A 57,671-nucleotide genomic window follows, 5' to 3' on the forward strand; every position below is an offset into this window, starting at 1 on the left:
TGGCCTTCCCAGGAAACACCCGGTTGGCCGGGCAGCACGCCCCACAGGGCCGCGCCGTAGAGGGCGAACACCACGACGGCCACCGCGATCTGCGCGGCACTGCGGGCGAACAGGGCGCGCACCAGCAGGAAGGTCAGGTAACCGAAGATCAGCACGGACGCGCCGATGTGGCTCGCGTACGCGCCGAACAACCACACGCCGAGACCGCCGGTCAGCCAGATCACGACCGTGACCTGGAAGAACTGCTTGAGCCCGCCCGAGCAGGCGAGGAAGCCGAGGAGGAGCAGCGGCACCGCGTTGCCGGTCAGGTGCGCCCAACCGGCGTGCAGCAGCGGGTACCAGAGGATGTTGTCCCACTGGGAGAAGTCGCGGGGGATCACGCCGTCGTCGTCGAGTGCGCCGCCGAGCGCGGTGTCGATCGCCTCGATGACGTAGAGCAGTCCGACGAAGCTCGACACGACGAGCGCCGCCGACAACGGGCGGGGCGGGAAGATCCGGCGTACGGCGTTCACGGAATCCAGGCTACGCGGCAGGTCGGGGCACATAGGCTGACGCCGTGTCGATCGAAGTGGCCGTGCCCGCGGGGGCCGGACGAAGTGGCTGTCCGGTGTGGGACGCGACCAGCGCGACGCTGCTGTGGGTGCGCGGGCACGAGGTGCACCGGTACTCGCCGGGCGGTGCCGACGCGGTGCTGGAGTTGCCGCAGCCGGTGGGTGCGGCGTTGCCCCGGCGGCGGGGGCTGGTGCTCAACCTGCGCGACGGTGTGGCGTTGATCGACGAGGACGGCGCCAAGACGTGGCTCGTGTACTGGGCGCGTGAGGGGTATGCCGCCGTCGGTGCCGGGGTGGATCCCGCCGGGCGGTTGTTGGCGGGGACGGCTCGGGGGGACGACGGGTGGTTGGCCCGGGTGCTGCCCAACGGGGACGCGAAGGTGCTGGTGGGCGGGGTGGGGGTGACCGGGTTCGATTGGGATCCGGGGTATTCGCGGTTGTTCGTGGGGTCTTCTCGTGGGGTGGACGTGTACGGGTACGACGTCTCTTCGGGGGATGTGGGTGAAAGGCGGTCGTTCCTGGAGGTGGGGGTGACCGGGGTGGCGGTGGAAGCGGGGTTCGTGTGGGTGGGGGTGGGGAGTTCGGTGCGGCGGTATACGTCCGGCGGGGTTCTCGATCTTGTGGTGGAGGTGCCGGGGGAGGTCGGGGGGTGTCAGTTCGGTGGGCGTGATCTCACTGATCTGTACGTGACCGCCGGGGGTGGGGTGTTCGTGGTGCCCGGTGCCGGGGTGGGTCGGGTGGGTGGGGTGTTCGCGGGCTGAGGTGCTTGGCGGGTGGCTGTCGTACCCCGCCCCATACGACCTGCCGGTGCAAACGCGCGAGTTACGCGTTCAGACACCGCGAAATGTGCGTTCAGACACCGCGAAATGTGCGTTCGGGCCACGTGAGTCGGGTGTATGGCTGCACGGTGCGGGGCTGGAGGGCGGTGGCCCGGCCATCTTCTTGGCCGGGCCATCCGGTGTCAGGCCCAGAGGTGGCCGTCCAGGCGTTCGGCCGCCTCGTCGAGGGTGCCGGCGTAGGCACCGGTCGACAGGTACTTCCAGCCGGCGTCCGCGACCACGAACGCCACGTCTGCCGGTTCGTTCCTGGTCACGGCCTTTTCCGCCGCGGCCAGTGCCGCGTGCAGGATCGCGCCCGTCGAGATGCCGGCGAAGATGCCCTCCACCTCGAGGAGTTGGCGGGTCCGGCGCAGGGCGTCGTACGAGCCGACCGAGTACCGGCCGGTGAGCACGGTCTCGTCGTACAGCTCCGGCACGAAGCCCTCGTCGAGGTTGCGCAGGCCGTAGACCAGCTCCCCGTAACGCGGTTCGGCCGCGATGATCTGCACGTCGGGCTTCTGCTCACGCAGGTAGCGGCCGGTGCCGACGAGCGTGCCGGTGGTGCCCAGGCCCGCCACGAAGTGCGTGATCGTCGGCAGGTCCTTGAGCAGCTCGGGGCCGGTGCCGTGGTAGTGCGCGCCCGCGTTGGCGGGGTTGCCGTACTGGTAGAGCATGACCCAGTCGGGGTTCTGCTCGGCCAGTTCCTTGGCGCGGGCGACCGCCTGGTTGGAGCCGCCGGCGGCCGGTGAGAACACGATCCGCGCGCCGTACGCCTGGAGCAGCTGCTTGCGCTCGGTCGACGTGTTCTCCGGCATCACGCACACCAGGCCGTAGCCCTTGAGCTTCGCGGCCATGGCCAGGGCGATGCCGGTGTTGCCCGACGTCGGCTCCAGGATGGTGCAGCCGGGCGTGAGCACGCCCGACCGCTCGGCTTCCTCGATCATCATCAGGACCGGGCGGTCCTTGATCGAGCCGGTGGGGTTGCGGTCCTCCAGCTTCGCCCACAGCCGGACGTCCTTCGACGGCGACAGCCGGGGCAGGCCGACCAGCGGCGTGCCGCCGACCGCGTCGAGCAGGGACTCGTACCGGGTCACGGGTGATCAGCCGCCCGCGACGGCCGGCAGGATCGTCACGGTGTCGCCGTCCTTGACCTCGGCGCCGAGTCCGCCCGCGAAGCGCACGTCCTCGTCGTTGACGTAGACGTTGACGAACCGGTGCAGCGAACCATCCTTGACCAGGCGGGCCTTGAGACCGCCGTGGTTGGTCTCCAGGTCGTCGATGACCTGCTCCAGGGTCGCGCCGGACGCCTCGACGGACTTCTGACCGCCGGTGTGCGTGCGCAGGATCGTGGGGATGGAGACGGTGATGGCCATGCGGGAACCTCCGAGGAGCGTTGGTTGACTTGCCGACGAGACCGCAGCGCTCAGGGACAGTCGGGCGTGTCGTCGGCGCCCGTGTGGGCGAACATGTAGGACTCGACGATCTCGACCGGCTCCTCGGTGACGACGCCGTCCACGATCCGGTAGGAGCGAAGCTCGTGCCGCTCGGGGTCCCGGGTGGAGATCAGGACGTAGTGCGCCTGCGGCTCGCTCGCGTAGGACACGTCGGTCCGCGACGGGTACGCCTCGGTCGCGGTGTGCGAGTGGTAGACGACGATCGTCTCTTCGTCGTTGGCGGTCATCTCGCGGTGGACGCGCAGCTGTTCCATCGAGTCGAACCGGTAGAACGTGGGCGAGCGCTCGGCATTGTCCATCTCGACGAACCGCTCGGGCCGGTCGGAGCCCTCGGGGCCCGCGATGACCCCGCACGCCTCGTCGGGGTGGTCCCTCCGGGCATGGGCCACCATCGCGTCGACGAGGTCACGGCGGATCACCAGCACGGCCCCATCCTACGTGGTGGGGGAAGCCGTCCCGGTGTGTGAGAACCCGCACTGCCCTTTGTCCCGGACAGCGGGAATAGTCGTCGCGGAAGCAAAGTCGGGAGCGAAGCGGGGAGCAGCCCTCGGCGGGCGGGGGGACCTCAGGCCGTGACGGCCTCGATCAACGTGTCCTGCACCCAGGTCAGCCAGTGGTACACGCCGAGGTGGGGCGAGCGCGGATCTTCGGGAGGCAGCTCGTCGGGCATGTCCTCCTGCACGTCCAGTGCCGTGCCCAACGCCAACCGCACGTCGTTCAACGCCGACAGCCACGCGTCGGCCTGCTCCAGCGACAACCGGATCTCCCCGCCCTGGGGCGGGCAGGTCTCCAGGACGACCGAGGCCACGCCGGTCTTCGCGTCCAGCAGCGCCGGCTCGTGCAACGACCGCAGCGCGGCCGACGAGTCCACTTCGGCCGGATCGGGGGAATCCGGGTCCAGCCGGTGGAAGTCGGGCAGCAGTCTGCCCAGGATCGGGTCGTCCGGCGCGGTCGACGGGCCGGTGCGGATGCCGGTCAGCTCGGACAGCTCGTCGCGCGGCGCCTCCTCGGAGCGGGCCAGCAGCATGTCCTGGATCTGGCTCACGAGGCCGCGCACGACCGCCGCCTCCTGCCGGTCGAGGTCGCAGAGCACGACGTCGCCGGACCGCTTCCACCGGTTCACGACGAACGCTGCATCGTCGCCCAGAGGCCGGCCGCGTGCAGCTTGGCCACGTCGCCCTCCACCTTGTCCTTGCTCCCCGAGGACACGATGGCCCGACCCTTGTGGTGGACGTCCAGCATCAGCTTGGTCGCCTGGTCCTTGCTGTACCCGAACAGCTTCTGGAACACGTACGTCACGTAGCCCATCAGGTTCACCGGGTCGTTCCACACCAGTGTCTGCCACGGCTTGTCCTCGGCGCCGAGTTCCGCGCCGACCGCGTCAGCCTGTGTCCACTCCTGCTCGACGGGCGTGGTCATACCGCCAATGGTGTCATGTTCCGGGCCGTGGCGGATGCCATAGGTCCCCTCACCCGGTCGTGAACATAGGCTCTGTGGTCATGTCGACCTCAACGGCGCTGCTGACCGACCACTACGAGCTGACGATGCTCGCCGCCGCGCTACGGGACGGTACCGCCGATCGGCCCTGCGTGTTCGAGGTCTTCGCCCGTCGGCTGCCCGAGGGTCGCCGGTACGGGGTGGTCGCCGGAACGGGTCGCGTGCTCGACGCGATCGAGTCGTTCCGGTTCGGCGAGGCGGAGCTGGAGTTGTTGCGGCGCACGGCCGTGGTCGACGACGCGACGCTGGAGTGGCTGGCGGCCTACGAGTTCACCGGCGACGTGGACGGCTACCCCGAGGGGGAGCTGTACTTCCCGGGTTCGCCGATCCTGTCGGTACGGGCGCCGTTCGGCGTCGGCGTCGTGCTGGAGACGCTGGTGCTGTCGATCCTCAACCACGACAGCGCGATCGCGTCCGCCGCCGCCCGGATGGTGGGCGCGGCCAACGGTCGCCGCATGATCGAGATGGGCTCGCGGCGCACCCACGAGGAGGCGGCGACGGCGTCCGCGCGGGCCGCATACCTGGCCGGGTTCACGGCGACGTCGAACCTGGAGGCCGCACGCCGCTTCGGCATCCCGACGACCGGCACCTGCGCGCACGCGTTCACGCTGCTGCACGACGACGAGGAGTCGGCGTTCCGCGGCCAGGTCGAGGCGCTGGGCGTGGGCACCACGCTGCTGGTCGACACCTACGACATCACCAAGGGCATCGACACCGCGATCGCCGTGGCGGGCCCGGGTCTGGGCGGGGTGCGGATCGACTCGGGCGACCTGGGCGTGCTCGCCCGGCAGGCCCGCGACCAGCTCGACTCGCTGGGCGCGAAGGACACCCGGATCGTCGTGTCCGGCGACCTGGACGAGTACTCGATCGCGGCGTTGCGCGCGGAGCCGGTCGACGCGTACGGCGTCGGCACGTCGCTCGTCACGGGCTCGGGCGCACCGACCGCGGGCATGGTCTACAAGCTGGTCGATGTGGACGGCCGTCCGGTGGCCAAGCGCAGTTCGCACAAGGAGTCCCGGGGCGGGCGCAAGAGCGCGTTGCGCCGGCACAAGGACACCGGCACGGCGTTGGAGGAGATCGTCTTCCCGGTCGACGACCGGCCGGAGGCCGCCGAGCACGACCGCGAGCTGCCCGTGCCCCTGGTGCGCGGCGGTCGCCGGGTCGAGGGGCTGGACACGTTGGCGCAGAGCCGGGAACGGCTGCGCGCGGCCCTGGTCAGCGTGCCGTGGGAGGGCTTGAAGCTGTCGCGGGGCGAGCCCGCGATCCCGACGACGTTCCGGTGAGGGAGTCATGACCAAGGCACTGATCGTGGTCGACGTGCAGAACGACTTCTGCGAGGGCGGATCGCTCGCGGTCACGGGCGGCGCGGCCGTCGCGGCGGCGATCTCCGCGCACGTGGCGGCGGGCGGGTACGACCACGTCGTGGCGACGCGGGACTACCACGTCGACCCGGGCGACCACTTCAGCGAGAACCCCGACTACGTCGACTCGTGGCCGGTGCACTGCGTGGCCGGGTCGGCGGGCGCGTCGTTCCACCCGGAGTTCGACGTGACGCCGGTCGAGGCGGTGTTCTCCAAGGGCGCCTACGCGGCGGCGTACTCGGGTTTCGAGGGCGCGTCCGGCGCGGGTGAGGCGTTGACCGACTGGCTGCGCGCGCACGGCGTCGACGAGGTGGACGTCGTGGGCATCGCGACGGACCACTGCGTGCGGGCCACGGCGGTGGACGCGGCCCGCGCGGGCTTCGCGACGCGGGTGCTGCTGGACCTGACGGCGGGTGTCGCGCGGACGACCGTGGACACCGCGCTGGAGACGTTGGGCGCGGCGGGCGTGGTGCTGGAGGGCACGCCCAGGGTCGGCTGACCGAGGTGGTGCGGGGGCCGGTGCGCGGCCGGCCCCCGCCCCCGGTCACGTCACGGCGTCGGCGAGCAGGCCACGTGGCCGAGCACCACGTCGCCCGTGATGCCCGACGCCGGGGTGAAGCGGATGTGCAGCAGGTTCATGTCCAGGCTGCCGTCGTTGGGGTTGGGCAGCGTGATCTCGCTGAACGTCGCGGTCGCCAGCACCGTCGTCCCGCGCTTGATCGGCAGCACGTAGTTCGCCGGGATCTGCGCCGGCAGACCCGTGAACCCGGACAGGCCGCTGATCGACCAGCCGGCCGTGGTGCCGCCCTGGGTGGCCGAGCACGTGGACCGCCAGGACCCGACCTTGAGCCGGGGTCCGCTCTCGGACACCAGCGCGGACAGCTCGAAGAGCGTGCCGTTGGCCTCGGACCTGGTGCTGGTGGTCTCCTCTTCGGGGTCGACGACCGTGGTGGTGCAGGTGGAGTACCCCGGGCCGAACTTGACGCCGGTGTCGGACTTGCCGATGGTCGACCGGTACGTGGTGCCGTCCACCGCGCACTGCGCGAGGTCCGCGATGTACGACGTGTCGCCGTCCTCGACGAAGTTCGCCGCGCCGACCGACGCGATGCCCGGCGGGTTGTCCGCGAGCGCGGGCGTCGCCGTGGCGAGCAGTCCGGTGACGAGGGCCGCGGCGACGACCGCGGCACGTCGATGCGCTCGGTTGTGGTTCATGGTTTCTACGACCTTTCGGAAATCGCCCCCTGCCGCGAATCATCGAACGCCGGAACCGCTCCGCTAACACCTCAAACAAAATGTCACCCAAAGGGGAATAATGCGCACCCGTTGGTGATCAACGTGACGGAATGCAATCAATACGGCCCACAGGACGACGAAACAGATTCGCCTTCGACGGCCACACCGACCAGTCGTTCCAACGCTTTCCGCACACGCGACGCCGCCGCACCATCCCCGAAGGGATTGCGCCCACGGGGAAGCCGCAACCGGGAGTCGAGCACCCAGGCGGCCTCGGCCACGATCCGGTGAGTGTCGGTGCCCACCAGCCAGGCACAGCCCGCGTCCACGGCACACATTCGCTCGGTCGTGTCCCGCAGCACGAGCACGGGCACGCCGAAGGACGGTGCCTCCTCCTGGATGCCACCCGAATCGGTGAGCACGACCGCGGCCCGACGCAATGTGCGCACGAGATCGGGGTAGTCCAGGGGTTCGGTGACCACTATCCGGTCATGGCCGCCGAGCACGTCCCGCACAGTGGAGCGCACGGCGGGATTCGGGTGGGCGGGCACGAGCACGTGCACGTCCGCGTACCGGTCGGCGATCGCCCGCACGGCCGCGAGCACGCGTTCCAGCGGCACGCCCCACGACTCGCGCCGGTGCACGGTGACCAGCACGAGCCTGCCGCCGCGCGCGTCGAGCACCCGTTCCAGCGCGGCCAGGTCGGGGTCGCGGGCGGGCAGGTCGGCGGCGGACACCCGTTCCACCGCGTCGACGACCGTGTTGCCGGTGACCGTGATCCGGCTGTCCGGCAACGCCTCGCCGAGCAGCGCCGAGGCCGCGTCGGCGGTGGGCGCGAGGTGCAGCGCGGCGATCCGGGCGATCATCTGCCGCGTGCCCTCCTCGGGGAACGGCCCGGCCAGGTCGCCGGTGCGCAGCCCGGCTTCGAGGTGCGCCACGGGTACGCCGCGCCAGAACGCGGCCAACGCGCCGCCCAGCGCGGTGGTCGTGTCGCCCTGCACGACCACGGCCGCCGGGTCGCGTTCGCCGAACAGGTCGTCGAGCCGCACGACCAGCCCGCCGAGCAGTTCGGCCTGGCTGCCCAGGTGCCGGGGCACGCGCACGACCACGTCGGGCGCGAGGCCGAACGCGTCGAGCGCCTGCTCGACCATGCCCACGTGCTGTCCACTGTGGACGATCACGGGCCGCAGCACCGGGTGGTCGGCGAGCGCCAGGGCCACCGGTGCGATCTTCACCGCCTCGGGCCGGGTGCCCGCGAGCAGGAGGACTTCCTTCACCAGCTTGCTCCTCTCGGGCGGGGCGGGACCCGGCGCGCGCCGGGTCCCGCCGCGCTACTCGCCGTGGTCGACCCGCCGGGTGCGGGCGGCGTGCAGCAGGAACGCACCCGCCACGAGCAACGCCACCCCGAGGACGACCCACCACGTCACGCCCGCACCGGTCGCGGCGAGGGCGCTGACGCCCGTGCCGGCCGCGATTCCGCTCCCGGGGACCTTGTACACGTCAGACCGCCTCTGCGCGGCGCGGCCGGAGCGTGATCAACGCGGCCGGCACGGCGAACAGCGCGAGCATGCCCAGGCCCAGCCACAGCCCCGTGCCGGAGGCCATCGGGATGGGCAGCGCGGCCGGACCGCAGGTCGCGGACGAGATCACGACATCGCCGGTGCCGAGGGCGCCGAGCACATCGGCGAGCAGGGTCAGGTGCAGGGCGTTGACGGTGAGGCTGCCGTCGGTGTTCGTGACCTGCTCGTTGAGCACGAGCTTGCCGACCACCACGTTGAGGACCTTGACGTCGATCGTGGTGTTGGGCGCGGCGTTCGCGTCGACCGGGCCGAGGGAACCGAGGTCGACGTCGGTGAGCGTGGACTTGCCGGTGATGCCCTGCTGGGTGGCCGTGCACTCGGCCGCGATCACCGACGCCGTCACGTCGCCGACGACCGGGCCCAGGACGCCGACCTCGGCGTCGACGGTGCTCGCGCTCGCGGTCACCGCCCCGCTCTGGTCGTCCCGGGACGCCGACGCGGTGACCACGCCGGTTCTCAGCACACCCGGTTGGTCGACCGACGCGACCGACGCGCTGGTCGGCCCGTCGGAGTCCGCGACGGCCAGCGGTCCGACCTGCACCGCGGCCTGGCCGAGCAGGGTGACGGCGACGTCGACGCCGAAGGCCGACGCGTCGCCGGGCGAGGCGGAAGCGGGGGTCGCGCCGACGAGCAGCGCCACGACGGCGGCCAGTCCGGCGACGCCGGTCCGACGGGTCATTCGCACACGCATGGAGTTCCTTTCCGAACAAGGTTGTCGAGCCGAATGCCCCTATCGGCGTTCCTTCGGTCGGATTAAAGGTTGCTGCCCGTAAAGGGGGACGGGCGCCACCCGGACCGCGCAGTCGGCCCGACACACGGGCACACACGGTGGATTCATCGCTCGAAAATGGGGTCATTTGTCACCCGTTCCGGCAGTACTGATCCCGAGGCCTGGCGCCGATGTCCCCTGTCGTAGCCCTATCGGGCGGCCCTCGGTCGTATGAAAGGAATCCTTTCGTGGCGTTTGCCGTGCCTCGTACCGCCCATCTCAACCGGGTGGTCGTCGTCGCCCTGACCGTGGTCGCCACCGGACTGGTGCTCGCGCACCGTGCCTATCGGACGGTCGAGATCTCCCTGTCCGGCCTGCTGCTCGACGCGCTGAGCGGGTACGGCGTCGAGGTCGTCGCCGACCGGCAGACCGTCTACTTCGGACTGGGCTCGGACACGCCGCTGGGCCTGCGGATGACCCCCGAGTGCACGTCGGCGTTCCTGGTCGTGCCGCTGCTGGTCATCGGCGCGGTGATGACCGCGCTGCGGCCCCGGATCACCCGCCGCGTGCTGATCGCGCTGGGTGTCGCCGCGACGGCCGTCGTCGTGGTGAACCAGCTGCGGGTGCTGACCCTGGTCGGCCTGGTCGACTGGCTCGGCGTCGACCGGGGGTACCACTGGGGGCATACGCTGCTCGGCTCGATGGTCAGCGTGTTCGGCGGCGCGGCGGCGCTCGTGGCGTTCGTGTGGCTGGCGACCCGGCGGTGAACCTCGACGTCGTCCTGGGCTTCACCCAGGCCCTCGCGTTGACGATGAGCGTCGCGTTCGTGACGTACGTGCTGCTCATCGTCGTGCCGTACCTGCGCCGCACGCCCGCGCCCACCGGGCGGGCGGCGGCGTTCGAGTGGCACTTCATGGTGCCGTGCCGCGACGAGGCGGCCGTGATCGGCGACACCATTCGCTACCTGCGCACGACGTTCGCCATCGCGCACGTGTGGGTCATCGACGACGACTCCGACGACGCGACCGTGGGCGTGGTGCGCTCGTTCCGCGCGGACAAGCACGTCCACCTCGTGCGCCGGTACCGACCGCTGGCCCGCACCGGCAAGGGCGACGCGCTCAACGACGCGTACCGCACGCTCAAGCAGTGGATGGGCCGGCACGCCGACCTCGACCGCGCGGTGATCGTCGTGGTGGACGCCGACGGCCGGCCCGCGCCGAACTGCCTGGACGTGTGCGCCGCCGACCACCTGTTCGGCGATCCCGGCGTCGGCGCCGTGCAGGTGGACGTGCGGATGGTCAACACCGGCGTGCGGCAGGCGGGTGTGACGTCGTGGCGCAGTCGGTTCGGCGCGTTCCTGGTGCGCATGCAGGACCTGGAGTTCCGCACGGCCATCGCCGCGATCCAGCTCTCGCGCGGTGTCACGGGCACGATCTCCATGGGCGGCAACGGGCAGTTCACCCGGCTGTCCGCGTTGGACACCATCGCGGGGCATGCGGGGCAGCCGTGGCGCGGGTCGCTGCTGGAGGACTTCGAACTCGGCGTGCACCTGCTCACCGCGGGCTGGCGCACCGGGTTCACCCTGGACACCCACGTGCACCAGGAAGGGCTCTACAGCCTGCGCCGGTTCCTGGCGCAACGGACGCGCTGGGGCCAGGGCACGATGCAGTGCATGCGCTACATCAAGCGCATCTGGGACTCGCCGCACCTGTCCACGCTCGGCGCCGCCGAGATGCTCTACTACCTGGCCCAGCCGTGGATGCAGCTACTCGGCACCCTGATCTACCCGATCCCGATGCTGCTGCTGGCGCACCGGTTCGTGGTCGACCCCGGCGAGGTGTGGGGGTGGTTCACCGGCGGCGCGTGGGTGCTGTTCACCGTCTACGGACTGTTCGGGCTGCTGCCGTTCGTGCTGTGGGGGCCGGTCTACCGGGCGCGGTGCGAACCGGGGACCGGGTTCGTACGCGCCCTGGCGTACGGGTTCGGGTACGCGCTGTACATCTACACCTTCTACATCACGTCGTGGCGCGCGGTGACCAGGTTGGTACGTGGCCGCAACGGCTGGACGAAGACCAGGCGCAACACCGAGCGGGTCGTCGGCAAGGTGGCCCTCGACCACTGATGCTGTCGGTGCCGGGCGGTACGGTCTCGGGTCGTGCCCGCCATCACCCTGCCCGACACCGCCACCCTGCTCGCCGTCGCCGTCGAGGCGGTGGGCGGCGCCGAACGCACGGGCCAGGTGGAGATGGCCAGGGCCGTCGAGCGGGCCATCCACACCGGCGAGCACCTGGCCGTGCAGGCGGGCACCGGCACCGGCAAGTCGCTGGCGTACCTGGTGCCGGCGTTGCGGCACGCGATCGCCGAGGAGTCGACCGTGGTCATCTCGACCGCGACCATCGCCCTCCAGCGCCAGCTCGTGGACCGCGACCTGCCCCGCCTGGCCAAGGCGTTGAAGCAGGTGCTGGGCCGCGAACCCCGATTCGCGATCCTCAAGGGCCGCCGCAACTACCTGTGCATGCACCGGCTGCACTCGGGTGCGCCCGAGGAGCCGGAGGAGGCGGGCCTGTTCGACCCGTTCGCCGTGTCCCGCATGGGCCGCGAGGTGAAGCGGCTGCACGAGTGGTCGTCCGACACGGAGACCGGCGACCGCGACGAACTCGTGCCGGGTGTGACCGAGCAGGCGTGGAAGCAGGTCTCGGTGACCGCCCGCGAATGCCTGGGCGTGGCCAAGTGCCCGATCGGCGTCGACTGCTTCGCCGAACGCGCCCGCGCCGAGGCCGGCCGGGCCGACGTCGTGGTGACCAACCACGCCATGCTCGCCGTGGACGCCCTGGAGGGCTACCAGGTCCTGCCCGACCACGACGTGGTCGTGATCGACGAGGCGCACGACCTGGTCGACCGGATCACCTCGGTGGCGACCGAGGAGCTGAGCGGCACGCTCGTCTCGACGGCGGCCAGGCGCTGCGGACGCCTGATCGACCAGGACGTGGCCGACCGCCTGGCCGAGGCGGGCGACGGGTTGGCGATGCTGCTGGAGGACATGCCCGCCGGTCGGCTCGACGCCCTGCCGAAGGCGCTGGCCGGCGCGTTGGCCGCGACCAGGGACGCCGCCCACGCCTGCATCTCGTCGCTGGGACCGGAACGCAAGGAGGACGTGGACGGCGCCACGTCCCGCAAACTCGCCCGTTCCCTGCTGGACGACGTGCACGACTGCGCGGTCCGCATGCTGGAGGCGTTCGACGAGGACCACGACGTGGTGTGGGTGTCGGGCGACTTCGCCGACCGGGGCCGGGCACCGTCGCTGCGGGTGGCGCCCCTGGGCGTGGGCGGTCTGCTAGGGGAACGGCTGTTCGGCAAGCGGACGACGATCTTGACCTCCGCGACGCTGACGTTGGGCGGCACGTTCGACACGTTGGCCCGGCAGTGGGGGCTCCCGGCCACGTCGACGGCGGTCGCCACCCAGGGGATGGCGACGGCCAAGGAGGCCCCGTCCGACCTGACCCCGGTGCGGTGGACCGGGTTGGACGTCGGGTCCCCGTTCGAACACGGCAGCAGCGGCATCCTCTACGTGGCCCGCCACCTGCCCGCACCGGGCCGCGACGGCCTGCCCCCGGCCTATCTCGACGAGTTGGAGGGCCTGGTCAACGCCGCCGGCGGCCGGACGCTCGGCCTGTTCTCGTCCATGCGGGCGGCCAAAGCGGCGGCCGAGGCACTGCGGTCCAGGCTGGAGTACCCGGTGCTGTGCCAGGGCGACGACTCGACGGGACAGTTGGTCAAGCGCTTCGCCGAGGACACCCGCACATGCCTGTTCGGCACCTTGTCGCTGTGGCAGGGCGTGGACGTGCCGGGCCCGGCGCTGCAACTGGTGGTGATGGACCGCATCCCGTTTCCCCGCCCGGACGACCCGTTGGCGTCGGCCCGGCAGAAAGCGGTGGAATCCCGCGGCGGCAACGGCTTCCTGACCGTGGCCGCGACCCACGCCGCCCTGCTGCTCGCCCAGGGAGCCGGCCGCCTGCTCAGGTCCATGAGCGACAAGGGCGTGGTGGCCATTCTCGACCCGCGCCTGGCGACGGCCAGGTACGGCGGCTTCCTGCGCGCGTCCCTGCCACCGTTCTGGACGACCTACGACCCCGAAATCGTACGGGCCGCACTGAAGCGCCTGGACGCCACCGGCAAGTGAACGACGCGATGCTGGTCGTGATGAGCGGTGCGCCCGGAGCGGGGAAGAGCGCGATCGCGAGGGGCATCGGACGGACACTGGGCGCCCCGGTGATCAGCGTCGATCCCGTCGAGGCAGCACTGTGGCGGGCCGGGATCGACCGGACCCAGCCGACGGGCCTCGCCGCCTACACGGTGGTGGAAGCGGTGGCCGAAGAAGTGCTGACCGGCGGGCTGCCGGTCGTGGTGGACGCCGTCAACGCGGTGGAACCCGCGAGGGCCATGTGGCAGGACCTGGGCGCCAGGCACGGAATCCGGGTCGAACCGGTGAAGGTGGTGTGCTCGGACCCGGGCGTCCACCGCCGCCGACTGGAACACCGGAGCCGCGGCATCGTCGGCTTCCCGGAACCGACGTGGGAGGACGTGCTCGCGCTGGAGTACGAGCCGTGGGACGTGTTCACCGTGGACACGGTCCGCCCGCTCGACGAGTGCGTCGAGCAGGCGGTGCGCCACCTCAGAGCAGGGCCGCGACCGTAGCCGTCCCCGGAGCCACCTCGGTGAACCCCGCATCCCGCACGACCACCGGATCAGGCCCCGCCACCAGGAGATCCCAGTCCGCAGGGGACGGCGTCCGCACCGCGGTCCGGAACTCCACCGCCGCCCACTCCTTCAACTCCGCGGCGGACAACCGCGGCGCCAGGATCATGGTCGCGTGCCCCACCTGGGCCGCCGCCTTGCCCGCCGTCATCTCCACCCTCGGGTTCACCCAGAGCACCCGCGCACCTTCCGGCACCGGACCGGGAGTATCGGGAGGCAGATCGCTCCCCGCCACCTGGAGTCGCGACAGCTCCTTGGGCAACTCGGTCACCGGACCGGGCACGAAGGCCCGCACCGACGCCGTCCCCACGGTGATCGTCACACCGGGCAACTCCTGCACAGCCGCCCAATGCGCACCCCGAGCCCGCCGCGACACCTTGCGGATGCGGCCCCTGATCCACGCCTCCAGGGCCGGGTGCCACTCGCCATCCACCGCGGCACGGTCGTCCAGGCACACGGCGATCGCGGCAGCGGCAGCGGCCTCCAGCACGTCCGTCCGCGACGGCGGGTCGGCGCGTTCGATGCGCAGCACCATGGGCATGGCACGCACGACGTCGCTCTCGGTGGAGTAGTCGCGGCGGGCGATGAGGTCGAGCAGGTCGGTCACAGGCGGGTCAGCTCCAGTCCGTCGGCGGCGTCGGCGGCCTCCACCTCGGCCCGGGTGACGCCGAGAACGAACAGGATCGCGTCCAGGTAGGGGTGTGACAAGGCGGTATCCGCGACCTCCCGCAATGCGGGCTTCGCGTTGAACGCGATGCCCAACCCGGCCGCGCCCAGCATGTCGATGTCGTTGGCGCCGTCGCCCACGGCCACGGTCTGCGCCAGCGGGATGCCCTGCCGCTCGGCGAACCGGCGCAACGCCACGGCCTTGCCCGGCCGGTCCACGATGTCGCCCAGCACCCGCCCGGTGAGCCTGCCGTCGACGACCTCCAGCTCGTTGGCCGCGCAGAAGTCCAGGCCCAGGTCGTCGACCAGCCCGGCGATGACCCGGGTGAACCCGCCGGACACCACACCGCACTTGAAGCCCAGCCGCTTGAGGGTGCGCACGGTCGTGCGCGCGCCGGCCGTCAGCTCCAACGACCCGGCGACCTCGTCCAGCACCTTCTCGTCAAGCCCTTCGAGCAGTGCCACGCGCCGCCGCAGCGACTCGGCGAAGTCCAGCTCGCCCCGCATCGCCGCGTCGGTGATCTCCTTGACCTGCGGCTCGCAGCCCACGTGCGCGGCCAGCATCTCGATGACCTCGCCCTGGATCAGGGTCGAGTCGACGTCGAACACCACCAGCCGCTTGGCCCGCCGGGTCAGGCCCGCCCGCTCCACGGCGATGTCCAGGCCGCCGCGCACCGACACCTCGGCCAACGCCTCGCGCAGCTGCGCGTCGGCGACCGCGGTGTCGTCCGCTACGGAGACCCGCAGCTCGAGGCCGGTGACCGGGTAGTCGGCGACGCCGCGGATCGCGTCGATGTTCACGCCCAACGCGGCCAGCCGGCGTGCCACCCCGGTGAACGCCCGCGCGGTCACCGGCCGCCCGAGCAGGATCAGCACGTGGCTGGACTCCAGCCGCGCGGTGCGCTTCGAGTCGGCCCCGATCTCCACCTCGACGTGCATGGACACCGTCGCCATGGCCTGCTCGACGTTCTCCTGGAGCCCCTCGGGGTCGTGCTCGGCGGACACGAGCACGCCGAGCACCAGTCGGCCCCGGATGACGACCTGCTCGACGTCGAGCACGTCGACGCCGTGCCGGGTGAGGACCGCGAACAGCACCGAGGACACGCCGGGCTTGTCCGGTCCGGTGACCGTGATCAAAACGGGGATCGCCACTTCGTCGGCTCCTTTGCCCGAAACAGCGACGAGCCCCGCCGACACGGGAGTCGGGCGGGGCTCGTCGTCGAACCTTGCTCAGGCTACTTGTGGTCGCCCTCGGTCTTCTCCGAAGCTGTGCCCGATTGCACAGCGTGAGCCGCCGCCTCGAACGGCGTCGAGTGCGCCTGCTCGTGCGGGATGGCCTTGCCGGTGAACGTCACGTGCGCCTCGGCGTGGATGCGCTCGATCATGTGCGGGTAGTGCAGCTCGAACGCCGGCCGGGCGGAGCGGATGCGGGGCAGTTCGGTGAAGTTGTGCCGCGGCGGCGGGCACGAGGTGGCCCACTCCAGCGAGTTGCCGAAGCCCCACGGGTCGTCCACGTGCACGGTCTCGCCGTAGCGGTAGGACTTGAACACGTTCCAGATGAACGGCAGCGTGGACGCGCCGAGCACGTACGCGCCGATGGTCGAGATCGTGTTCAGCGTGGTGAAGCCGTCGGACGGCAGGTAGTCGGCGTACCGGCGGGGCATGCCCTCGTTGCCCAGCCAGTGCTGGACGAGGAACGTGCCGTGGAAGCCGAGGAACGTGGTCCAGAAGTGCAGCTTGCCCAGCGGCTCGTCGAGCATCCGGCCGGTGATCTTCGGAAACCAGAAGTAGATGCCGGCGAACGTGGCGAACACGATCGTGCCGTAGAGCACGTAGTGGAAGTGCGCGACCACGAAGTACGTGTCCGACACGTGGAAGTCGATGGCCGGTGCCGCGAGCAGCACGCCGGACAGACCGCCGAAGAGGAACGTCACGATGAAGCCCAGGCTGAACAGCATGGGCGTCTCGAAGGTGAGCTGCCCCTTCCACATCGTGCCGATCCAGTTGAAGAACTTGATGCCGGTCGGCACGGCGATCAGGAACGTCATGAACGCGAAGAACGGCAGAAGCACCGCACCGGTGGCGTACATGTGGTGCGCCCACACGGCCACGGACAGCGCCGCGATGCCCAGCGTCGCGTAGACCAGGCCGTTGTAGCCGAAGATCGGCTTGCGGCTGAACACCGGGAAGATCTCGGACACGATGCCGAAGAACGGCAGCGCGACGATGTAGACCTCGGGGTGGCCGAAGAACCAGAACAGGTGCTGCCAGAGGATCACGCCGCCGTTGGCCGGGTCGAACACGTGCGCGCCGAGGTGTCGGTCGGCGAGCAGGCCGAACAGGGCCGCGGTGAGGATCGGGAACGCCAGCAGCACGAGCACCGAGGTCACCAGGATGTTCCAGGTGAAGATCGGCATGCGGAACATGGTCATGCCGGGCGCGCGCAGGCAGACCACCGTGGTGATCATGTTGACCGCGCCGAGGATGGTGCCCAGACCACCGACCGCCAGGCCCGCGATCCACAGGTCGGCACCGACGCCGGGCGAGTGGATGGCGTTGGACAGCGGGGTGTAGGCGAACCAGCCGAAGTCGGCCGCACCACCGGGGGTGAGGAACCCGCTCAGCGTGATCAGACCGCCGAACAGGTACAGCCAGTAGCTGAACGCGTTCAGGCGGGGGAACGCCACGTCGGGCGAGCCGATCTGGAGCGGCAGCACGAAGTTGGCGAAGCCGAACACGATCGGGGTCGCGTAGAGCAGCAGCATCACCGTGCCGTGCATGGTGAAGAGCTGGTTGAACTGCTCCTGGCTGAGGAACTGCATGCCCGGACGGGCCAGCTCGGTCCGCATCAACATGGCCATCGCGCCGCCGACCATGAAGAAGGCGAACGAGGTGACCAGGTAGAGGATGCCGATCTGCTTGTGGTCCGTGGTGCGGAACATCCGCAGCAGGAACGAACCCTTGACCGCCTGGCGAGTCCCGAAGGGCCGCGTTGCGATCGGCTGCGGGGCTACGGCCGTCACTCCTGCCTCCTGCGCTGTGGTGGTGCTGGCGTCGCCGGAGGCGCGCCCCGGCTCATCGGATCGTAGACCGGGCGGTCGGGGGCGGCTCGGCCGGCCCGACCGCCGGATCATGCGAGGTAGCCCAGGTCACAACCGGTCCGGGGCACGCACGACCGCCGGTCACACCGTCACCGGGCGTCTCGACCGGGAATCGTCCGAACAGCCGTCGACCTGCGAGGGACATCCGCGCTGGTCCGACAACAGTGGACGATCACACGCCGGGATACCCCTACCTCGCGGTCACGCCTTGTCGACCAGGTCGCGGGACTTCACCACCGCGCCGACGTGGTGACGGAAATCGGCGACTTCGGGAATCGACTCGTGCCCGGCGCCCGCGTGGACCAGGCCGCGCAAACCCTCCGTGAGCCGGCTGGACTTGATCGTGCTCGCGCCGGCCACCGCGTCGATTCCGACTGAAACCGCCTGCGACGGATCGCCCGCTTTCATGGCCACCAAAGCGAAATCGATCTGCGCCAAGGTGCGTGAGCGCGCGTAGGCTTGACCATAGCCGTCCATCGCGATGGACAGCCTGTCCTGCGCTTCCGCCACGAACCGACCATGCGAAGCAAGGCCGATGAATACTTGCCCGACGGTGGCGGCATGCTCCGCGACATCATAATACGAGATCGCCGGCGGGTTCGTCGGGAAGTCAGAATCGGCAAATTCCCGATCGGCGACATCGATCGCCGAGACCGCTTCCGCCGTCCGACCCAGACGCGCCAGGGCGTGAGCGCGAAGGGCCGACAACATCGCACGTTCCGTCGCCACCAGGCGATCGGATCGGACCAAGGCCAGTTCGACCCGGGTCAGGCTGTTCTCGTAATCACCCAGCGCGAACTCCTGCCGTGCCATATCGGACAGGACGGCGGCACGCAAATGCCAATCGCCGGCCTCCTCGGCGCAGGACAGCGCGAACCGGAAGGTTCGACGCGCGTCATCGTGGGCACAGGCGTCGAACGCCATGAAAGCAGTGGTGTGCGCGAACCGGCACAATGCCGAGAAAAGTTCGGTCTTGACCCGCGGACCCGCGGCGCAGTTCAGCAGTTCGGCGGAGTTCCGGAGTTGTGCCACAGCGGCGTGACGCGCGACGTTCCCGCCGTGCAGGTGCTGCCAGTCGGTGATGAATTTGTCGGAGTCGAGGATCACTTGCACATGATCCATGCCGAGTACGCGCGGCACGGGGGCGGCCCCGATCGAATTCACCAATTCCGCCAGGGGAACGGCCGCTGTCGCGCCCATTATCTTGAGCATGTCACGCCGGTCCACGCGGTCCCCTTCCCCGATCACCACCGGAGCTTCGAGGTTCGCACCCCGATGCACCGGGGATACCGACTCAAGGCTACCACCAAGGAATGATGAAGTCATTGTTTCGCCGTTGATCACAGCAGGCGAAACAACGCCACCGATTACTTTTTCACGACGATAACGCTGCTCGACCTTGGCCCGTTCCCGTAGCCCGACCAGAACTCCGCCGGCATTCAAACCGACGTCGAGGGCACGCACCGGTTCAGCCGACGGAAGATCTCTCTGCGGTCGTTCGGCACGCGACACGTACTGCCGCGTGTAGCCGATGATCTTCGCAAGTTGCGGTTGACTGAGGCAGGCTTCCGCTCGCAGTCGCCTTATCTCCTCGGACAGCAGGACCGCCGCATCGACCAGCCGATCATCCGGCGGATCGATGCCATGCCCCTAGTTCGGCGGTTCCTGGCCGCCCTTGGCGACGCCCGTCATCTCGACTCCCTTGATCACGAAGGCGGCACAACCGGCTGCCTGATGCTCCGCGGGTCAGCGGACGCAGCCTTTGCCTACCGGGCATCCTGCCATCGCACACAGGTGGGACGCGCCCCGATCGACCTCGATACCCACGTCCAATCCTTGCGCGTACGGATCGCCCGACCGGTGCACCTCCATCAGGATGGGCGCCGCCGGCGGAGACTCGGCGCGAACACGGTCGATCAAGGCATCCACTTCGTCCACTGTGGATACAGTGCCCGGGGTGTCGCCGTGCTCGTACAGGTAGTGCACGTCCAGGGAACCCACTTCGAGATCCCACCCCACTCCCGCTCGAATCCGTCAGGACCATTGACCGTCATCGCGTAGCCAGGCGGGACAACCGCTCAGCGTCGCCCGGCAGGCGTCCTCAGCGGTTTTCAACGCAGCGACACCATCCTCGATCAACACTCTGTGATCATATTGCGACGGCCAGTCATCCCTACTCCGCCCCCACGACGTGCACTGTCGCGGAAACCCGCAGTTCACGATGGCTGCGGGTGCGCGTGGACGTGGTGCGAGTGGCGCCGCCGAATCCGATTGCGTGTCCCGGGACGATCGTCACGTGACGAACGCACTGCGTGCCGCGCTGTCGGCCGCCCGGTCCGCGGGTCTGCCCACCGACGATCCGATCGTGCTCAAGAACGGCAGCAACCTGCTGGTCCACCTGCGACCGGCGCCGGTGGTGGCCCGGGTGGGTACGCGGACGGCGTTCGTGCGCGGCGACGTGACCGGCCACTTCGGTCGGGCCGACGCGATCTCGCGGTACCTGGCGGCCCGGGGCGTGCCGGTCGTGGTGCCGGCCGACGTGCCGGGGCCGGTGCGGCAGGACGGGTTCGTGGTCGCGTTCGCGTCCCATGTGGTCCACACGCCGTGGGAGGCAAACGAGGCGTCGTTCGCGGCCCTCCTGCGCGAGCTGCACGCCGAACTCGTCGACTACCCCGGCGACCTGCCCGAACGCGGCCCGCTCGACGACCTGGACGCCACGCTGGACCTGCTCGGGCGGCCCGCCGCGCTGGTCGCCGAACGCGACGACCTGGTGGCGCGGTGGCCGTCGTCGCCCGTGCGCCCGCTGCACGGCGACGCGCACGCCCGCAACGTCCTGGCCACGACGGACGGTCCGGTGTGGAACGACTTCGAGGACGCGTGGCGCGGCCCGGCCGGGTGGGACGTGGCGTGCGCGCACCTGTCCCCCGCCCTGTTCCCGGACGAGGACGTGGCGTTCTGGCGGGCGCTGCGCGACCTGTTCGGCCGCTGCTGGGTCGCGTCCGGCGAGCTGTACCGGCCCTGATGGCACGATCGCGCACATGACCGATCTGGACGCGTGGTGGGACGAGGCCGTCGCGGTGCTCGGTGGCACGGTGGACGCGGGTGACCTGGCCGAACGCTATGCCGAGCCGCACCGGGGCTACCACAATGCCGATCACGTGCGGGCCGTCGTCCGGGACGTGCTCGACCTCGCGGCCGACCGCTCACGCGAAGAACGGGCCGTGCTGGTCCTGGCCGCGTTGGCGCACGACGTGGTCTACGACGGTGTGCCCGGTCAGGACGAACGCCGCAGCGCCGAGTGGGTCCGCGCACGCCTGGACGTGCCCGAGCGCGACCGGGTCGCGGAGATCGTCCTGGCCACGGTCGACCACCGGGCCGACGACGACCTGACCACGCTGCTGCTCGACGCCGACCTGGCCGTGCTGGGCGGGGACACCGAGAGCTACGAGCGCTACCGCCGGGCGGTGCGGGCCGAGTACGCGCACGTCACGGACGAGGCGTGGCGCGAAGGACGGGCGAAGGTGCTGGAGTCGCTGCTGGGCCGCGATCCGCTCTACCGGTCGGACCGGGCACGCGCCCGCTGGGAGGCGCGCGCCCGGGTCAACCTGGCGAAGGAACTCAGCGACCTGCGGTGATCTCGTCGAAGGTCGGGAACGACTTGGCGATCTCGCTGCCGGTGAAGTTGCCGATCCAGCCGTCGTCGTCGTGGAAGAAGCGGATCGACACGTAGTCCGGGCGGGTGCCCATGTCGAACCAGTGCGTGGTGTTCTCGGGCACGCTGAGCAGGTCGCCCGCCTCGCACAGCACGGCGTACACGCGGTCGCCCACGTGCAGGTAGAACACGCCCGAGCCACGCGCGAAGAACCGGTCCTCGTCGTCGTCGTGGGTGTGCTCGGCCAGGAACTTCAGCCGGGCCGCCGCGGCCGTCGACAGCCACCCGGGGTCGTCGGAGGGCGTCATCTCCATGGCGTCGACCAGGACGTAGCCCTCGGTCTCGGTGACCCGCGCGACCTGGTCGGCGTACGCCTCCAGAGCGTTCTCCCTGGTCACGCCGGGCAGCACGGGCCACTGCTCGAACCGGACGCCGAGCGCTTCCAGCTCGGCGGCGATCTCGTCCGGGTCCTCGGTGCGGACCACCACGGTGGCCGGGTCGGTGTCCGGCCACACGGTCAGCAGGGTCATCGGTCCCTCCTCGTCTCGACCTTGAAGCGCAACAGCCATTCCAGGCACTCCAGGCGGTGGCGGGCGTGGTGCAGGTCGTCGCCCCACACGTACACGCCGTGCCGGGCCACGATCAGCGCCGGCACGTCCGCGCGGTGGCCCTCTTCGAACGCGTCCCCGAGCACCTTCATGTCCTGCGAGTTCGGCACGACCGGGATCACCACGACGTCGTCGTGCGCGGCCCGGCCGAAGCCCTTGAGCATCTCCAGGTCGCGCAGCTCGACCCCGCCGGGCCAGTGCTCGGCCGCGACCACGGGCGCCAAAGCGTGCACGTGGACGACGGCTCCCGCACCGGTCACGGCCGCGATCCGGCCGTGCAACCCGGCCTCGGCGGACGGCACGCGGACCGGGTCGTCGGTGCGGCCCTCGGCGTCGATCTCCACGACGTCGGCCGGGCCGAGTTCGCCCTTGTCCTTGCCGCTGATCGTGACGGCGAGCCGCAGCGGGTCGCGGGAGAGCACGACGGACAGGTTGCCGGACGTGCCGCGCATCCAGCCCATCGCGGTGTAGCGGGCGCACTCGGCGGCGAGCGCCGCACCGGGGGTCACAGGGCGGCCACCGTCCGGTGCGGGGAGAAGTCGGCCTCGCCGTAGGGCTCGCCGGGCCGGGCCACGCCGACGGTCTGCCAGCCCGCTGCCGCGGCGGCGTGGAGTTCGGCGGGCACGTCCGAGTAGAACGTGACGTCGGACGAGCCCAGCACGGCCGAGATCGCGTGGTAGGAGTCGGCCTCGCGCTTGGGACCGGCGTTGACCGTGTCGAAGTGGTGCTCGAACAGGCCGCGCAGGTCGCCGTCGGTGGTGTGGCCGAAGAACGCGACCTGCCCGGCGACCGAGCCGGACGAGAACACGGCGAGCTTCACGCCGTCCTCGTGCCACTTGCGCAGCGTGGGCACGACGTCGGGGAAGAACTCGGCCACCAGGTCGCCGACCGCGTAGCCGCGCTGCCAGATCAGGCCCTGGAGGGTCTTGAGCGGCGTGACCTTCCGGTCGGCGTCCATCCAGCCGTGCAGGACGGCGACCAGCTCGTCCGTGCCGCCGGTGACGCCGGACAGCTCGCGGACCTGCGCGACGGCCTCGGCCACGACCGGGTCGGACGCGTGCTCGTCGATCCACGGGCCCAGGCGCGGGCGCGCGTAGTCGTACAGCACGACCAGCACCTGGTCGGTGGCGCTGAGCGTGCCCTCGATGTCGAGCACGACCCACTCAGTCATGTGTTCCCTCTTGGTAGTAGTCGGCGAGGCGGTCGGGGGCGAAGGCACCCCGGTCGGTGACGACGTCGGTCACGAAGCGCGGCGGCGTCACGTCGAACGCCGGGTAGTGGCCGCGCACCCGGTCGGTCGCGGTGCGCCGGCCCAGGGTGTGCAGCACCTCCTCGCCGGGGCGGTACTCGATCGGCACGTCGGCGGCGGTCGGCGCGAGCCGGTCCGGCGCCTGCACCATGGCCAGGAAGGGCACGTCGAACGCGGACGCGGCGACCGCGAGCCCGAGCGTGCCGACCTTGTTCACCACGTGCCCGTCCATGGTGACCCGGTCGGCGGCGGTGAGCAGCACGTCGACCTCGCCCGCCGCGAGCACGGACGCGCCCATGCCGTCGGTGATCAGCGTGGTGTCCACGCCCATCTCGGCCAGGGTCTCGGCGGTGAGCCGGGCGCCCTGGAGGTAGGGCCGGGTCTCGGTGCAGAAGAACCGCAACCGCTTGCCCTGGGCGTGCGCGGCGGCCACGGTCTCGGTCAGGTACAGGTCGGCCCAGCAGTGCGTGAGCACGGCGGCGTCGTCGGGCAGGCGTTCGGCGGTGTGCACGCCCAACGCCCGGCTGCGCGCCCGGTACCGCTCGTCCCCGGCGTGCGCGCCGGCCAGCGCGCCCGCCACCGGGTCGTCGGACGCGGCCACGTGCTCCAGCACGATCGCGACGGCTTTGCGCAGCGCGTTGTTGGTGCGCCGGGTGTCGATCAGCAGCTCGCCGGCGGCCCGGAGGTACCCGTGCGGGTCGGGCGTGCCGACGGCCTCGCGCGCGGCGAGGACCATGCCCCACAGCGTGGCGAAGTACGGGCCGGACGACTGCGTGACCATGTCCTCGATGGCCTTGGCCACCTCGGCGACCGTGCCGCAGCGCACCCATTCGCGGGTGAACGGGAAGTCGCGCCGGTCGAGGATGTGCACGCCGTCGGGTTCGAGCCGGACGCTGCGGGCCAGCACGGGTTCCATCAGCTGTACCCGGTGAACGGTGCGGCCTCGCCGGTCAGGTAGTGGGCGCCCAGCTCGCGGGCCTTGTAGGCGACCGGGTCGTGCAGGGTGAGCGTGCGGGCGTTGCGCCAGAACCGGTCGAAGGCGTAGCGGCCGGCGGTGGCACGGGCGCCGCACAGCTCGAACACCTTCGAGGTGGTGTGGTTGGCGACCCGGGTGGAGAAGACCTTGGCCGCGGTGATCCCGGCGGCGACCTCGGCCCGGACCTCGGCGGTCAGGTCGGCACCGCGGTCGCTCGCGTCGCGCAGCAGGTCGGACGCGCGGTCGACGAGCGCACCGGCGGCCTGCGTGTCGGCGACCAGCTCGCCGTAGGTGGCGAGGATGTACGGGTCGGCGGTCGCGGTGTCGACGCCGCTGAGGAACCACGGCCGGGTGGTCGCGCGGGTGTAGTGCGCGGCCTCGGCCAGCGCGCCCTCGGCGAGGGCGACGTGCACCTGCGACAGCACGAGCTGGAACCCGATGGCGGCCAGCGACAGGCGCGGGGTGTTGGCGTCCTGCCCGCCGAGCACCTGCTCCTCGGGCACGAACACGCGGTCGAACACCACGCCGCCGCTGGCGGTGAGCCGTTGGCCGATGTTGTCCCAGTCGCCCGCGTAGGTGATGCCCTCGGCGCGGGCGTCGAGCGTGAACGTGAGCTTGCCTCCGGTGTCCGTGCGGGTCGCGCTGACCACGAGCCGGTCCGCGACGGCCGCGCCGGTGGCGAACGTCTTGCGGCCCGAGACCGTGTAGCCGCCGCCGACCGGTTCCAGGTCCAGCGCGGTGTCGAGCGGGTTGCTGACGCCCGCCCAAAAAAGGTCGTCCCCGGCGTCGAACGCCGGGTTGTCGAACAGGCCCGAGCGCCACACCTGGAGGTAGTGGTACCCGAGCAGGTGACCGACGTTGGCGTCGGCGGCGGCTATCACGCGCGTCACGGCCTGCTGCGTGTCCCAGTCGGCGATGGTCAACACGCCGGACTGCTTCAGCGCGGCCACCTCGGCGACGGGTTCGGCGCCGAGCCGGTCCCGTTGCGCCGCGTCCACCCGGAGGGCGGTGGCCACCTCCTCGGCGACGGACACCCACTTCCGCCGGTCGCTCGTCATCCAGGCTCCTCCACTCGTCGTGCCAGCTCAGGCGAGGGTAGTCGGCGCGGCAGGCGGCGGGCTGAGCGTTCCGCCACATGGGCCGGTCGGGCGCGACTCGAAACCGCGCCCGGTCGTTTACCGTGTGCGAGCCACCACCCCGGACAGGAGTTCGACGAGATGGACCCGGCACCCAGACCGCACGCGGGCGGCACCACGACGCTGACGCCGGCCGCACCCGGCCGCCTCCGCCGGGGCGGGACGCCGCACCTGGTCCAGGCCCAGCGGCTGGTGGACTACCTGTCGCTGCCGGTGTGCCCGCCCGGCAACAACGTCTACAAGGAGCCCGACCAGCCGAACGTGGTGGTCTGGGGCTCGCCGGACGACGCGGCGACGTGGATCAACCGCAGCCAGTGCGCCTCGTTCCAGACGGCCGTGCTCAAGCGGGCGCACCGCTGGGCGACGTCGGCCTTCTTCACCGCGCACTTCGGGATGGCCAGCCCGTTCGCCCGCGACTACCGGGCGGTGTTCGCGGAGGACGACGTGCCGCGCTTCCGCCGCGTGCACCGGGTGGCGGACCTTCGACCGGGTGATCTGATCGCCATCGACTACCGCAACGAGCAGGACACCAACACCGGCCACATCGTGATGGTCCGGCGGACGCGCGGCGTCTACGTGGCGCCGGTGGCGAGCCTGAACTTCCCGGGCGAGGTCCAGTACGCGGTGGAGATCGTGGACTGCACGTCCGAGCCGCACGGGCAGGTCGGCGTCGGCAACTACGCGGCGTACCCGGACAGCCGGCTCGTCGGCCGGCGCCGCGGCGAGGGCGCCGGCTACGGGCACATGATGTTCTACGCGGACGAGCGCACGGGCATGTTCACCCGTTACCGGTGGAGCGTGAACACGGCGTCGGCCGGGGCCCACCCGATGGACCGCCGGCCGATCGCCGCGGCGCGCGTCGGCTGAGGCGCGACGTCGGGACCGGATCGGCCCCGACGTCGCGGCCCGGTGTCAGGCCGGTGCCCAGAGGGCCCGCGCGTTCGGCGGCTCCCAGCCCGGCAGCGACATGTGCTGCTGGAGGCACTTGTACGTGGTGCCGTTGTAGGTCACCTTGTCCTCCGCCGCGTACGAGGTGTACGCGGCCCACGCCGTCGGCGGCCGGGGGCTCGTCGTGGTCGGTCCGCCGTCCCACGGGACCTGGGTCGAGCGGTAGAACTGGATGCCCATGAAGTTCCAGCGCGCGCCCTGGGCGCCGAGACGGGCCTTGAAGGCGTTCCAGTCGTGCGTGGACCACGGGGACCAGCCGAGTTCGGCGATCGCGGGCAGGCGCGGGAACACCATGTAGTCGATGTGCTCGGGCTTGACGATCGTCTCCGTCCACAGTGGAGCTTCGACGCCGAGCACCGACGACTCCTGCACGCCGCTCACGTGGGTGCCGGGATTCCAGTTGTAGGCGTCCTGCACCTCGATCATGCCCGCCCAGCTCAGGCCCAGCGGGGTGGACGAGTTGTACTTCATGTCCAGGTACGCCTTGTTGGCGGGCGACATCAGGATCTTGTTACCGCGCGCGGCGGCGGCCTGGACGACCGCGTTGGACGTCGTGGTGCCCCAGTACTGCGGGACGACCGTGGTGTCCTTCGTGGTCTTCACGAACTCGTGCCAACCGAAGATCTTCTTGCCGTACTTGCCGACGAGCGGCAGGACCTTGTCCATGAAGGTCTGGTAGTCGCGGTCGGACGTGGCGTTGGCCTCGTCGCCGCCGATGTGCAGGTACGGGCCGGGGGTGATCTCGGCCAGTTCCCGGATCACGTCCTCGACGAACTTGTAGGTGACGTCCTTGGAGATGCACAGCGAGCTGTAGCCGACCTCGATGTCGGTACGCAGCGGCGGTGCGGTGCCGTTGCAGTTCAGCTCCGCGTACGACGACAGCGCGGCGTTGGTGTGGCCGGGCAGGTCGATCTCGGGGATGACGGTGATCTGCCGGGCCGCCGCGTAGGCGACGATGTCCTTGTACTCGTCCTTGGTGAAGAAGCCGCCGGGGCCGCCGCCGACCTGCGTGCTGCCGCCGTGCGTGGTCAGCCGGGGCCAGCTGTCGACCACGATCCGCCAGCCCTGGTCGTCGGACAGGTGCAGGTGGAAGAAATTGATCTTGTAGAGGGCGAGCTGGTCGAGGTAGCGCTTCACCGTCGCGACCGGGTGGAAGTGCCGCGCCACGTCGAGCATCGCGCCCCGGTACGGGAAGCGCGGGTAGTCGCTGATCTTCGCGCCGGGCACGGTCCACGGGCCGGGCGTCTGCCACCGGTACTCGACCTTGGCCGGGAGCAGCTGGCGCAGGGTCTGCGCGCCGCTCATGAAGCCCGCGTTGGTCGAAGCGCGGATCGTGACGCTCGTCGTGCTTGTGATCAACTCGTAGCCCTGGTCGTTCCCGGGCGCCGAGGCGTTCTGCAGGATGATCCCGTCCGGCGGTGTCGGGTTCTCCACGACGTCGAGCGGGAAGCCGGTCGACGGGCGCAGGACGCCGGCCAGGTAGTCGCCGACGGCACGGGCGCCGGGGGCGACGTAGATCTTCGTGGACATCGTGATCGTGTAGGCGGCGTCCGGCACGGCCTGCACGGAGACCGGCACCGGCACGATGCTCTTGAGCGGTTCGGCCGCCGCCGAACCGACGCCCTCCGATCCGGCGTTCCAGACGATGGTCCCTGCGACCACCGCCAAGAGGACGGCGAGGACCCTCGCCGTCCTGCTACGGAGTTTCACCGTTGTCCTCCTCGGGGCAGGCGGCGGCCGTCGGGCACCCCACCATCGGACCCGGGCGACCCGACTGTCAACGGGTCTGGACCAATCGCCGCTACAGCGGCACCCGTGCCAGTTCGCCCCGGGACGCGACGCCGAGTTTCGGGTACGCCTTGTAGAGGTGGTAGCCGACCGTGCGCGGGCTGAGGAACAGCCGGTCGGCGATGTCCCGGTTGCTCAACCCCGCGGCGGCGAGCCGGACGACCTGGAGTTCCTGCGGTGTCAACGCGCCCACCGGGTCCGGGCCGGGCGCCGGGCGGCTCTCCCCCGTCGCCCGCAGTTCCTGTCGTGCGCGTTCGGCCCAGGGCGTGGCGCCGAGTCGTTCGAAGGTCTCCGCCGCCGACCGCAGCGGGACCCGCGACTCGACCCGTCGGCGTTCGCGGCGCAACCACTCGCCGTACAGGAGTTCCGTGCGCGCCCGCTCGAACGGACGAGCGGGCGACCGGTGCCGGTCGCGGGCGGCCAGGTAGTACCGCTCCTCGTCGGTGACCAGCGCCCGGCACCGGTCCGCGACCGCCAGCGCCCAGTCGTGCCCGGTCCCGTCGGCCCACTCGGCGTACCAGTCCGCCGCCCGCTTGGCCTGCCCGACCTCGCCGACCCGGACCGCCGCCTCGACCAGGTCCGGCAGGCTGCCGATCGCGTAGAGCCGGGCGGCCCCGACGTCGGCCAGCCGTTCGAGCACGGCCTCCGGCCGGCCGAGCCCGAGGTCGAGCAACGCCGACGCGCACATCGCCCGCACGGCCGTCGGCGGCCCGCCGGTCCCGCCCAGCGCGCCCACCAGCTCCGCGACCCGACGCTCGTCGCCCGCCAGCGCGGCCTGCTCGGCGAGCACGCACGACAGGAAACCGACGCTGAACCCCTGGCCGATGTCGGCCGCGATGCGCAACCCCTCCTCGGCGGTCTCCCGCGCCTCCCTCGGCTGCCCCAGGTTCAGGCGTGCCCGCGCCAGGTAGGCCAACGCCCGGGGCAGCGGTCCCAGCGCGCCGCTCGCCCTGGCCCGGCGTTCCACGGTCGCGGCGTGGTCGTACGCGGCCCGGTCGTCGCCGAGCACGAGGTGCCACCACGCCCTCGTCACGTCCTCGCGCGGATCGGCGACCAGCTCGCGCATCGCGGCCAGCGTGTCGGGGACGTCGCACTCGTCGAGGCCGATCGCCGCCCGGGCCAGCGCTTTCACGCGGTGCGCGCCGGGCAGGCCCGAAGCCTGCTCGGCGAAGCCGCGCACGGCCGTGAAGTCCCGTGCGGTCCATGCGTTCTGCGTGGCCGTGAAGAGCAGTTCGGACGCCAGGTCCGGGTCTCCGGTCGCGGCGCAGTGCGCGGCCTTGCCCAGGATCGTGGCGGCCTCGGCCGACTCGCCGCGCTCGCCCGCGAGCGTGGCCCACACCCGCGCGACCTTGGCGTACTCCAACGGGTCGCGCAGCAGGTCGGCCGCCGAGTCGGCCAGCGCCGAGGCCCGGTCGAAGTGGCCCGCCTCCACGGCCGCCGCCGCGGCGAGCGTGAGCCGTCGGCCGCGGGTCTTCGGGTCCGGCGTCAACTCGGCGGCCCGGTGGTAGGCGGCCAGGACCGCGCTGGAGCCGCCGCGTTTGCGGGCGGTCTCCGCGAGCCGTTCCAACGCGCGGGCCACGTCCTCGTCGGGCGAGGTGGTCGCGGCGGCGAGGTGCCAGGTGCGCCGGGTCTCGTCGGCGACCACGCCCGCCAACGCCCGGTGCGCGTCGATCCGCCCGACCAGGGACGCGCCCCGGTAGGCGGCGGTGCGCACGAGCGGGTGGCGGAACGCGATGCGCCCGTCGTCGGACCGCAGGAGTTGGCGCTGTTCGGCCGGTTCCAGGTCGGCCACGGACGCGCCGAGCCGTTCGGCCGCCGGGAACACCACACCCGGGTCGCCGGTGTCGTCGGCCGCCGCGACGAGCAGCAGGGTGCGCGTCCGCTCGGGCAGCGCCGCGATCCGGTCGGCGAACATCCGCCGCACGCGGCTGTGCGCGGGCAGCGTGGCCGGCGGGTGGGCGGGTCCGGCGGTCAGGTGCCCTTCCCGTTGCGCGGCGGGCAGTTCGAGCAGGGCCAGCGGGTTGCCGGCGGCCTCGCGGGCGATGCGCTCGCGCACGTGGCGCGGCAGGTCGGCCGCGTGCTCGGCCAGCAGCGCGAACGCGTCGTCGTCGGACAACGCGGTCAGCCGCAGCTCGGGCACGCCGGGCGCGGGGAACGGCGGCGCGTGCAGGTCGCGGGCGGCGAACACCACGGCCACGGACTCGGCGCGCAGCCGGCGGGCCGCGAACAGCAGCGCGAACGCCGACCCCTGGTCGAGCCAGTGCGCGTCGTCGACCAGGCACAGCACCGGTTGCCGCTCGGCGAGTTCGGCGAGCAGGGCCAACAGCGCGACGCCGACGTGGTAGGGGTCGGTGTCGCCGCACTCGCCGTCGCCCAGCACGATCCGCAACGTCGCCGCCTGGCGCGGCGGCAACACGTCGATCCCGTCCGACACGCAGCGCAGGAGCAGGCTCAGCCCGGCGTAGGGCACGACCGACTCGGACTCGATCGCGGTACCCCGCAGCACCCGGAAGCCCTCGGCGTCCACGGCGCCCAGCAGCGCCGACTTGCCGATGCCGGCCTCGCCGCGCACGACGAGCACCCCGCTGTTCCCGTCCCGGGCCGAGTCGAGGACCCCGCCTAAAACCGCCGACTCGGCGGCACGCCCGTGCAGCACAACCCCCACCCACCCGACTCGTCGAGCCGCAGCCGTCACGTCCTCAAGCGCGTTTCGGCCCGCCGCTATTCCGCCGGCCCCGGCACCAGGACCACCTTGCCCACGACCGTCCGCTCCTCGACGGCCTCGTGCGCCGACCCCGCCCGGGACAGCGGGAACACCCGCACGACCGGGCGCAGCCGGCCCGCCGCCACGGCCGCCAGCGCCCGTGCCTCCCCCGTCCGCACGCTGCCCCGGCGCACCGCCGCCACGGTGAGACCCCGGCCGACTATGTCCACAGTGGACAGAAGCGTCGGTGTCCCCGAGGACGCGCCGGACAGCACCACCCGGCCGCCGCACAGCAGTTCCACGGCGGTACGGCCGAGCACCCCGCCCACGCCGTCCACCACGACGTCGACCTCGCGCCCGCACAGCGCCGCCCGCACCCGGTCGGCCCAGTCCGGGTGCCGGTGGTCGACCGCGACGGCCGCACCCGCCCGCAGCACGGCCGACCGCTTGTCCGCGTGCCCGACCACGCCGACGACGTGCGCGCCGACCCCGGCCGCGCCCTGCACCACCAGGTGCCCCACGGCGCCCGCCGCACCCGTGACCAGGACGACGTCGTCGGGTTCGGGCGCGGCGGCGTCGAGCGCCGCCAGCGCGGCGGCTCCGGCGCCGACGGCCGCGACCGCCGCCGGGAACCCGACACCGTCGGGCACCCGGTGCACGGCCGCCGCCTCCCGTACCACCAACGACGCGTACCCGCCGCCGACCAGGCCCAGCCGCGTCACGACCCGCACGCCCAGCCAGTCGGCGGGCACGCCCGGACCGACCGCGTCGACCCGGCCCGCGACCTCGCCGCCGGGCACGTACGGCAGCGGCACCCGGTCCGCGTCGCCCCGCCGCAGCGCGGTGTCGACCGGGTGCACGCCCGCCGCCTCCACCGCGATCCGCACCCGCCCCGGGCCGGGCCTCGGGTCGGGCACCTCCTCGAAGCGCAGCCGTTCGGGCCCGCCGAACGCGTGCAGCCGGACCGCGCGCACGTCAGACCTCGTACGGCCGCCGGGCGCGGGCGTCCTTGAGCGCGTCGGCCCACCAGACGACCCGGTCCAGCAGCACCTTCGCCGCGCCGCCGACGGCCTCGGCCTCGTGCGGCTCGCCGTGCTCGTCGAACCGCTCCCAGCCGCTGTGGAAGCTCACCTGGTCGCGCACGGGCACGGCGTGCACCTCGACGAAGACCTGCCGCAACTGCTCCACCGCGCGCAGCCCGCCGCCGACGCCGCCGTAGGACACGAACCCGACCGGCTTGGCCGACCACTCCGCGTAGTACCAGTCGATCGCGGTCTTCAGCGCCGCCGGGAAGCTGTGGTTGTACTCGGGGGTGACGACCACGAACGCGTCGGCGGCGGCCAGGCGCGGGCGCACCGCCTCGACGGCCGCGGCCACGGCGGGCGCGGGCTGCTCCCCGTAGGCGGGCAGCGCGTCCGGCAGGCGCACGTCGGCCAGGTCGAGCACGTCGTGCTCGATGTCGTCGCGCAGTCCGACCTGGCGCGCGAACCAGTCGCGGACGACCGGCGCGAACCGGCCGTCCCGCGTGCTGCCGATCACGGTCACGAGCTTCACCACGGTGTTCCTCCCTCGGTTCGAGGACACCGACGCTACGAACCGGACGACCGGACCGGCATCAGTCACGTGACCGGTCGGGCGACCAGTGCACGCCGTACGCGAGCCCGTCGACCAGGCCCGTGAACTCCACGAGCACCTCGTGCGCGCCGTTGAGCGACAGCTCGCGGCCCACCGGGCGCCCGGCGCGGACCACGTCCCGCGACACCCCGTCGTGCCGCCACACACCGCCGGGTAAGCGCTCCGGGTCGAACCGGACCAGCAGCGTGAAGTAGCGGCACAGCCGGTGCGGCACGTACACCAGCCGCGACCGGTCGGGCGGCACCCGCCGCATCAGGCCGTAGGTGTGCCGCTCGCCCTTCTCCAGCGTGCGCGGCAGGGCCAGCCCGTCCGGGGTGAGCCGCCCGCCGAACACCACCTCGACGTCCGCTTTGGGCACGTCGACCACGTCCAGCCCCGAGCGGGTGGCCACCACGGTCCGCCGCTCCAGGGCGTGTGGCCGCGGCACGTCCAGCCGCAGCACGACGTCGAGCACGTCCACGTACCACGCCCGACCGCCGTCGCCCCGGTCGGCCGCGGCCTCCGGTCCGCGCGCGGCGCGTTCGGCCATGCGCCGGTAGGCGTCGTCCATCCGGCGCCGGACCGTGCGCTCGTCGAAGCGGAACTCCTCGGCAAGGAAGGCCATCCGGCGCCGCAGGTTGGCGTCGGGCCTGCCGGGCGGCACGTTCAGCGTGACCCGGGCGATCACCTCGCGGTCGGCGGGCAACCCCGCCATGAGACCGTCGAGGTAGTCGAACAGCTTGCGCCGCAACACCTCGCCGTGATCGGCCGGTGTGGCGAACAGCACCGCGAACTCCGGTGCGACCCGGGCGTCCACGTCGTCGGCGACCAGCCCGCGGCCCTTGCGCAGCCTCTCCAGCGCGTCGAGCACCACCGTCCGCACGTCCCTCACCGCGCACCACCTCCGACCGGCCAGGGTAGCGACAGTCCACTATGGACTAATCGCGCCTGTGGTCGATGGTCCGCCAGCGCTCGCGCAGGGCCGTGACGTGCGCCTCCACCTCGTCGGCGACCGCGTCGCGGGTCCACCGCTGCCGGCGGAAGGCGGCCTCGCCGACCAGCGCCGCCGCGCCGCCGACCAGGACCGCGGTGACCGGGGCGAACCGGGACGCGGTGACGACCCCCACCGTCCACGCAACGCACACCGCCGTCCACACCGGGTGGTCGGCGAGCGCCCACACGACCCGGCGGCGACGGCTGTCCCTTCGCAACAGCCGGACGCCGAGCGTCAGGCCCAGCAACGCCTTGCGGCAGCGCAACCTCGACGTCAAGGGTAGGCGGCGGTCGTGGCCCTCGTGGCCGGCGAGGTGGCGTTCCAGTCGGGCCAGGTCCTGGCGCAGGGCGACCGGTGCGACCGGTGTCGAGAGCCGCCGGGGCCACAACCGCTCGCGTTCCTCGTGCCGGAGCCGGTCACGGCGCAGGGACAGGGTCATGTGGATCACCGCGAACAGGACGATGCCCGCCATGACGAGTACTCCCACCGGCTCCACCCCGTCGGCGAAGACCTCGGCCGCGCAGAGGCCGAGGAAGCCGAGCACGAACGGCACCCCGACGCGGGTGTAGTACTCGGTGGGCGTCATGGGTTGCAACAGCGATTCGGCCGCACGGATTCGCTTGCGCCCCAACAGGACCACGACCGACACCAGCGCCACGGCCAGGGAGACGAGCAGCAACGTGCCGACCAGCGTCGCGTCGACCGGCAGCAGCAGACCGCCCAGGCCCGCGAGGGCGCCGACAGCCGCGAGCCAGGCCCGCGCGTCGGGCGCCGAAGTGCCGGTGCGCTCGGCGTGCGCCTGGGCGAACCCGGTGTCGACCAGCAGGGTCAGTTCCTCGGCCAACGCGTCGGCGTCCGCACGCGGGTCCGACGAGCGGACCCGCCGCGCCTGGGCCAGCGCGAACTTGCGCAGCCCGCCCGACAACCTGCCCTCGTGCGGCAGCACCGCGTCGTCGACGAGCACCGGGATCACGAGCTTGCCCCGGGCCAGCGCGGTCTCCAACTCCCAGCGGACCCAGTCCTTGCCGGTCTTGGCGTCCAGGTCCGCGAGCCAGTCCTCGTGCACCAGGGCGAGGACGACCTGGGACCGGTCGAGCCCCCGGCGCAGGTCGTCGGGGTAGGCGGCACCGGCGTCGATGGATTCGCGGTCCAGGTAGACGTTGCCGACGCCGAAGATCTCCCGCAACCGCTCCCGCAGCACCAACGCCACCGCGGTGGTGGCGGGCGTGGTCCGGTAGTTGATGAAAATCCCGCCCATGCCGCCGGACCGTAGCGGAAGCAAACCCGCGAGTCGTGCACTCGGACACCGCGAGTCGTGCACTCGGACACCGCGAGTCGTGCGCTCAGACACCGCGAGTCGTGCACTCGGACACCGCGAGTCGTGCGCTCAGACACCGCGAGTCGTGCGCTCAGACACCGCGAGTCGTGCACTCGGACACCGCGAGTCGTGCACTCGGACACCGCGAGTCGTGCACTCAGACACCCGGAACACACGTTCGGGCACCCCCGACCGGGGGTGCCCGAGTTTCCGTGCCCTGCCGCTCAGCCCACCACACCCGCCAGGCGGGCCGAGGAGGTGCCGATCCCGGTCGGACCGCGCAACACCGACGCGGGCACCTCCGACCCGAAGTGCCGCTCCAGGTCCTCCGGGTGGTACCGGTGGACGTTCTCGTGCCAGTGGAGGATGCCCGCCATCCAGTCCGCCAACTCGTCGGCGTGCTTGGTCAACGCCGCCCGCGCCTCCGCGCCCAACTCGAACTCCTCGAACAGGGCCGGCAGTTCGTGCTCGACCGAGTGCGCGTACTGGCGCAGCCGGGCGTTGGCCAGGTCCGTGGTCACGGCGTACGCGCGCGCCAGGTCGACGTCGAGGAAGTTCCGCACGACCAGCACCATGTTGTGGACCTCGCCCTCGTACTGGATCTCCTTGCGGTACGAGTAGAGGTCGTTGAGCATCGTGGCGTAGTCGATGGCCGAGTTCTCGATGTTGCGCATGGCCCGCGTCCGGTAGATCTCCGGCGGCACGAGGTGGCCGTGGCCCAGCCGCGCCAGGCTCATCGTCAGGTCGGAGCCGAACGTGGCCCGGCGCATCTCCACGTAGTCCACGGGGTCGGGCACCCGGTTCTCGTGCTGGTTCTTCAGCTCCCACAGCCAGCTGTCCAACATCACGGCCACGGCGTCGTGCAGCTGCGCCCGGTTGGCCTCGGCCATGTCGGCGGTCGCCCGCCGCCACACGTCGGCGAAGCCGCGTTCGATCGGCAGGACCGGCTCGGGGGCGGCGCCCTGGACCGGCATCATCTCCTTGAGCCGCGCGGTCAACGCCTTGGCCGCGGCCATGTCCGGCGTGCGGCCGAAGACGCGCGGGTAGTAGTCGTCGCCGTAGGTGCCGATCGTCAGCCACAGCGCGGAGATCTCCAGCTCCTCCGGCGTGGCGTCCGGGTCGATGCCGGCCGAGCAGAGGGCGAAGTCGTAGTCGCGCAGCTTGGCCTCGGTCCACACCTGCGGGGTGTCGTCGAGCAGGCCCATCTCCCGCGACCACGCCACGCTGAACTCCAGCGCGTGCTGCCAGTGCGGGCTCACGTTCAGCGGGTAGGGCATCCCCAGGCGGGGTCGGTCCATCGGCGGCACCGGCTGGAACAACGGGTGCGCGAACGAACGCAGGCGCTGCGGCGCGGTGGCGAGCAGCGCGCGGACACCCGACGTGCCCAGGCCGTTCGGTCCGGCGAGCACGGGCGTCGGGCCGGTCGCCAGCCCCTTGTTCATGTAGCGGCTGGACCGCGCGTGCCACTCGTGGCCGCCGGACTGCCAGTCCTGGAGGCCCTTCACGTACGCCAGCACGGCCAGGCGCCCGGCCGGGTCGACGGCGTGCTCGTCGAGCACGGCGGGCACCTCGGTCACGGCGGTGTGCTCGAACTGGTGCAGGCGCGAGGTGAGCAGGTCGTTGACGACCTCCGCGGCCTGCTGGGTCGGGATGTCCAGGAACTTCTCCAGGACCAGCACGCCGTTGCTCAGCTCGCCCTCGTCGAGCACCTCGCGCTCGTAGGAGAACAGGTCGTTGCGCAGGTGCACGGCGTCGGCGAACGTGTCCCGCAGCACGCCCAGCGGCCGGGTGCCGGCCACGCTCGCGGGCACCTCCATGCCGGTGACGTGCTCGACCAGGTTGGCCGACCAGGGGGCGCCGCCGACCTTGCGGCGCATCTCGATGTACTCGACCGGGTTGGACAGGCGGCCCTCGGAGATGTTGAGCAGTTCCCACATCGACTCGTCGAGCAGGTGCTCGGTGTTGAGCGCGAACCGCCGCCGCCAGTCCGGCGAGTGCACCGGCACCGTGCGGCGCCACAGGTCGGCCAGGCCCTTCTCGACCGGGTTGGTCGGCTCCTCGGTGATCACGCCGTCGACGGGCATGAACAGCGGCAGTCGGGCGAGGTAGGCCTTGGCGCCCTTGACGTCCGGGTTGCGCTTGAACAGCTCGACGAAGTGGTCGTCGAAGTAGAAGACCCAGACGTACCAGTCGGTCACGAGGTCGAGGTCGTCCGCCGAGGCGTCCGGGTGGGTGTACGCGCACAACAGCGCGTAGTCGTGCGAGTCGAGGTCCTCGTCGGTCCAGATGACGGTGCCGTGCTGGGGCACGTCGATGAAGTCCATCTCGTGCGCCCACGCCTTGGTGTGCGCCCTGGCGCGGTCGAGGTTCGGGTTCAGCCGCGCCGGGTAGGGCATGTAGAACTCCGGCAACTGGAACGGCTGCATCGGCGGGGACCCTCTCTGCTGCGCGGGTGTGCTCGCGCCACGCAACCAGGGTCCGCCGCGCGAGGCCAAGGTCGGCGCCGGTGATCCACGCGTTCGAGGGGACACGTCCACTCCTGCGGCGCACTCGTGCGGACGGAGTTCGCGCGCTGTCGATCGACCACCGCCGGATCAGGCGGCACAGTCCAGCCGAACGGGCGAGTCGACGCACCTGCCCGTGCACCAGAATCGACGCGGCGACCGGCGGCGGGTGGTCACGCGAACGGCACAACCACCCATGATCACCCGAATGGGCAGCGTCCCAACCACCCCGATCGGGTCAGTCCCGAGGTTAGGCTGGCCTTATGACCGACACCCTGCTCGCCGGCCGGGACCTGGTCCTCGCACACCACGGGACGGCCGTCGTCCACGGTGTGTCGCTCGACCTGCGCGCGGGCACGGTCACCGCGCTGGTCGGCCCCAACGGCTCGGGCAAGTCGACGCTGCTGCGGTCGCTGGCCCGCCTGCACCGGCCCGCCGACGGCGCGGTGCACGTCGACGGCGCGCACGCGGAGTCGTTGTCCGGCAAGGAGTTCGCCCGCGCCGTCACCCTGCTCACCCAGCAGCGGCCGACGCCGGCGGGCGTGTCCGTGCGCGACGTCGTCGGCTACGGCCGCCACCCCTACCGCGCCGGGTGGCGGGGCGTGGACGTCGACGGCGTCCGGGCGGTCGAGCGGGCCATGGCGCTGTGCGGTGTCACGGCCATGGCCGGGCGGGGCGTCGACGAGCTGTCCGGCGGGGAGCTGCAACGCGTGTGGCTCGCGTCGTGCCTGGCCCAGCACACCTCCGTGCTGCTGCTCGACGAACCGACCAACCACCTCGACCTGCGCTACCAGGTCGAGGTGCTCGACGTGGTCCGCGACCTGGCCGACGAGGGCGTGGCGATCGGCGTGGTGCTGCACGACCTCGACCACGCGGCCCTGGTCGCCGACCACGTCGTGCTGCTCAGGGAAGGCCGGGCGCTCGCCACCGGCACACCGGCCGAGGTGCTCACCGAGGCCCACCTGACCGACGCGTACGGCGTGACCGTGCGCGTGACGCACGACCCGGAGACCGGCGCTCCGCACTGCCGCCCGGTCGGCCGGCACGCACCACGTTCCTGATCACCGACCCACGAGGGAGGAACCGGACGGATGCGCATCGCCGCCATCGTCGCGGGCGCGGCACTACTGCTGACCGCCTGCGGCACGACGGAGGACACCACGACGCCCACCGGCGCGGCCGGGGACGCGCCGGTCACCGTGACCGACAGCCGCGGCAAGGAGGTCCGGCTCGACGCGCCCGCCAAGCGGGTCGTCGCGCTCGAATGGGCCGAGGCCGAGATGGTCGTGTCGCTGGGCGTCACGCCGGTCGGCGTCGCGGACACCAAGGGCTACCGCACGTGGGACACGGCCGCACCGCTGGGCGACGAGGTCGAGGACGTCGGCAAGCGCAACGAGCCCAGCGTCGACTCGATCGTGGCGCTGGACCCGGACGTGGTCGTGATGGCCGCCGGACGCGAGGCCACGCTGGCACCGCGGCTGGAGAAGTACGTGCCCGTCGTGGTGACCAAGGCCAGTGACGCGAGCCGCAACCTCGACCGGCTGCGCGAGGACTTCACGCTCGTCGCGAAAACCCTGGGCAAGACCGCCGAGGCCGACCGGATACTGTCCGAAATGGACGGCAAGCTCGACGGCGCCACCACGGCCTTGAAAGCCAAGGCGGGCACGCCGTTCCTCATGGCCGACGGCTGGCTCAAGGGCAGCACCGTCGACATCCGACCGTTCGGCAAGGGCTCGCTCGTGTCCGACATCGCCGAACGTCTCGGGCTGCGCAACGCGTGGACCGGCCAGGTGGACGCGCGGTGGGGCCTGGGCCAGACCGACGTCGAAGGCCTGACGGCGGTGACCGACCCGGCCACCGTCCTGTTCTACAGCGCGTCCGAGGACGACGTGTTCACCACGGGCCTGGCGCAGAACCCGGTGTGGCAGCGGCTGCCCTTCGTGAGCAGTGGCAAGGTGTACAAGTTCAAGCCCGGAACGTGGACGTTCGGCGGGCCGAGGTCCGCGGTGGCCGTGGCCGACCAGATCGTGGCGGCGCTGGCGAAGTGAGCGCACGCACCGCCGCCGTCGCCACGGCCGGCACGGCGGCGGTCGTCGTGCTCGCCGCCGTGCACCTGACCCAGGGCACGGCGGACACGGACGTGCTGTCCGCGCTGTTCGGCGACGCGCGCTCCGCCGCCGTGCTCGCCGGGTCACGGGTGCCACGCCTGCTCACCGCCGTGCTGTTGGGCGTGGCGCTCGGCGTGGCCGGTGCGGGCATGCGATCGGTGGCGCGCAACCCGTTGGCCGCGCCGGACACGCTCGCCGTCAACGCGGGCGCGCACCTGTCCGTCGTGACCGTCTCGGTGCTGGGCCTGGCGCTGCCCACCCTGGTCGACGGGTTGGCGGCGTTCGCGGGCGGGCTCGCGGCGGCGGTCGTCGTGCTGGGCCTGGCGGGCGGCGGGGCGGCGGGTCCGCGCCTGGTGCTGGTGGGTTCCGCGGTGGCGCTGGCGCTCCAGTCGCTGACGATCCTGCTGCTGTTGCTGTTCGAGGAGGAGACGAGCGGGCTGTTCGCGTGGGGCAGCGGGTCGTTGACCGTGGCCGACCTCGACGCCACCGCCCGGATGACGCCGGTCGTGGTGCTGAGCCTGGTGGCGCTGCTGCTGATGGCGCGGTCGCTGGACGTGCTGGCGCTGGGCGACGACCAGGCGGCCGTGCTGGGGCTGCGGGTGCGGCGGACGCGGATGGGCGCGGTGCTGCTGACCGTGGCGGCCACGGCCGCCGCCGTGACCGTGGCCGGGCCGGTCGGGTTCGTCGGCCTGTGCGCGCCGGTGATCACCGGGTTGCTGGTGCCACGCGCGCGACACCTGGCGTTCCTGCCGCTGTCCGGCCTGGTCGGTGCGGTGGTCGTGCTGGGCGCGGACGTCGGGCTGCGCGCGACCCTGGGATCGGCCAGGGCGCTGGCCGTGCCGACCGGCGTGGTGACGACCGTGCTCGGCGCGGTGGTGCTGGTGTGGTTGGCCCGCCGCGGGCGCTCCGGCGGTACGCCCGCACGGGCCCCCGTCGGCCGGGTGGCGGTGGCCGGGTCACGCCGCCGACTCGTGCTCGTCGGGGTGGCGTTGGGCGTGCTGCTGGTGGTCGTGCCGGTGGTCGGGATGCTGCTGGGCGACCGGTCGGTACTGCTCGGCGACCTGGCGAACTGGGTGCGCGGGCGGACGGGGACCGCGTTGACGTTCGTGCTCGACCAGCGACTGCCCCGCGTGCTGGCGGCCGTGGCGGCGGGCGCGGGACTGGCCGTGTCGGGCTGCGGAATCCAGTCGGTGAGCCGCAACCCGCTGGCCGAACCGGGACTGCTGGGCATCACGGCCGGTGCCGGACTGGGTGCGATCGCGTTGATCACGTGGGTGCCGATGGCGTCCGCGTGGGCCGTGGCCGGTGTCGCGGGGGCGGGCGCGGTCCTGGCGTTCGCGCTGGTCTACGGCCTGGCTTGGCGGTCGGGCCTGGAGTCGGACCGGCTGGTGGTCATCGGCATCGCGGTGTGGTCGGGCGGGTCGGGCCTGATCACGCTGCTGATCGTGACGTCGGACCCGTGGAACTCGGCCAAGGCGCTGACGTGGCTGTCCGGTTCGACCTATGGGCGCACCTTCGAGCAGGTGCTGCCGACGCTCGCGGCGTTGGTGCTCCTCCTGCCCGTGCTGTGGCTGCGGCACCGTGAACTCGACCTGCACTGCCTGGACGACGACACGCCGCGCGTGCTGGGCGTGCGGGTGGAGCGTTCACGGCTCGTGGTGCTGGCCGCGTCGGGCGCGCTGGCGGCGACGGCCGTGTCCGCGATCGGGGTGGTCGGCTTCGTCGGCCTGGTGGCGCCGCACCTGGCCCGTTCCCTGGTGGGCGGCCGGCACGCCCGCGTGCTGCCGGTCGCGGCGGCGCTGGGCGCGGTGCTGGTCGGCGCGGCCGACACGTTGGGCCGCACGGTGATCGCACCGGCCCAGATCCCGGCCGGTCTGGTGATCGCACTGCTGGGCACGCCGTACTTCGTCGTGGTGCTGTGGCGCACCCGATAGTCCACAGTAGACCTTCTTTCCCGGTAAAGACTTCCGGACATCAGGACGACAGGAACCACGTAGGGGCTTACGATCCGCCCCACCCCGATGGCATGCTCGACGGCGACGACGCCCGAGTTCGTTCCGGGACAAGGAAAGTCCCGGTCCACAGCGGACGCATCCCCCGTGCCCGGAGGCGGCGCATGCACGTCCTGATCGCACCCGACTCGTACAAAGGCAGCATCCCGGCCCACGACGCGGCAACGGCACTGGCCCGAGGCTGGTCCCGCACCCGGCCCCGGGACACCGTGGCGCGGCTCCCGGTCGCGGACGGCAGCGACGGCACGGTGGACGTCCTGGCCAGGGCGGTACCGGGGGCGATCCGCGTACCCGTGCCCGACGTGACCGGCCCGGACGGCAGACCCCTGGACGCCGAGTGGCTGCACCTCCCGGACGGCACGGCCGTGGTGGAGTTGGCCAGGGTGGGCGGCCTACCCCTGACCGCCGAACCGGACCCGTTGGGCGCGCACACGATCGGCCTGGGCGAACTGATGGCGGCGGCGTTGGCGGAGTCACCCAGCCGTCTGGTCGTGGCCGTAGGCGACGCAGCGGCAACAGACGGCGGCACCGGCGCCTTACGCGCACTGGGAGCACGTTTTCTCGACGCCTTCGGCACGGAATTGCCACCGGGCGCGGCACACCTGACCCGCCTGCACCGCGTGGAACTGGACGACCTGCCGGAATTCCCCCGGATAGACGTGCTCGTGGACGTGGACCACACGCTGAAGGAAGCCCCCACCACCGGAAACCACGCGACACCCCACGAAGCGAAACTCCTGTCCACCGCCCTGACCCGCCTGGCGGAAGCACTCCCCCACCCCCAGATCCCGGGCACCGGCGCGGCAGGCGGCACGGCATACGGACTGGCAGCCGCTCTGGACGCACGACTCACGCCGGGAGCGGACTTCGTGGGCACCCTGCTGGACCTGCCCGCCCACCTGGCCCAAGCCGACCTGGTGATCACCGGCGAAGGCGCCTACGACGCCACGTCACAACGAGGCAAGGCCGTAGGCCACATCCTCACCCTCGCCCGGACGACCCCGAAGGCCCTGGTGGCAGGCCGCCTGGACATCCCCCCACCCCCGGTACCGACCGTAACCCTCGTCTCGTTGGCGACCAGACGCGCAGCCGCCTTCACCCACCCGGTACCCCACCTGCACACCGCAGCCGCGATCCTCGCCCGCACCCTCCACCCCTGACCGACCCAGGCGCACGCTTCAGAGCCCCGAACGCATATTTCGCGGTGCCCGAACGCACAACTCGCGGTGCCTGAACGCATAACTCGCGCGTTCGGGAACGCAAAGCCGCCGAAACACCGCACAAAGCTTGAAATCGCAAGCAAACAAAGGTGACCGACACTCCTGTTTGCCTCCGGCACCCACCCGGCACCACACTGCGTACCCGAGCACGAGCAACACAGTGGACACGGCGATGGACAACTTGTGGTCACTACCCGGACAGGGCCGAAAAGTCCGACCCCTCCCCACCCCCGGGCCACTAATCTGCGAGTCCGAACGCAGCGAGTCCAAGCCGCGAGCCGGCCAGGGAGAACCCCGGTGAAGTCCACGCTCAGCATCGTCGCCCTGCTCTTACTCCTGGCACCGGCGCCCGCCAAAGCCGACGTGCCCAATCCCGCGTGGCCCTCCCGCTGCCCCCTCAAACTCGGCCTCCTGATCGACCAGTCGTACTCGATGTCGTCGAGGTTCGTCGAAGTCCGCGAAGCCGCGTCCAACGTCATCGACGCCCTGCGCGACAAGAAGTCCGAGATCACGATCATCGGCTTCGGCGGCGTCGCGACCACGATCGACAGCGCCGTGGACGTCTCGGACGACGACGACCGCCGCGCGCTCAAGGAGACCGTCAAGCGCATCGACACCGGCGACAGCGGCGAGGGCACCAACTGGGAGGCCGCGCTGACCGACATCGCCCCGCTGGACCTCGACGTGGCGGTGGTGATCACCGACGGCCAACCGAACACCGCCGCGGGCGGCGACACCACCGACCCGGTCGCCGCGGCGGTGGTGGCGGCGGACCGCCTCAAGGCCGACGGCACCCGCCTGGTCGGCATCGGCATCGACCTGCCCCCGGAGGGCGCCGTCAACCTGGCCGCGATCACCGGCCCGGTACCGGGCCAGGACTACTACGCCGACGACACGGTCACGCTCCTGCGCCGCCTCTACGACATCGTGGCCAACTCGTGCGGCGTCCCGATCGACGCCCTGCCCCGGCCGGAACCCGCGACGTTCCCCTGGCGCGAGGTGCTGCTCGGCGCGGGCGCCCTGCTGCTCCTGCTCGGCCTGGTCGCGTTCGGCCTGCACCGCAAGCGCCGCGCACCGGTCACGGTCACGCCGACCCGCCGCAAGACCAGGATCGAGACCCCGACGATCGAACACGGCACGGTGGCCGAACGACTCCGCACGCAGGCCGCCGAGGAACAGACACGACGCGACCAGGCAGCACGGGACCAGGCAGACGCGAAACAGGCACACGAACAACAACCGACACCCGACCAGACCCAGCGGGACCAGGTGGCGGAACAGCCCGGACACGAGGCCGTCCGTCAAGAAGACACCGGGCGCCCACAGCGACGCTCGATGTCGATCGACTTCCTGAACCGTGAACCACCGACGAAAAAGGACAACCCATGACCCGTCGCCCTGTTCTCGGCATCGACCTGGGAACGACCTACTCCTGCGTCGCGTCGCTGGACGAGAACCAGCGGGTGTCGGTCCTGCCCAACCAGGAGAACGAGCTGACCACCCCCTCGGTGGTCTTCTTCGAGGAGTCCGGCAACGTCACGGTCGGCAAGTTCGCCAAGAACGAGCTGAGGAGCGAGCCCGGCCGCGTCGTCTCGCTGATCAAGCGGCACATGGGCGAGGACGGCTACACCGTCGACATCGACGGCAAGCGGTTCTTCCCCCAGCAGGTCTCGGCGATCATCCTCAAGCAGGTCGTCGAGGACGCGTTGGGCGTGCTCGGCGTCGACCCGCCCGCCGACGGCCCCATGGCCGACGTGGTGATCACCGTGCCCGCGTACTTCGGTGCGGCCGAACGCCAGGCCACGCGCGACGCGGGCGAGATGGCCGGCCTCGAAGTCCTCAACATCATCAACGAGCCCACGGCGGCGGCCATCGCCTACGGCCTGACCTCCGCCACCGCCACCGAGCGCAGCGTCCTCGTCTACGACCTGGGCGGCGGCACGTTCGACGTCACGATCATCAAGGTCTCGAAGGACGAGATCCGCGTCGTCGCCACCGGCGGCAACCACCAGCTCGGCGGCGCCGACTGGGACACCCGCGTGGTGGAGCTGATCTGCGAGAAGTTCACCGAGCAGCACGCCGGTTCGGACCCGCGCACGGACCTCGACGCGTCGGGCACGATCGAACTGCTCGCCGAGGAGGCGAAGAAGGCGCTGTCCCGGCGTGACGCCTACCCGACGACGGTCACCGCGAACGGCGAGCGCGCCAAGATCGAGCTGACCCGCGCCGAGTACGAGTCCGCGACCGCCGACCTGATCGGCAACACGCTGGACTTCACGCGCGACGTGCTGGGCAAGGCCCGGGAGAAGGGCGTCGACCACATCGACGACCTGCTGCTGGTCGGCGGCATGTCGCACTCGCCCGCGGTGAAGGAGGCGCTGGTCCGCGAGTTCCCGGACCTGCCCACGCCGCAGCTCGCGGACCCGGACCAGATCGTGGCCAAGGGCGCGGCCCTGTTCGCGGCCAGTTCGGTGGCCGAGAAGGACGGGTCCGGGAGCGACGGGTCCGGCACCTCGTCCCCGCGCGGCCTGCCCGGCGGCACCGCGCTGCCCAAGATCGTCAACGTCACGTCCAAGGGTTACGGCATCGCCGTGGTCCGCGACCCGAAGAAGCCCGACGGCGACCTGGTCGTGGCGTGGCTGATCCACCCCAACGACGAGATCCCGGCCCGGCCCAGCGACGTGTTCCGGACCGTCTCGGACAACCAGACCGGGGTCGACGTCGCGGTGTACGAGTCCACGACGGACGTCCTGAGCGAGGAGCTGTACGACAACCTGGAGCTGGTCAAGGGCACGCTGAAGGACATCCCCCGCGCGCCCGCCGGCCAGCCGTTCGACGTGTCGTTCAACCTGGAGGCGGACGGCATCCTGCACGTCAAGGCGGTCGCGTCCAACGGCCGCGAGCTGAAGCTGGAGGCCAAGATCAGCGGCCTGGTGCCGGAGGAGGTCAAGCGGGCACCGCTGCCGGCGATCCAGCGGTGACCGGCCAGTTCGACACCGCCCGGTTCATCGACGAGGTCCTCAAACCGATCCAGGACGGGTGGCGCCCGGACGAGGACCTGTTCCGGGTGTACCTGTTGCGCACCGACGTGACCGACGACCGGACGATCTCGGCCGCCCTGGAGGAGGTCGCCCGGCAGCTCACCAAGCAGCAGTACCGGATGTTCCGGCGGGCGACCGAGATCCTGCGCGGCCTCCAGAAGACCGGCGGCGAGGTGTTGCTGGACCCGGCCCGCCGGGAGAAGCACCGCAAGCAGGTCGAGGCCGCGCGCGGCCGACTGGCGAGCACGGTGAAGCTGCGGCTCAACGGCGCGCCCGCGCTGCCACCCGCCGAGGTGGCCGCGCAGGCGCGCACGCTCAAGGTGCCGCGCAGCGCGATCCTGGCCGCGTTGCGCGACGCGCGCGGCGACGTCCGCGAGCCCGCCGAGCTGCCGCCGACCGCCGAACCCCGCCAGTGGGCGGAGGCACGCGGGCATCTCACCCAGCTCCGGCAGTCCTCGCTGTGGGACTACGTGACCGACCTGGGCGGCGTGGACACGACCGTCGCGCACCTGTCCGCCCGGCGCGAGAAGCTGCGGGTGGCGCGCAACGCGGACAGCGCGGCGGAGACCACGCTGCTGCAGCTGATCAGGGGCTGGATCGAGAACGGCGGCCTGGCGCCCGTGCTGCGGTACGAGCTGCTGACCGACCTGGCGGACCGGTCCGCGTACGGCTACGACGAGGCGCTGAGCGCGGCCAAGGCCGCGTCCGGACGGCTGCGGAAGGTCGGCGTCACCGCCGATCCGGCGGCGATCGCGTACGCGGTGTGGTGCGGTCGCGCGTTCACCGCCGCCGAGCCGACGCCGAGCTGGCAGGAGCCCTACCAGCAGGCCATCGGCGAGCTGCGGCTGCGGGCCGCGCTCACCGTGTTGCGGCAGCAGCCGAACCTGCCGGAGACCTGGGTCGCCCAGCGCACGGAGCTGGAGGGCCGGCTCGCCGCGCTGGACGCCGAACTCGAACGCTGCGAGGCGTTGGAGCGCGCGGACGTCGAGGCGGCCGTCACCGGCTACCTCAAGGTGCGCCAGGAGCTGGTCGACGACCGGATCGACGCGGCGCTGGAGCGCTGCCGGCCCGCGCCGCCCGCGTCCGCCACCGCCACCATCCACAATGGACAGATCACGGTCGCGTGGCCGCCGAGCCCGGCCAGGGCGGGCCGGATCACCTACCGGGTGTCGCGCGCGGGCACCGTGCTCGACGAGGGCGGCGGCCGGGAGTACACCGACCGGGAGCCGCCGTCGGGCACGCCGCTGGTCTACGCCGTGCACGCGTTGCGCGACGGCACGCCGTCCGCCGAACCCGCGCGCACGGCACCGGTCGTGGTCCTCGGCGAGGTGCTCGACCTGGACGTGCGCGGCGGACCCGACGCGGTCACCGGCCGCTGGCGGCTGCCGCCGGGCGCGGCCGGCGCCGAGGTCACCCGGTCCGGCCGACCGGTCGCCGACGCGCACTCGACCACGTTCACCGATCCGGACCTCCCACCCGGCCGCACCGAGGACTACCTGGTCCGCGTCCGGTACCGGCTGCCGGACGGCACGATCGCGCTCAGCACCGGCCTGCACCGCTCGGCGAGCCGCCAGGAGACGCCGGTCGCGGTGACCGACCTGTCCGCCCGGTTCGAGGACCGCGACCTGGTCGCGGAGTGGACGCCGCCGCCGCGCGGCGAGGTCGAGGTCCTCGAACTGCCCGACGGCCGCACGCCGCCGGAGCCCGACGTGGTCCCGGTCGACCGCGCCCGCCGGTACGGCACCGTGATCCCGGCGCGCGGCGCCTCCGGACGCGGCCGGTTGCGCGCCACGCTGTCGTCGGTGGGCCGCCGCCAGGTGCTGCTGCCGATCACGGTGCTGGGCGAACTGGCCGCGATCGGCACGGCGTTCACCCTGGACGCCCGGCAGAGCCCGGTGTCCGGGCTGCGCGCCGACCGGCTCGGCACGGCCGTGCAGCTGACCTGGGAGTGGCCGCCCGGGTCGACGTCGGCCCGCGTGGTGTGGCGTCCGGGCGTGAAGCCCACCGGGCCCGAGGACCCGAAGGCGTCCGCCGTGGACCTGACCCGGGTGTCCTACGACGGTCGGGGGTTCTCCGTGACCGTGCCGGAGGGCGACCACTGGTTCGGCGTGTGCACGTCGGTGTCCACCGACGACGTGCGCGCGTTCGGGCCGCTGTCGCTGACCCGCGAGAGCACGGTCGGCACGGTGTCGTACCAGGTCGTGCCCGGTCCCTGGTACGCGCGCAAGCGTCGGAAGCTGATCGTCGGGGGCACGGTCCCGGTCGTGCTCGTGGCCCGGTCCGGCGTGCGCCCGATGAACCCCTCCGACGGCGAGGTGCTCGTCCGCGCCGAGAGCGGCGGCAGCACGGAGTTCGAGGTGCCCGCCGGCCTGCGCCGCCCGGTGCACCTGCGCGCGTTCTCCCGGGACGACCGGGTCGTCCTGGTGCCCACGCGTCCCGACCAGCTCATCGTGCGAGGAGCGTGATGGCCACCATCAACTGTCCGTACTGCTGGACGCCGCACCGCCGGGGCGACCTGCACCTGCGGTGCGGCGAGCGCTGCGGCGCGGACCGGGGCACGACGTTCCCGGAACGGCAGGCCAAGAAGGGCCGCTGCCCGCACGGCAACCTGCCCGCCACCCGCCGGGTGTGCCCGGACTGCGGCAAGGACCTGCTGCGTGAGTACGTCGACAGCGGCGGGCGCAACATCGCGGTGATCGGCTCGTCGGACTCGGGCAAGAGCACGTGGGTCGGCGTGCTGGTGCACGAGTTCCAGCGCGGCCAGGTGCACCAGCGGTTCGACGGCATGTCGCTGGACCTGCTCGGCGAGTCCTCGCGCGACCGCTACCGCGACCACTTCGCCGTGCCGCTGTTCGAGCAGGGCCGCCCGGTCGACAGCACCCGGTCGGCACTGGTCGTCACGCCCGAGCCGCTGATCTTCAGCCTGCGCTTCCGACAGGCCCGGCGGTTCGGCGGCACCGGCGTCGCGCCCGTCGTGACCGTCTTCTACGACACCGCGGGCGAGGACGTGGCCCGCGCGCAGCGGATGGACGAGCTGATCAGCTACCTGGACGCGGCCGAGGGTGTGATCCTGCTGCTCGACCCGCTCCAGATGCCGCGCGTGCGCGAACTCGTCGGCACCAACCACGAGAAGACCAAGTACACCGAGCAGCTCCACGTGGTGAACCGGCTCGGCGAACTGCTGCGGGAACGCCGCAAGGGCTCGGCGGGCAAGAAGCTCAAGACCCCGCTGGCGATCGCGTTGACCAAGGTCGACCTGCTGCGCGAGATGTTCGGCCCGGAGTCGCCGCTGCGCCGCCCGTCCGGGCACGACGGCGTGTACGACGAGGCCGACGGGCTCGACGTGCACGAGGAGGTCCGCGGCTGGCTGGACCAGTGGTACGACCCCGCGTTCGACCGCACGATCGCCAACACGTTCCAGCACTACCGGTACTTCGGCCTGAGCGCGCTGGGCGCGCCGCCGGTCAGCGGCACCGAGCTGTCCCGCTCCGGAGTGCACCCCTACCGCCTGGAGGACCCGATGCTGTGGCTGCTCGCCAGGTTCGGGGCGATCAAGATGAAGGGCAAGCGATGACGGTCCGCCAACTGCATTACACGTCCTGCGAGGACGGTCTGGAAGGTATCCAGGGATTCCAGGTCAGCGCGATGACGCCGGGCGTGCCCAAGCCGTTGTCGGAACTGGCCGTGCGGGCGAGCGTCTACGAGGCCGGGCCGAGCTTCGTGGCCCGGCTGCGCGACGGCGACCTCGACGAGTTCCCGGTCGCGTTCGGCTACGTGCCGCAGGGCCGGTCGGGCGTGCTGTTCCAGAGCCGGTACGCGGGCGCGGACTTCACCGGCCGCCTGGGCAACTACTTCGCGCACGCCCTGCTGGTCGACGACGTGGCGGCGGAACTCGGCGACGTGCTGCCGATCGACCTGTGGCGTTCCCCGGCGTGGGTGCACGGCCGCCTGGACGGGACGTCGCTGCCGGAACTGACCGGCCTGCCCGCCGGCACGGCCGTGACCCCGGACCGCGTGCGCGCGCTCGTCACGGCCGGCGGCACCGGCAACCTCGAACGCGTCCTCGGTGCGGTGCAACGACTTCTCGCCGCCGGACGTGGCCGGCTCGTGCTCGTGGTGCGCGACGACGAGACGGCCGCGCGGTGGCTGGCGGCGGCCTGCCGGTCGCTGCCGCGCGAGCTGGGCCTGCGGATCTCGTTCGTCACCTACACCTCGCGGCCCGAGGAGGCGCCGGTCCTGGTCTGCGGCACGACGCCGGACGTGCGGCTGCCCGCGTACGGCGACTTCACGACGGTCTCCCTGCTCGAACCGGCACCGCGCGACCCCGACGGCACCCGCTACGCCTCGGCGTTGGCCCAGCTCTGGGAGCGCGACCAGGTCGACACCGCGCTCGCGCTGGCCGCGCAGGCGAGTCCCGCGTTGACCGCGCCCGAGCTGGACGCGTTCGCCGTGCTGCTGGAACTCGCGCTCGACCTGGCCGCCGCCGCACCGCCGGACGAGTCCACGCTGCTCACCGCGTTGCGGCTGGGCGTGGACCGGATGCCCCGCGGGCTGCCCGCGGCGGCCTGGCAGCGGGTCGCCGACCAGGTGCTCGACGCGGGCGGGCCCCAGGACGTCGCCGCGTGGGCGGAACTGCTGCGGGCCGCGCACGGCAACGGCGAACCCGTGCCGTCGACCCTGTACGGCACGTACTTCGTGGCCTCGCTCACCGCACCGCAGCGGCACTGGCAGCCCACCCTGGCCCAGGCCGACCTCACGGACGTCGCCGAGAACGTGGTGCTGCCCGCGCTGCTCGACGGCCGCTCCCCCGCGTTGGTCGAACGGCTCGTCGACCACCGCGACCTGGTCCGGTTCACCGCCGACGCGCTCGACCGGCGCCTGGCCGACCAGCGGGAGACCCGGCACCTGGCCACCACGCTCAAGCCCGAGGTCGTCCGGCTGCTGGTCGCCAACAGCCGGTCGGGTCGCGTCCGGCTGCTCGCCGACCTGGTGCTGGCGCGCAGCGGCGAACTCGACCCGGTCAAGGTGATGGCCGAGGCGACCCGGTTCGACTCCGTGGAGTGGCAGCACCTGGGGCCGGTGCTGTGGCCGCAGGACCCGTCCACCGAGGAGTCGGTGCGGCTGCTGCGGGACGTGCCCACGCGCGTGCTGGTCGAGAGCCGGCTCGGCCAGCGGATCGTGGCGCGGGCGTTGGAACACTCGGCGCGGCCGGACCTCAAGCCCGAGGAGGGCCGGCTGATCGAGGAGGTGCTGCGCTCGCCCGTCGCCGCCGACCTGGGCGAACGCGACCAGGCCGGACTCAACGCCGCCCGCCGGATCGCCCACTTCGCCACCGCGAAACCCGGTCGCGGCGCGGCGCGCGAAGTGCTGACCGCGTTGGACGACCTGTCCGGTCTGACGCCCGAGCAGTCCGACCGGCTGCGGACCGCGCTCGCCGGGTACGTGCTGCGCGCCGACGCGGGACCGCACCTGGAACTGCTGGGCGACGTGCTCGCGCTGCACGCGCGGCCGTTCCTGCCCGCGTACCGCAACGCCGTGCGCGAAGAGCTGGCCAAGGCGCCGTACCAGAAGGTCGCCGAGGCGATCGTGGTGTGGTGGGGGCTGGAGCAGGAGCACGTCCGGCGCACGCTCGTCGACGAGACGTTGCCGCTGGCGTTGCGCCGACGTCGGCGCCGCTACCTGGACAAGGTCGGCGGCCAGCTCCAGGTGACGGCCAAGCGGCTCGGGGTCGACCCGCCCCGGCCGAGCTGGCCCGGCTGGTGGCAGAACTGGCGGGCGCGCAAGGAGAAGCGCGGCTTCTTCGGCTTCGCCTTCGACCTGTTGCGCGGCAAGAAGGAGAAGTAGTCGTGCACCCCATCGTCTTCCTGTTCTTACTGGCGCTGCTGTGCTTCGTGGGCCCCTACGCGCTCAGCGCCATCCTCCTGGCGGGCGGCGCGACCGCCGTCGTCATCGGCGTGGTCGAGTACGGCACGGCCGTGTTCGCCGGGTTCACCCCGTACGGGGCGATCAAGCACCTGAAGATCACGCCGCCGGAGGAGAGCGACTCCGGCCCGGACCCCGCGTACCGCAGCTACTACGCCGGCCCCGTGCTGCTGGACTACCAGCAGGTGCTCGGCCACACGTTCACGCGGGTGTGGGCACGCGTCGTGGCGGGCAAACCCGACGAGTACGGCAACGTGTCCCGGTCCCAGGTCGACCGCGTGTGGCGGTGGTCCAAGACCACCGCGACGCCGAAGATGCTGGCGTGGCCCGCCGCCGCCGCCGCGACCGTCGGGCTCGTGCTCGGCGTGTGCACGGCGATCGCGTTCGTCACCGTCACGTCGCTGATCTTCCTGGCGTTCCTGATCGTCCTCGTCGTCGGCGCGCTGATCACGGCCGGCGTGTCGCGCGTGCTGGAACTGGGCCTGCTGTTCCTGCGCGGCATCACCATCGAGTGCCCGACGTGCCACGACAAGGTGACCCGGCCGATCTACCGCTGCCCGGAGTGCGGCGCGGCGCACCGCAAACTGGTGCCGGGCCGGACCGGGGTGCTGCACCGGACGTGCCGCTGCCAGGAACGGCTGCCCACGCTGCTGGCGTTGGGCAAGGCGAACCTGCGCGCCCAGTGCGCCCAAGGCCACCCGTTGCCGCTCAAGGGACTCCAGGCACCGACCGCGCACATCCCGGTGATCGCCGGACCGCAGGCGGGCAAGTCGGTGTTCATGCACAGCGCGGTGTCCCGGCTGATGCAGCGCGGCGGCGGGTTCGAGTTCGCCGACGAGCGGGCCAAGGACGAGTTCGAGACCAACGTGCAGCTCAAGGTGCACCTGGACCCCTCGTCGGCGCGCAAGACCGTGATCGCCCGGCCGCGCGCGTACAACGTGTACGTCGGCGCGCAGGGCAGCCGGTCGCGCCGGTTGCTGTACCTGTACGACGCGGCGGGCGAGCTGCTGGTCAACGTGGACGGGCTCGCCGACTCGCAGTTCCTCGCCCACACCAAGGGGGTCGTGTTCATCGTCGACCCGTTCTCCATGCGCCAGGTGCGCTCGGGCACGGACCGGTCGACGCTGGGCCGGGTCAAGGCGTCCAACGAGGCGCCGGGCGAGGTGCTGGGCCGGTTCGTCGAGGCGTTGCGGGAACGCGGGGTGCGCAAACGCGGCAACCGCATCGACCTGCCGGTGGCCGTGGTGCTGACCAAGACCGACGGCCTGCGCGGGCCGACCGACGCGGGCCACCCGTACCGCGCCATGGGCAGCCGGTCGCGCGAGGCACGGGACACGGCCGTGCGCACGTGGTTGGAGGAGGTCGGGCAGGGCGACCTGACGTCCTCCCTGGACAACAACTTCACGACGGTGTCGTACTTCGCGGTGAGCTACGAGGACGCGGTCACGGTCGCCGAGCACGAGTCGGTCGTGAACGACGACCCGGCCGTGCCGCTGCTGTGGCTGCTCGACCGGAAGGCGGTGTGATGACCGACGAGATCCCCAGGTCGATCGCGACCGGGCGGCGGGTGGCGCTGGTGCTGCTCGTCGTCGCCATGGTCGTCACGGTCCTGCTGGCGGTGGTGCTGATCGCCGCCGACGTCACGAAGCCGGTGGAGGTGTGAACTTGCGGACGAGGACCTCGGCGAACCGGACGACGCGGGCGTCCACCCGGTACCCGGGCTTGCGCACGGCCGCGACCAGGCCGTCGAGCGCGGCGTCGTCGGTCGGCGTGGTGCCCACGGCACGCTGCTCGTGCCGGTCGAACGCGGTGCCCTCGGCGGCGGTGAACTCCTCGACGCCTTGGCGGTCGAGCAGCAGCGTCACGTCCTCCACGACCTCCTCGCACAGGCGGGCCTGCGCCGGGTCCTTGTCGGCGAGCGCCGTGCCGCGGGCCCGCCAGTCGTCGGCGAGCTTGACCAGCTCGCGCAGGGCCGGTTGCAGGACGCGTTGCGCCTCGGCGTTGCGCAGGCGTTCGTTCTCCGCGTGCAGCCGGTCCATGACGCCGTTGAGGAACCGGTTCTGCTCGTGCAGTCCGGCGAGTTCGTCCTTGATTTCGCCGAGTGCCTTCCCGATGATGTCGTCCACAAATCGAGAATAGGCCGGCACCCGGATCGGTACAAGAATTTTCTCCAGGGAGTCGACATTCGGTCGACCCCGATTCCGGCATTCATTGCGAGGGGAGCGGGAAATGCCCGGCGCATTCGTGAACTACCGCAGCGGACCGCACGCCGAGGCGGTCGCCGCGATCGCGGAGTCGTTGCGCCGGCATTTCGGCGCCGACCGGGTGTTCGTGGACCACCAGATGCGCAAGGGCAGCCGGTACCCCGACGAGCTGCGTGCCGCGCTGCGGGACGCGGAGGTCGTGGTCGCGGTCGTGCACCAGGACTGGGTCGCCCGGTTCGGCAACGAGGTCGACTGGGTCCTGTGGGAGCTGAGAGAGGCCCTGGACCTGGGCATACCCGTCGTCCCGGTGCTGCTGGGCGACACGCCGCCGCCGACCAGCGCGGAACTCCCGGCGGAGATCGGGGAGTTCGCCCACCGCCAGGCGAGCCGGTTGCGCGCCGTGTCGCTCACCGAGGACATGGCGTCGTTGCTGCACGAACTGGAAAAGCACATCACCCAGCCGATCGCCGTGCGGGAACGACCGGAACCGAAACGGGTGGCGTTCTGGCCGCGCGTCCTGGGGTGGACGGTGGGAACGGCCGCCTATCCGGCGCTCATCGCCGTGTTGCTGGGCGCGGAGGCGATCAATTTCGCCACGGCCGCGTTGTCCTCGACCTTCATCCTGGCGGTCTCCCTGCTGGCGCACGTGGCCCAACTGCTGACCGTCCGCCAGAACACGAGACTGGAACGCCGACTCGGCGTGCTGCCGGTGCGCGCCTATGTGCGCAAGATCTGGTTCTACCCGCTCGTGGCGATGGTGGTCCTCCTGGCGATGATGGCCGACAACCTCCCGCTCACCGGCGTGTGGTGGTTCGCCGTCGTGGGCCTGATCGCCCTGGGCCTGTGGTTCTACGGGCAGCGCCTGTTCGACGCCCGCGACGAGAAGGAGAAGGAGTGGCCGCCGACCCCGTCGCTGGAGCCGTACCTGTACCGGCGCGCGGCGGCGCACCTGCACGAGCGGCTGACCACGTGGCCGGAGTGGCGGTGGCCGCGGTCGCGCCTGCACCAGGGCGAGGCCGTGGCGGTCTACCTCGACCTCACCGAGACGAAACTGGCCCTGGAGTCCCGGACGAGGATCCGGCTGGGCGCGTGGCTGCGCCAGGAGCGGTGCGGCTTCTCCCGCGCCCACCTGGGGTGGGGGGCGGGCATCGTGGCGATGTACGTCGTGGCCGCACTGGTCCTGCGGCCGGAGCAGCTCGTCCGTGACGACGGGACCCTGCCGACGCGGGCGCAACTCGTGGTGCTGACCCTGTTCTTCGGCGTGGCGGCACTGGTCGCCGCGGCCCTCACCTTCGTGACGCTCCTCGTCGAGGTCCGGATCGGCCGCAAGAGCGACCGGCTGCTCGTGGCGGAACTGGAGGAGTGGCAGTCCCTCCTCGGCCCCTTGGTCTTCGTGCGCCCGGAGGACACCCGCGCGTTCAGGTCGACATGACAATTGGCTCAACCCCAAGGCGAACCACTTGATGTCAGAGTGACACTAACTTAGCCTGACAGTCATGACCGCCCTGACCGCAGACGTCGTGCTGTTCACCAGACGACGCGGAGTCCTGTCCGTGCTCACGATCACCCGGGGCAAGCCGCCGTACGAGGGCGCCCTGGCCCTGCCCGGCGGCTTCGTGGAACAGGACGAGCGCCCCTTGGAGGCCGCGGTCCGGGAACTGGCCGAGGAGACCGGCCTGCACCTGCCGAAGTCCCGCCTGCGCCGCGTCGGCAGCTACGACACCCCCGGCCGCGACCCCCGGGGTGCGGTGGCAAGCACCGCGTTCCACGCCTACGTCATCGGCGCACCCGACGTCCGCGGCGGAAGCGACGCCGCCACCGCCACCTGGACCCCGTTGGCGACCCTGCTGTCCCCCACGACCCCCACGGCCTTCGACCACCGCCGGATCGTGCGGGACGCCGTTCACCGTCGGTTCGGCCGAGCGAAGGCGCTCCCGTGCCGCGCGATCCGAGGCCACCGACCCGCGCAGGGCGGCCTCCGCCCCCGCTGAGCGACACGGCCACGGACCTTCCCACACCGGACGAAGGCGCCTGAAATTTTAGCCCGTTCGGGCACAATATCGATCGAATAGGAGGATTTCTCATCCGCCATTCGGTTGACAGCACCCCGCAAGAAGTACACCCGAAGGCCGTAGAACACCATTCCGAACACCAGTCATGATCAACGAGCGGATCGGCTCGAATGCGCCGATCAATGTCATGACGACGCATCGCCGCCACGGCGGCGATGCGGCACGAATCCGCATTGTGCGTTCTCATTTCGCGACGTTGGGTGACCACGACGCCGAGTACCGCACGGCCGCGTGTCGTTCATCCGGGGTTTCGTGTTGCCACGCCGTATGGGCTACGGTCGCCGCCGCGCGACGACCACTCTCAACGGTGCGCACGACTCGGACGAGGGATCTCATCCACATGCATCAGGTAGTAGGCCAATATGGCGCAGCACGCTGTCTCGCCACGTTCCCGATCGCTTCGAATCGATCGCGATCTGTAGCGCCATGAGGCGCTCGCGCGATACCTCGCGGGGGCGACACCACGGATCGCGGAAAACCCAGGCGGCGCCACCCGTGTCACGGTATCGGCCGAACGGGGGAACGGTTCCGATCATGTCGAACGACGGGGACCTGGCACCACCGAATCCGACCGCCGAGAACTCGGTCGACACCTTGTTCGCCTACCGGACGACCTTCGGTCGACATCTGGCCGGATTGCGCGAAGGACGCGGTTACTCCGAGGACGACGCGGCGAAACTGATCGGCATCGCCCCGGAAACCCTGCGACAGTACGAGAAGGCCGAACGCCGGCCGTCCATGCTCCGCCTGCTCCGACTGGCCCGGATCTACGACACGCCACCGCTCGTGATACTCGAAGACGTGGCACGCGCGGTCCGGCCGCCGCCCGACCCGACCCGGGCCTACACGGTCGAGGCGCTCCTCTTCTTCACCGGCGTCACCCCGGAACAGGTGGCCCCCGACCGGTTCCCGAGCACCGGGAGATCCGACCCGCCCGAAGGCACGCCGTCGCCGGGCCCGGCGGACGAGCCGCTCGGCGAGGCCGTCAAGTACCTGCGCAACGACGACCCGCTCCGGGTCAGGGGCGGCCTGCTCCTGCGGAAGGAGTACGAGGACGGCGCGACCATCCGCGAACTGGGCCTGCGGCACAAACTCTCGTTCGGCACCATCCGGACGCTGCTCGTCGAGGCCGGCACGCGGTTCCGCGCCCGCGGCAACCCCCGCCCCGGTGGCACTTGACGTGCGACACAATCCGGTGAGCACGCCGCCGGCGGCCCGCGCGGACCGTACGGTCGGACCACAGGAACGCGTCGACTCGGGGGTGGGACGTGACCGGTGCTGACGCACGCGAACCGGCCGGGCGGCCGACGAAGGTGCGCAACGACCTCTCGGGCGGTGTCGTCGGTGCCAGCGTCCAGAGCGGTTCGATCGAGGGCGGCGTCCACGTCCACCTCGACCGGGACGGCGTGGTCCCGGTGCCCCGCCAGCTGCCCGCCCCGCCGGCCTGGTTCACCGGACGCGACCGCGAACTCGACCGGTTGGAGGAGGTCCGGCGCCGGCGTGACCCGGACCGGCCGACGGTGGTGGTGCTGACCGGGCCCGGCGGGGTCGGCAAGACCGCCCTGTCGTTGCGCTGGGCCAACTCCCTGGCACCGCACTACGCCGACGGGCAGTTGTTCGTCGACCTCAACGGGTTCAGCGACGACACACCCACCGACCCCGGCGAGGCGGCCAGCTCGTTCCTCCGCGCCTTGGGCGTGCCGGCGACGGCGGTCCCGGCGCACTTGGCCGAGCAGACCGCCCTCTACCGGACGGTGACGGCTGACCGGTCGCTGATCGTGGTGCTGGACAACGCCTTGTCCGCCGCACAGGTCAAGGTGCTCGTGCCATCGTCGCCCGCCGGCCTGGTGGTGGTCACCAGTCGCAGCAAGCTCAC

The 57,671-nt window shown here is 71.7% G+C and carries 53 protein-coding genes (2 of these 53 cut by a window edge); 25 read left to right on the forward strand and 28 right to left on the reverse strand.

The window, feature by feature from the left end; translation table 11 throughout:
• Positions 1-512 carry the 5' portion of a rhomboid family intramembrane serine protease gene (locus F4559_RS27075; protein WP_312865843.1) on the reverse strand. It extends 76 nt beyond the left edge of the window, so only the first 512 of its 588 coding nucleotides appear in the window; the start codon lies at positions 510-512; the stop codon falls past the left edge of the window.
• Positions 513-556: 44 nt separating this feature from the next.
• Between F4559_RS27075 and F4559_RS27080 the strand changes: the two genes are divergently transcribed.
• Complete coding sequence (locus tag F4559_RS27080; RefSeq protein WP_184673380.1) at positions 557-1,312, forward strand: SMP-30/gluconolactonase/LRE family protein; 756 nt, start codon at positions 557-559, stop codon at positions 1,310-1,312.
• Between the two features lie 200 nt (positions 1,313-1,512).
• Here F4559_RS27080 and F4559_RS27085 read toward each other — a convergent pair whose 3' ends face one another.
• The 5 genes from F4559_RS27085 to clpS form a co-directional block, all read right to left on the reverse strand.
• Positions 1,513-2,463, reverse strand: coding sequence for a PLP-dependent cysteine synthase family protein (locus F4559_RS27085; protein ID WP_184673382.1), 951 nt, complete (start codon positions 2,461-2,463; stop codon positions 1,513-1,515).
• Positions 2,464-2,469: 6 nt separating this feature from the next.
• Positions 2,470-2,742, reverse strand: coding sequence for a MoaD/ThiS family protein (locus F4559_RS27090; RefSeq protein ID WP_184673384.1), 273 nt, complete (start codon positions 2,740-2,742; stop codon positions 2,470-2,472).
• 50 nt (positions 2,743-2,792) lie between these two features.
• Positions 2,793-3,248, reverse strand: coding sequence for a M67 family metallopeptidase (locus tag F4559_RS27095; protein ID WP_312865844.1), 456 nt, complete (start codon positions 3,246-3,248; stop codon positions 2,793-2,795).
• Between the two features lie 140 nt (positions 3,249-3,388).
• Positions 3,389-3,946 carry a DUF2017 domain-containing protein gene (locus tag F4559_RS27100; RefSeq protein ID WP_184673386.1) on the reverse strand — a complete coding sequence of 186 codons (558 nt, stop codon included), beginning with the start codon at positions 3,944-3,946 and terminating at the stop codon, positions 3,389-3,391.
• The gene (gene clpS / locus F4559_RS27105) at positions 3,943-4,242 is read right to left on the reverse strand and encodes an ATP-dependent Clp protease adapter ClpS (protein WP_184673388.1); all 300 of its coding nucleotides are present in this window, start codon (positions 4,240-4,242) and stop codon (positions 3,943-3,945) included. Before clpS ends, F4559_RS27100 begins: the two co-directional genes overlap by 4 nt.
• Before the next feature lie 80 nt (positions 4,243-4,322).
• Here clpS and F4559_RS27110 point away from each other — a divergent pair, with 80 nt between their 5' ends.
• Both F4559_RS27110 and F4559_RS27115 read left to right on the forward strand, forming a co-directional pair.
• Positions 4,323-5,603, forward strand: a complete 1,281-nt coding sequence (locus tag F4559_RS27110; RefSeq protein ID WP_184673390.1) for a nicotinate phosphoribosyltransferase — start codon at positions 4,323-4,325, stop codon at positions 5,601-5,603.
• Between the two features lie 7 nt (positions 5,604-5,610).
• Positions 5,611-6,180 (forward strand): isochorismatase family protein, encoded by a 570-nt coding sequence (locus tag F4559_RS27115; protein WP_184673392.1) that lies wholly within the window; start codon positions 5,611-5,613, stop codon positions 6,178-6,180.
• Positions 6,181-6,230: 50 nt separating this feature from the next.
• On the opposite strand, the gene F4559_RS27120 is transcribed toward F4559_RS27115, so the two are convergent.
• From F4559_RS27120 to F4559_RS27135, 4 genes are all read right to left on the reverse strand, one after another.
• Positions 6,231-6,893 (reverse strand): hypothetical protein, encoded by a 663-nt coding sequence (locus F4559_RS27120; protein WP_184673394.1) that lies wholly within the window; start codon positions 6,891-6,893, stop codon positions 6,231-6,233.
• 137 nt (positions 6,894-7,030) lie between these two features.
• Positions 7,031-8,191 carry a non-hydrolyzing UDP-N-acetylglucosamine 2-epimerase gene (wecB, locus tag F4559_RS27125; RefSeq protein WP_184673396.1) on the reverse strand — a complete coding sequence of 387 codons (1,161 nt, stop codon included), beginning with the start codon at positions 8,189-8,191 and terminating at the stop codon, positions 7,031-7,033.
• A 54-nt stretch (positions 8,192-8,245) separates the two neighbouring features.
• Positions 8,246-8,413: an LAXTG motif-containing small protein gene (locus tag F4559_RS27130; protein ID WP_184673399.1), complete on the reverse strand. Its 168-nt coding sequence runs from the start codon at positions 8,411-8,413 to the stop codon at positions 8,246-8,248.
• 1 nt (position 8,414) lies between these two features.
• Positions 8,415-9,185 carry a choice-of-anchor protein CoaP gene (locus F4559_RS27135; protein ID WP_184673401.1) on the reverse strand — a complete coding sequence of 257 codons (771 nt, stop codon included), beginning with the start codon at positions 9,183-9,185 and terminating at the stop codon, positions 8,415-8,417.
• Between the two features lie 266 nt (positions 9,186-9,451).
• Here F4559_RS27135 and xrtP point away from each other — a divergent pair, with 266 nt between their 5' ends.
• The 4 genes from xrtP to F4559_RS27155 are packed head-to-tail and all read left to right on the forward strand — an operon-like array spanning position 9,452 to position 13,898.
• The gene (gene xrtP / locus F4559_RS27140; RefSeq protein WP_312865845.1) at positions 9,452-9,970 is read left to right on the forward strand and encodes an exosortase P; all 519 of its coding nucleotides are present in this window, start codon (positions 9,452-9,454) and stop codon (positions 9,968-9,970) included.
• Entirely contained in the window at positions 9,967-11,325 is a 1,359-nt protein-coding gene (locus F4559_RS27145; RefSeq protein WP_486374941.1) for an XrtP-associated glycosyltransferase, read from the forward strand. Before xrtP ends, F4559_RS27145 begins: the two co-directional genes overlap by 4 nt.
• Before the next feature lie 33 nt (positions 11,326-11,358).
• Positions 11,359-13,383 (forward strand): ATP-dependent DNA helicase, encoded by a 2,025-nt coding sequence (locus F4559_RS27150; RefSeq protein WP_184673405.1) that lies wholly within the window; start codon positions 11,359-11,361, stop codon positions 13,381-13,383.
• Positions 13,380-13,898: a P-loop nucleotide/nucleoside kinase family protein gene (locus tag F4559_RS27155; protein WP_221447393.1), complete on the forward strand. Its 519-nt coding sequence runs from the start codon at positions 13,380-13,382 to the stop codon at positions 13,896-13,898. The genes F4559_RS27150 and F4559_RS27155 overlap by 4 nt, the downstream gene beginning before the upstream one ends.
• On the opposite strand, the gene F4559_RS27160 is transcribed toward F4559_RS27155, so the two are convergent.
• The 5 genes from F4559_RS27160 to F4559_RS27180 all read right to left on the reverse strand — a co-directional run bounded on the left by F4559_RS27160 (position 13,876) and on the right by F4559_RS27180 (position 19,726).
• A complete protein-coding gene (locus tag F4559_RS27160) occupies positions 13,876-14,565 on the reverse strand; it encodes a peptidyl-tRNA hydrolase (protein ID WP_312865846.1) in 690 nt (229 codons plus the stop codon). The genes F4559_RS27155 and F4559_RS27160 overlap by 23 nt on opposite strands.
• Entirely contained in the window at positions 14,562-15,776 is a 1,215-nt protein-coding gene (serB, locus tag F4559_RS27165; RefSeq protein ID WP_184673407.1) for a phosphoserine phosphatase SerB, read from the reverse strand. Before serB ends, F4559_RS27160 begins: the two co-directional genes overlap by 4 nt.
• A gap of 83 nt (positions 15,777-15,859) precedes the next feature.
• The gene (ctaD, locus tag F4559_RS27170) at positions 15,860-17,647 is read right to left on the reverse strand and encodes an aa3-type cytochrome oxidase subunit I (protein WP_184673409.1); all 1,788 of its coding nucleotides are present in this window, start codon (positions 17,645-17,647) and stop codon (positions 15,860-15,862) included.
• A gap of 279 nt (positions 17,648-17,926) precedes the next feature.
• Positions 17,927-19,366, reverse strand: coding sequence for a helix-turn-helix domain-containing protein (locus F4559_RS27175; protein WP_184676269.1), 1,440 nt, complete (start codon positions 19,364-19,366; stop codon positions 17,927-17,929).
• 105 nt (positions 19,367-19,471) lie between these two features.
• Entirely contained in the window at positions 19,472-19,726 is a 255-nt protein-coding gene (locus F4559_RS27180; protein ID WP_184673411.1) for an Imm1 family immunity protein, read from the reverse strand.
• A gap of 295 nt (positions 19,727-20,021) precedes the next feature.
• Between F4559_RS27180 and F4559_RS27185 the strand changes: the two genes are divergently transcribed.
• Complete coding sequence (locus F4559_RS27185) at positions 20,022-20,747, forward strand: phosphotransferase family protein (protein WP_184673413.1); 726 nt, start codon at positions 20,022-20,024, stop codon at positions 20,745-20,747.
• Positions 20,748-20,763: 16 nt separating this feature from the next.
• Positions 20,764-21,360, forward strand: a complete 597-nt coding sequence (locus F4559_RS27190) for an HD domain-containing protein (RefSeq protein ID WP_184673415.1) — start codon at positions 20,764-20,766, stop codon at positions 21,358-21,360.
• On the opposite strand, the gene F4559_RS27195 is transcribed toward F4559_RS27190, so the two are convergent.
• The 5 genes from F4559_RS27195 to F4559_RS27215 are packed head-to-tail and all read right to left on the reverse strand — an operon-like array spanning position 21,344 to position 25,268.
• Positions 21,344-21,907, reverse strand: a complete 564-nt coding sequence (locus F4559_RS27195) for a 1,2-dihydroxy-3-keto-5-methylthiopentene dioxygenase (RefSeq protein WP_184673418.1) — start codon at positions 21,905-21,907, stop codon at positions 21,344-21,346. The genes F4559_RS27190 and F4559_RS27195 overlap by 17 nt on opposite strands.
• Complete coding sequence (gene mtnB / locus F4559_RS27200; RefSeq protein WP_184673420.1) at positions 21,904-22,494, reverse strand: methylthioribulose 1-phosphate dehydratase; 591 nt, start codon at positions 22,492-22,494, stop codon at positions 21,904-21,906. Before mtnB ends, F4559_RS27195 begins: the two co-directional genes overlap by 4 nt.
• Complete coding sequence (mtnC, locus tag F4559_RS27205; RefSeq protein ID WP_184673422.1) at positions 22,491-23,156, reverse strand: acireductone synthase; 666 nt, start codon at positions 23,154-23,156, stop codon at positions 22,491-22,493. The genes mtnB and mtnC overlap by 4 nt, the downstream gene beginning before the upstream one ends.
• A complete protein-coding gene (locus tag F4559_RS27210; RefSeq protein WP_184673424.1) occupies positions 23,149-24,150 on the reverse strand; it encodes a translation initiation factor eIF-2B alpha/beta/delta subunit family protein in 1,002 nt (333 codons plus the stop codon). Before F4559_RS27210 ends, mtnC begins: the two co-directional genes overlap by 8 nt.
• Entirely contained in the window at positions 24,150-25,268 is a 1,119-nt protein-coding gene (locus F4559_RS27215) for an acyl-CoA dehydrogenase family protein (RefSeq protein WP_184673426.1), read from the reverse strand. The genes F4559_RS27210 and F4559_RS27215 overlap by 1 nt, the downstream gene beginning before the upstream one ends.
• A gap of 159 nt (positions 25,269-25,427) precedes the next feature.
• Here F4559_RS27215 and F4559_RS27220 point away from each other — a divergent pair, with 159 nt between their 5' ends.
• Entirely contained in the window at positions 25,428-26,213 is a 786-nt protein-coding gene (locus F4559_RS27220; RefSeq protein ID WP_184673428.1) for a hypothetical protein, read from the forward strand.
• 45 nt (positions 26,214-26,258) lie between these two features.
• Here F4559_RS27220 and F4559_RS27225 read toward each other — a convergent pair whose 3' ends face one another.
• From F4559_RS27225 to F4559_RS27255, 7 genes are all read right to left on the reverse strand, one after another.
• The gene (locus F4559_RS27225) at positions 26,259-27,962 is read right to left on the reverse strand and encodes a family 20 glycosylhydrolase (RefSeq protein WP_221448461.1); all 1,704 of its coding nucleotides are present in this window, start codon (positions 27,960-27,962) and stop codon (positions 26,259-26,261) included.
• Between the two features lie 133 nt (positions 27,963-28,095).
• Positions 28,096-30,747 (reverse strand): helix-turn-helix transcriptional regulator, encoded by a 2,652-nt coding sequence (locus F4559_RS27230; RefSeq protein ID WP_312865848.1) that lies wholly within the window; start codon positions 30,745-30,747, stop codon positions 28,096-28,098.
• Between the two features lie 56 nt (positions 30,748-30,803).
• The gene (locus F4559_RS27235; RefSeq protein WP_184673432.1) at positions 30,804-31,760 is read right to left on the reverse strand and encodes a zinc-binding dehydrogenase; all 957 of its coding nucleotides are present in this window, start codon (positions 31,758-31,760) and stop codon (positions 30,804-30,806) included.
• Between the two features lies 1 nt (position 31,761).
• Entirely contained in the window at positions 31,762-32,343 is a 582-nt protein-coding gene (locus F4559_RS27240) for an NADPH-dependent FMN reductase (protein ID WP_312865849.1), read from the reverse strand.
• A gap of 58 nt (positions 32,344-32,401) precedes the next feature.
• Positions 32,402-33,292, reverse strand: coding sequence for a hypothetical protein (locus F4559_RS27245; protein WP_184673436.1), 891 nt, complete (start codon positions 33,290-33,292; stop codon positions 32,402-32,404).
• Positions 33,293-33,338: 46 nt separating this feature from the next.
• Complete coding sequence (locus tag F4559_RS27250; RefSeq protein WP_184673438.1) at positions 33,339-34,652, reverse strand: toll/interleukin-1 receptor domain-containing protein; 1,314 nt, start codon at positions 34,650-34,652, stop codon at positions 33,339-33,341.
• Positions 34,653-34,936: 284 nt separating this feature from the next.
• Positions 34,937-37,138: a terpene synthase family protein gene (locus F4559_RS27255; RefSeq protein WP_184673440.1), complete on the reverse strand. Its 2,202-nt coding sequence runs from the start codon at positions 37,136-37,138 to the stop codon at positions 34,937-34,939.
• A gap of 341 nt (positions 37,139-37,479) precedes the next feature.
• Here F4559_RS27255 and F4559_RS27260 point away from each other — a divergent pair, with 341 nt between their 5' ends.
• From F4559_RS27260 to F4559_RS27310, 11 genes are all read left to right on the forward strand, one after another.
• Positions 37,480-38,277: an ABC transporter ATP-binding protein gene (locus F4559_RS27260; RefSeq protein ID WP_184673443.1), complete on the forward strand. Its 798-nt coding sequence runs from the start codon at positions 37,480-37,482 to the stop codon at positions 38,275-38,277.
• A gap of 30 nt (positions 38,278-38,307) precedes the next feature.
• On the forward strand, positions 38,308-39,264 hold the full coding sequence (locus F4559_RS35550; protein WP_184673445.1) for an ABC transporter substrate-binding protein: 957 nt from the start codon (positions 38,308-38,310) through the stop codon (positions 39,262-39,264).
• Entirely contained in the window at positions 39,261-41,258 is a 1,998-nt protein-coding gene (locus tag F4559_RS27270) for an iron ABC transporter permease (protein ID WP_184673447.1), read from the forward strand. Before F4559_RS35550 ends, F4559_RS27270 begins: the two co-directional genes overlap by 4 nt.
• 182 nt (positions 41,259-41,440) lie before the next feature.
• Complete coding sequence (locus F4559_RS27275) at positions 41,441-42,496, forward strand: glycerate kinase (RefSeq protein ID WP_184673449.1); 1,056 nt, start codon at positions 41,441-41,443, stop codon at positions 42,494-42,496.
• 357 nt (positions 42,497-42,853) lie between these two features.
• Positions 42,854-43,945, forward strand: coding sequence for a vWA domain-containing protein (locus F4559_RS27280; RefSeq protein WP_184673451.1), 1,092 nt, complete (start codon positions 42,854-42,856; stop codon positions 43,943-43,945).
• A complete protein-coding gene (locus tag F4559_RS27285) occupies positions 43,942-45,537 on the forward strand; it encodes an Hsp70 family protein (protein ID WP_184673453.1) in 1,596 nt (531 codons plus the stop codon). The genes F4559_RS27280 and F4559_RS27285 overlap by 4 nt, the downstream gene beginning before the upstream one ends.
• On the forward strand, positions 45,534-48,062 hold the full coding sequence (locus tag F4559_RS27290) for a hypothetical protein (RefSeq protein WP_184673455.1): 2,529 nt from the start codon (positions 45,534-45,536) through the stop codon (positions 48,060-48,062). The genes F4559_RS27285 and F4559_RS27290 overlap by 4 nt, the downstream gene beginning before the upstream one ends.
• A complete protein-coding gene (locus F4559_RS27295; protein ID WP_184673457.1) occupies positions 48,062-49,171 on the forward strand; it encodes a TRAFAC clade GTPase domain-containing protein in 1,110 nt (369 codons plus the stop codon). Before F4559_RS27290 ends, F4559_RS27295 begins: the two co-directional genes overlap by 1 nt.
• On the forward strand, positions 49,168-51,441 hold the full coding sequence (locus tag F4559_RS27300) for a GTPase-associated protein 1-related protein (protein WP_184673459.1): 2,274 nt from the start codon (positions 49,168-49,170) through the stop codon (positions 51,439-51,441). The genes F4559_RS27295 and F4559_RS27300 overlap by 4 nt, the downstream gene beginning before the upstream one ends.
• 2 nt (positions 51,442-51,443) lie before the next feature.
• A complete protein-coding gene (locus F4559_RS36125) occupies positions 51,444-53,045 on the forward strand; it encodes a TRAFAC clade GTPase domain-containing protein (protein WP_184673461.1) in 1,602 nt (533 codons plus the stop codon).
• Positions 53,045-53,182, forward strand: a complete 138-nt coding sequence (locus F4559_RS27310; RefSeq protein WP_184673463.1) for a hypothetical protein — start codon at positions 53,045-53,047, stop codon at positions 53,180-53,182. Before F4559_RS36125 ends, F4559_RS27310 begins: the two co-directional genes overlap by 1 nt.
• Here the strand turns inward: F4559_RS27310 and F4559_RS27315 are convergent.
• Positions 53,160-53,645 carry a nucleotide exchange factor GrpE gene (locus tag F4559_RS27315; RefSeq protein WP_184673465.1) on the reverse strand — a complete coding sequence of 162 codons (486 nt, stop codon included), beginning with the start codon at positions 53,643-53,645 and terminating at the stop codon, positions 53,160-53,162. The genes F4559_RS27310 and F4559_RS27315 overlap by 23 nt on opposite strands.
• 103 nt (positions 53,646-53,748) lie before the next feature.
• On the opposite strand from F4559_RS27315, the gene F4559_RS27320 reads away from it, so the two are divergent.
• From F4559_RS27320 to F4559_RS27335, 4 genes are all read left to right on the forward strand, one after another.
• A complete protein-coding gene (locus F4559_RS27320) occupies positions 53,749-55,155 on the forward strand; it encodes a TIR domain-containing protein (protein WP_184673468.1) in 1,407 nt (468 codons plus the stop codon).
• 64 nt (positions 55,156-55,219) lie between these two features.
• Positions 55,220-55,714 carry an NUDIX domain-containing protein gene (locus F4559_RS27325; protein ID WP_184673470.1) on the forward strand — a complete coding sequence of 165 codons (495 nt, stop codon included), beginning with the start codon at positions 55,220-55,222 and terminating at the stop codon, positions 55,712-55,714.
• 615 nt (positions 55,715-56,329) lie between these two features.
• Complete coding sequence (locus F4559_RS27330) at positions 56,330-56,974, forward strand: helix-turn-helix domain-containing protein (protein ID WP_184673472.1); 645 nt, start codon at positions 56,330-56,332, stop codon at positions 56,972-56,974.
• Positions 56,975-57,063: 89 nt separating this feature from the next.
• Positions 57,064-57,671, forward strand: partial view of an ATP-binding protein gene (locus tag F4559_RS27335; protein ID WP_184673474.1) — the 5' end (the start) only. 1,546 nt of this gene lie beyond the right edge of the window; 608 of the gene's 2,154 nt are visible here — the first part of the coding sequence; the start codon lies at positions 57,064-57,066; its stop codon lies beyond the right edge, outside the window.

It is taken from the genome of Saccharothrix violaceirubra (assembly GCF_014203755.1).
GTDB lineage: Bacteria > Actinomycetota > Actinomycetes > Mycobacteriales > Pseudonocardiaceae > Actinosynnema > Actinosynnema violaceirubrum.

Bases quoted from the DNA above. Each gene is read 5' to 3' on its own strand.
- F4559_RS27215 (WP_184673426.1), bottom strand. From the start codon at position 25,268: ATGACGAGCGACCGGCGGAAGTGGGTGTCCGTCGCCGAGGAGGTGGCC.
- F4559_RS27190 (WP_184673415.1), top strand. From the start codon at position 20,764: ATGACCGATCTGGACGCGTGGTGGGACGAGGCCGTCGCGGTGCTCGGT.
- F4559_RS27210 (WP_184673424.1), bottom strand. From the start codon at position 24,150: ATGGAACCCGTGCTGGCCCGCAGCGTCCGGCTCGAACCCGACGGCGTG.
- F4559_RS27255 (WP_184673440.1), bottom strand. From the start codon at position 37,138: ATGCAGCCGTTCCAGTTGCCGGAGTTCTACATGCCCTACCCGGCGCGG.
- F4559_RS27260 (WP_184673443.1), top strand. From the start codon at position 37,480: ATGACCGACACCCTGCTCGCCGGCCGGGACCTGGTCCTCGCACACCAC.
- F4559_RS27295 (WP_184673457.1), top strand. From the start codon at position 48,062: ATGGCCACCATCAACTGTCCGTACTGCTGGACGCCGCACCGCCGGGGC.
- mtnC (WP_184673422.1), bottom strand. From the start codon at position 23,156: ATGACTGAGTGGGTCGTGCTCGACATCGAGGGCACGCTCAGCGCCACC.
- F4559_RS27330 (WP_184673472.1), top strand. From the start codon at position 56,330: ATGTCGAACGACGGGGACCTGGCACCACCGAATCCGACCGCCGAGAAC.
- F4559_RS27110 (WP_184673390.1), top strand. From the start codon at position 4,323: ATGTCGACCTCAACGGCGCTGCTGACCGACCACTACGAGCTGACGATG.
- F4559_RS27250 (WP_184673438.1), bottom strand. From the start codon at position 34,652: ATGGGCGGGATTTTCATCAACTACCGGACCACGCCCGCCACCACCGCG.
- clpS (WP_184673388.1), bottom strand. From the start codon at position 4,242: ATGACCACGCCCGTCGAGCAGGAGTGGACACAGGCTGACGCGGTCGGC.
- F4559_RS27120 (WP_184673394.1), bottom strand. From the start codon at position 6,893: ATGAACCACAACCGAGCGCATCGACGTGCCGCGGTCGTCGCCGCGGCC.
- F4559_RS27325 (WP_184673470.1), top strand. From the start codon at position 55,220: ATGACCGCCCTGACCGCAGACGTCGTGCTGTTCACCAGACGACGCGGA.
- F4559_RS27090 (WP_184673384.1), bottom strand. From the start codon at position 2,742: ATGGCCATCACCGTCTCCATCCCCACGATCCTGCGCACGCACACCGGC.
- F4559_RS27300 (WP_184673459.1), top strand. From the start codon at position 49,168: ATGACGGTCCGCCAACTGCATTACACGTCCTGCGAGGACGGTCTGGAA.
- F4559_RS27115 (WP_184673392.1), top strand. From the start codon at position 5,611: ATGACCAAGGCACTGATCGTGGTCGACGTGCAGAACGACTTCTGCGAG.
- F4559_RS27275 (WP_184673449.1), top strand. From the start codon at position 41,441: ATGCACGTCCTGATCGCACCCGACTCGTACAAAGGCAGCATCCCGGCC.
- F4559_RS27135 (WP_184673401.1), bottom strand. From the start codon at position 9,185: ATGCGTGTGCGAATGACCCGTCGGACCGGCGTCGCCGGACTGGCCGCC.
- F4559_RS27195 (WP_184673418.1), bottom strand. From the start codon at position 21,907: ATGACCCTGCTGACCGTGTGGCCGGACACCGACCCGGCCACCGTGGTG.
- F4559_RS27285 (WP_184673453.1), top strand. From the start codon at position 43,942: ATGACCCGTCGCCCTGTTCTCGGCATCGACCTGGGAACGACCTACTCC.
- F4559_RS35550 (WP_184673445.1), top strand. From the start codon at position 38,308: ATGCGCATCGCCGCCATCGTCGCGGGCGCGGCACTACTGCTGACCGCC.
- F4559_RS27220 (WP_184673428.1), top strand. From the start codon at position 25,428: ATGGACCCGGCACCCAGACCGCACGCGGGCGGCACCACGACGCTGACG.
- F4559_RS27310 (WP_184673463.1), top strand. From the start codon at position 53,045: ATGACCGACGAGATCCCCAGGTCGATCGCGACCGGGCGGCGGGTGGCG.
- F4559_RS27320 (WP_184673468.1), top strand. From the start codon at position 53,749: ATGCCCGGCGCATTCGTGAACTACCGCAGCGGACCGCACGCCGAGGCG.